This is a genomic window from Streptomyces sp. CNZ301 (assembly GCF_004217425.1).
Genome location: NZ_SHLG01000002.1, coordinates 171,641 through 229,311 on the forward strand (window position 1 = coordinate 171,641; position 57,671 = coordinate 229,311).

At 70.9% G+C, this 57,671-nt stretch carries 48 protein-coding genes and 1 pseudogene (1 of these 49 cut by a window edge); 29 read left to right on the forward strand and 20 right to left on the reverse strand.

Translation table 11 applies throughout. The annotated features are described in order from the left end of the window. Window positions 1-191 precede the first annotated feature (191 nt). The 3 genes from EV375_RS24940 to EV375_RS24950 all read left to right on the forward strand — a co-directional run bounded on the left by EV375_RS24940 (window position 192) and on the right by EV375_RS24950 (window position 2,733). On the forward strand, window positions 192-395 hold the full coding sequence (locus EV375_RS24940) for a cold-shock protein (RefSeq protein WP_130302205.1): 204 nt from the start codon (window positions 192-194) through the stop codon (window positions 393-395). Between the two features lie 247 nt (window positions 396-642). Beyond that, window positions 643-2,157, forward strand: a complete 1,515-nt coding sequence (locus EV375_RS24945; protein ID WP_130302206.1) for a DEAD/DEAH box helicase — start codon at window positions 643-645, stop codon at window positions 2,155-2,157. A gap of 267 nt (window positions 2,158-2,424) precedes the next feature. Continuing rightward, on the forward strand, window positions 2,425-2,733 hold the full coding sequence (locus EV375_RS24950; RefSeq protein WP_130302207.1) for an SCO5918 family protein: 309 nt from the start codon (window positions 2,425-2,427) through the stop codon (window positions 2,731-2,733). Here EV375_RS24950 and EV375_RS29955 read toward each other — a convergent pair. Continuing rightward, a complete protein-coding gene (locus tag EV375_RS29955) occupies window positions 2,726-2,848 on the reverse strand; it encodes a hypothetical protein (protein WP_486588792.1) in 123 nt (40 codons plus the stop codon). The two genes, EV375_RS24950 and EV375_RS29955, sit on opposite strands and share 8 nt — an antisense overlap. Here EV375_RS29955 and EV375_RS24955 point away from each other — a divergent pair. Next, window positions 2,793-3,153, forward strand: a pseudogene (locus EV375_RS24955) (mycothiol transferase); the annotation flags it as partial. The gene EV375_RS29955 and the pseudogene EV375_RS24955 sit on opposite strands and share 56 nt — an antisense overlap. A 100-nt stretch (window positions 3,154-3,253) precedes the next feature. On the opposite strand, the gene EV375_RS24960 reads toward EV375_RS24955, so the two are convergent. Then, window positions 3,254-4,144 (reverse strand): LysR family transcriptional regulator, encoded by an 891-nt coding sequence (locus tag EV375_RS24960; protein ID WP_165434844.1) that lies wholly within the window; start codon window positions 4,142-4,144, stop codon window positions 3,254-3,256. Between the two features lie 134 nt (window positions 4,145-4,278). Between EV375_RS24960 and EV375_RS24965 the strand changes: the two genes are divergently transcribed. The 8 genes from EV375_RS24965 (at window position 4,279) to EV375_RS29275 (ending at window position 13,536) form a co-directional block, all read left to right on the forward strand. Beyond that, window positions 4,279-5,466 carry a CoA transferase gene (locus EV375_RS24965; RefSeq protein ID WP_165434845.1) on the forward strand — a complete coding sequence of 396 codons (1,188 nt, stop codon included), beginning with the start codon at window positions 4,279-4,281 and terminating at the stop codon, window positions 5,464-5,466. Between the two features lie 15 nt (window positions 5,467-5,481). Then, the gene (locus tag EV375_RS24970) at window positions 5,482-6,855 is read left to right on the forward strand and encodes an SLC13 family permease (protein WP_130302210.1); all 1,374 of its coding nucleotides are present in this window, start codon (window positions 5,482-5,484) and stop codon (window positions 6,853-6,855) included. Between the two features lie 304 nt (window positions 6,856-7,159). Beyond that, window positions 7,160-8,398 (forward strand): glycosyltransferase, encoded by a 1,239-nt coding sequence (locus tag EV375_RS24975; RefSeq protein WP_130302211.1) that lies wholly within the window; start codon window positions 7,160-7,162, stop codon window positions 8,396-8,398. Window positions 8,399-8,997: 599 nt separating this feature from the next. After that, a complete protein-coding gene (locus tag EV375_RS24980; protein ID WP_130302212.1) occupies window positions 8,998-9,876 on the forward strand; it encodes a diiron oxygenase in 879 nt (292 codons plus the stop codon). Continuing rightward, on the forward strand, window positions 9,873-10,115 hold the full coding sequence (locus tag EV375_RS24985; protein ID WP_130302213.1) for an acyl carrier protein: 243 nt from the start codon (window positions 9,873-9,875) through the stop codon (window positions 10,113-10,115). The genes EV375_RS24980 and EV375_RS24985 overlap by 4 nt, the downstream gene beginning before the upstream one ends. Then, window positions 10,115-10,954, forward strand: coding sequence for a class-II aminoacyl-tRNA synthetase family protein (locus EV375_RS24990; RefSeq protein ID WP_130302214.1), 840 nt, complete (start codon window positions 10,115-10,117; stop codon window positions 10,952-10,954). The genes EV375_RS24985 and EV375_RS24990 overlap by 1 nt, the downstream gene beginning before the upstream one ends. Before the next feature lie 52 nt (window positions 10,955-11,006). Further along, window positions 11,007-11,858: an alpha/beta fold hydrolase gene (locus EV375_RS24995; RefSeq protein ID WP_130302215.1), complete on the forward strand. Its 852-nt coding sequence runs from the start codon at window positions 11,007-11,009 to the stop codon at window positions 11,856-11,858. Beyond that, on the forward strand, window positions 11,851-13,536 hold the full coding sequence (locus EV375_RS29275; RefSeq protein ID WP_165434846.1) for an SAM-dependent methyltransferase: 1,686 nt from the start codon (window positions 11,851-11,853) through the stop codon (window positions 13,534-13,536). The genes EV375_RS24995 and EV375_RS29275 overlap by 8 nt, the downstream gene beginning before the upstream one ends. A 16-nt stretch (window positions 13,537-13,552) precedes the next feature. Here EV375_RS29275 and EV375_RS25005 read toward each other — a convergent pair whose 3' ends face one another. After that, entirely contained in the window at window positions 13,553-14,545 is a 993-nt protein-coding gene (locus EV375_RS25005; protein WP_130302216.1) for a helix-turn-helix domain-containing protein, read from the reverse strand. A 613-nt stretch (window positions 14,546-15,158) separates the two neighbouring features. Between EV375_RS25005 and EV375_RS25010 the strand changes: the two genes are divergently transcribed. The 8 genes from EV375_RS25010 (at window position 15,159) to EV375_RS25045 (ending at window position 25,132) form a co-directional block, all read left to right on the forward strand. After that, window positions 15,159-15,863 carry a LuxR C-terminal-related transcriptional regulator gene (locus EV375_RS25010; RefSeq protein WP_486588793.1) on the forward strand — a complete coding sequence of 235 codons (705 nt, stop codon included), beginning with the start codon at window positions 15,159-15,161 and terminating at the stop codon, window positions 15,861-15,863. Window positions 15,864-16,112: 249 nt separating this feature from the next. Beyond that, complete coding sequence (locus tag EV375_RS25015) at window positions 16,113-17,180, forward strand: polyprenyl synthetase family protein (RefSeq protein ID WP_130302217.1); 1,068 nt, start codon at window positions 16,113-16,115, stop codon at window positions 17,178-17,180. Then, entirely contained in the window at window positions 17,177-18,115 is a 939-nt protein-coding gene (locus EV375_RS25020) for a terpene synthase family protein (RefSeq protein ID WP_486588794.1), read from the forward strand. Before EV375_RS25015 ends, EV375_RS25020 begins: the two co-directional genes overlap by 4 nt. 10 nt (window positions 18,116-18,125) lie before the next feature. Further along, window positions 18,126-19,484: a cytochrome P450 gene (locus EV375_RS25025; RefSeq protein WP_130302218.1), complete on the forward strand. Its 1,359-nt coding sequence runs from the start codon at window positions 18,126-18,128 to the stop codon at window positions 19,482-19,484. 87 nt (window positions 19,485-19,571) lie between these two features. Next, entirely contained in the window at window positions 19,572-20,807 is a 1,236-nt protein-coding gene (locus tag EV375_RS25030; RefSeq protein WP_486588795.1) for a cytochrome P450 family protein, read from the forward strand. 263 nt (window positions 20,808-21,070) lie between these two features. Further along, entirely contained in the window at window positions 21,071-21,532 is a 462-nt protein-coding gene (locus tag EV375_RS25035) for a lamin tail domain-containing protein (RefSeq protein ID WP_130302219.1), read from the forward strand. Between the two features lie 479 nt (window positions 21,533-22,011). Beyond that, on the forward strand, window positions 22,012-23,343 hold the full coding sequence (locus tag EV375_RS25040; protein WP_130302220.1) for an MFS transporter: 1,332 nt from the start codon (window positions 22,012-22,014) through the stop codon (window positions 23,341-23,343). A gap of 94 nt (window positions 23,344-23,437) precedes the next feature. Then, window positions 23,438-25,132, forward strand: a complete 1,695-nt coding sequence (locus tag EV375_RS25045; RefSeq protein ID WP_130302221.1) for a thiamine pyrophosphate-binding protein — start codon at window positions 23,438-23,440, stop codon at window positions 25,130-25,132. 116 nt (window positions 25,133-25,248) lie between these two features. On the opposite strand, the gene EV375_RS25050 is transcribed toward EV375_RS25045, so the two are convergent. The 6 genes from EV375_RS25050 to boxC are packed head-to-tail and all read right to left on the reverse strand — an operon-like array spanning window position 25,249 to window position 31,527. Continuing rightward, a complete protein-coding gene (locus tag EV375_RS25050; RefSeq protein WP_130302222.1) occupies window positions 25,249-25,794 on the reverse strand; it encodes a gamma carbonic anhydrase family protein in 546 nt (181 codons plus the stop codon). 3 nt (window positions 25,795-25,797) lie between these two features. After that, window positions 25,798-26,664, reverse strand: coding sequence for an amidohydrolase family protein (locus EV375_RS25055; RefSeq protein ID WP_130302223.1), 867 nt, complete (start codon window positions 26,662-26,664; stop codon window positions 25,798-25,800). Between the two features lie 16 nt (window positions 26,665-26,680). Further along, complete coding sequence (gene fdxA / locus EV375_RS25060; protein WP_130302224.1) at window positions 26,681-27,022, reverse strand: ferredoxin; 342 nt, start codon at window positions 27,020-27,022, stop codon at window positions 26,681-26,683. A gap of 13 nt (window positions 27,023-27,035) precedes the next feature. Beyond that, window positions 27,036-28,076: an NAD(P)/FAD-dependent oxidoreductase gene (locus EV375_RS25065; RefSeq protein ID WP_130302225.1), complete on the reverse strand. Its 1,041-nt coding sequence runs from the start codon at window positions 28,074-28,076 to the stop codon at window positions 27,036-27,038. A gap of 26 nt (window positions 28,077-28,102) precedes the next feature. Next, window positions 28,103-29,740 (reverse strand): benzoate-CoA ligase family protein, encoded by a 1,638-nt coding sequence (locus EV375_RS25070; RefSeq protein ID WP_130302226.1) that lies wholly within the window; start codon window positions 29,738-29,740, stop codon window positions 28,103-28,105. 38 nt (window positions 29,741-29,778) lie between these two features. Beyond that, entirely contained in the window at window positions 29,779-31,527 is a 1,749-nt protein-coding gene (gene boxC, locus EV375_RS25075) for a 2,3-epoxybenzoyl-CoA dihydrolase (RefSeq protein WP_130302227.1), read from the reverse strand. Window positions 31,528-31,692: 165 nt separating this feature from the next. Between boxC and EV375_RS25080 the strand changes: the two genes are divergently transcribed. Next, on the forward strand, window positions 31,693-32,562 hold the full coding sequence (locus tag EV375_RS25080) for a PaaX family transcriptional regulator C-terminal domain-containing protein (RefSeq protein ID WP_130302228.1): 870 nt from the start codon (window positions 31,693-31,695) through the stop codon (window positions 32,560-32,562). 84 nt (window positions 32,563-32,646) lie between these two features. Here the strand turns inward: EV375_RS25080 and boxB are convergent, their stop codons facing one another. Further along, window positions 32,647-34,125, reverse strand: coding sequence for a benzoyl-CoA 2,3-epoxidase subunit BoxB (gene boxB / locus EV375_RS25085; protein ID WP_130302229.1), 1,479 nt, complete (start codon window positions 34,123-34,125; stop codon window positions 32,647-32,649). 378 nt (window positions 34,126-34,503) lie between these two features. Further along, window positions 34,504-36,141 carry an FAD-dependent oxidoreductase gene (locus EV375_RS25090; RefSeq protein ID WP_130302230.1) on the reverse strand — a complete coding sequence of 546 codons (1,638 nt, stop codon included), beginning with the start codon at window positions 36,139-36,141 and terminating at the stop codon, window positions 34,504-34,506. Window positions 36,142-36,389: 248 nt separating this feature from the next. Between EV375_RS25090 and EV375_RS25095 the strand changes: the two genes are divergently transcribed. After that, complete coding sequence (locus EV375_RS25095) at window positions 36,390-38,516, forward strand: glycoside hydrolase family 3 C-terminal domain-containing protein (protein WP_165434847.1); 2,127 nt, start codon at window positions 36,390-36,392, stop codon at window positions 38,514-38,516. A 153-nt stretch (window positions 38,517-38,669) separates the two neighbouring features. On the opposite strand, the gene EV375_RS25100 is transcribed toward EV375_RS25095, so the two are convergent. The 4 genes from EV375_RS25100 to EV375_RS25115 all read right to left on the reverse strand — a co-directional run bounded on the left by EV375_RS25100 (window position 38,670) and on the right by EV375_RS25115 (window position 43,626). Beyond that, window positions 38,670-40,043 (reverse strand): permease prefix domain 1-containing protein, encoded by a 1,374-nt coding sequence (locus tag EV375_RS25100; RefSeq protein ID WP_130302232.1) that lies wholly within the window; start codon window positions 40,041-40,043, stop codon window positions 38,670-38,672. Further along, on the reverse strand, window positions 40,040-40,414 hold the full coding sequence (locus EV375_RS25105; RefSeq protein ID WP_130302233.1) for a PadR family transcriptional regulator: 375 nt from the start codon (window positions 40,412-40,414) through the stop codon (window positions 40,040-40,042). Before EV375_RS25105 ends, EV375_RS25100 begins: the two co-directional genes overlap by 4 nt. Before the next feature lie 258 nt (window positions 40,415-40,672). Beyond that, on the reverse strand, window positions 40,673-42,592 hold the full coding sequence (locus EV375_RS25110; RefSeq protein ID WP_130302234.1) for a LamG-like jellyroll fold domain-containing protein: 1,920 nt from the start codon (window positions 42,590-42,592) through the stop codon (window positions 40,673-40,675). 452 nt (window positions 42,593-43,044) lie between these two features. Further along, window positions 43,045-43,626, reverse strand: a complete 582-nt coding sequence (locus EV375_RS25115) for a TetR/AcrR family transcriptional regulator (protein ID WP_130302235.1) — start codon at window positions 43,624-43,626, stop codon at window positions 43,045-43,047. Window positions 43,627-43,889: 263 nt separating this feature from the next. Here EV375_RS25115 and EV375_RS25120 point away from each other — a divergent pair, with 263 nt between their 5' ends. From EV375_RS25120 to EV375_RS25130, 3 genes are read left to right on the forward strand one after another with little or no spacing between them, the layout of a single operon-like run. Then, complete coding sequence (locus tag EV375_RS25120; protein ID WP_130302236.1) at window positions 43,890-44,459, forward strand: 2Fe-2S iron-sulfur cluster-binding protein; 570 nt, start codon at window positions 43,890-43,892, stop codon at window positions 44,457-44,459. Beyond that, window positions 44,456-45,445: an FAD binding domain-containing protein gene (locus tag EV375_RS25125; protein WP_130302237.1), complete on the forward strand. Its 990-nt coding sequence runs from the start codon at window positions 44,456-44,458 to the stop codon at window positions 45,443-45,445. The genes EV375_RS25120 and EV375_RS25125 overlap by 4 nt, the downstream gene beginning before the upstream one ends. Then, window positions 45,442-47,589, forward strand: coding sequence for a xanthine dehydrogenase family protein molybdopterin-binding subunit (locus EV375_RS25130; protein ID WP_130302238.1), 2,148 nt, complete (start codon window positions 45,442-45,444; stop codon window positions 47,587-47,589). The genes EV375_RS25125 and EV375_RS25130 overlap by 4 nt, the downstream gene beginning before the upstream one ends. Before the next feature lie 179 nt (window positions 47,590-47,768). Here EV375_RS25130 and EV375_RS25135 read toward each other — a convergent pair whose 3' ends face one another. The 4 genes from EV375_RS25135 to EV375_RS25155 all read right to left on the reverse strand — a co-directional run bounded on the left by EV375_RS25135 (window position 47,769) and on the right by EV375_RS25155 (window position 51,377). Continuing rightward, window positions 47,769-48,719 carry a hypothetical protein gene (locus EV375_RS25135; protein WP_130302239.1) on the reverse strand — a complete coding sequence of 317 codons (951 nt, stop codon included), beginning with the start codon at window positions 48,717-48,719 and terminating at the stop codon, window positions 47,769-47,771. Between the two features lie 94 nt (window positions 48,720-48,813). Next, window positions 48,814-49,416 carry a TetR/AcrR family transcriptional regulator gene (locus EV375_RS25140; protein ID WP_165434848.1) on the reverse strand — a complete coding sequence of 201 codons (603 nt, stop codon included), beginning with the start codon at window positions 49,414-49,416 and terminating at the stop codon, window positions 48,814-48,816. A gap of 309 nt (window positions 49,417-49,725) precedes the next feature. Next, window positions 49,726-50,628 (reverse strand): lysophospholipid acyltransferase family protein, encoded by a 903-nt coding sequence (locus tag EV375_RS25150; protein WP_207228446.1) that lies wholly within the window; start codon window positions 50,626-50,628, stop codon window positions 49,726-49,728. Then, window positions 50,625-51,377: a GNAT family N-acyltransferase gene (locus EV375_RS25155; protein WP_130302241.1), complete on the reverse strand. Its 753-nt coding sequence runs from the start codon at window positions 51,375-51,377 to the stop codon at window positions 50,625-50,627. Before EV375_RS25155 ends, EV375_RS25150 begins: the two co-directional genes overlap by 4 nt. A gap of 676 nt (window positions 51,378-52,053) precedes the next feature. Here EV375_RS25155 and EV375_RS25160 point away from each other — a divergent pair. The 3 genes from EV375_RS25160 (at window position 52,054) to EV375_RS25170 (ending at window position 55,151) form a co-directional block, all read left to right on the forward strand. Further along, a complete protein-coding gene (locus EV375_RS25160) occupies window positions 52,054-52,623 on the forward strand; it encodes a TetR/AcrR family transcriptional regulator (RefSeq protein ID WP_130302242.1) in 570 nt (189 codons plus the stop codon). 118 nt (window positions 52,624-52,741) lie between these two features. Beyond that, the gene (locus EV375_RS25165) at window positions 52,742-53,938 is read left to right on the forward strand and encodes a GDSL-type esterase/lipase family protein (RefSeq protein WP_130302243.1); all 1,197 of its coding nucleotides are present in this window, start codon (window positions 52,742-52,744) and stop codon (window positions 53,936-53,938) included. Between the two features lie 187 nt (window positions 53,939-54,125). Beyond that, the gene (locus tag EV375_RS25170) at window positions 54,126-55,151 is read left to right on the forward strand and encodes a pirin family protein (RefSeq protein WP_130302244.1); all 1,026 of its coding nucleotides are present in this window, start codon (window positions 54,126-54,128) and stop codon (window positions 55,149-55,151) included. A 51-nt stretch (window positions 55,152-55,202) separates the two neighbouring features. Here the strand turns inward: EV375_RS25170 and EV375_RS25175 are convergent, their stop codons facing one another. After that, window positions 55,203-56,216, reverse strand: a complete 1,014-nt coding sequence (locus EV375_RS25175) for a helix-turn-helix domain-containing protein (RefSeq protein WP_165434849.1) — start codon at window positions 56,214-56,216, stop codon at window positions 55,203-55,205. Window positions 56,217-57,176: 960 nt separating this feature from the next. On the opposite strand from EV375_RS25175, the gene EV375_RS25180 reads away from it, so the two are divergent. Continuing rightward, window positions 57,177-57,671, forward strand: the 5' end (the start) of a protein-coding gene (locus EV375_RS25180) for a purine-cytosine permease family protein (RefSeq protein ID WP_486588796.1). 1,197 nt of this gene lie beyond the right edge of the window; only the first 495 of its 1,692 coding nucleotides appear in the window; the start codon lies at window positions 57,177-57,179; its stop codon lies off the right edge, out of view.

Sequence of the window (57,671 nt, forward strand, 5' to 3'; positions counted from 1 at the left end):
GCTCGCGAGCGCATGCTACTGTCGACGTCAGTTGCAGTCTTGGTTCCCAAAACGTTCGACGCCTTCGGCGGTGTTTCTGCCACTGGAAGCGCTCTTGTATTTCCGGGTGATTCTCCGGACGGGGCATCATCGCGGCGACCCGGAATCCGCGCATTGCGGCTCCCGGCGTATTGCCTCAAAGGAGATATGACATGGCATCAGGCACCGTGAAGTGGTTCAACGCGGCCAAGGGTTTCGGCTTCATCGAGCAGGACGGTGGCGGCGCCGACGTGTTCGCCCACTTCTCGAACATTGCCGCCGAGGGCTACCGGGAGCTGCTCGAAGGCCAAAAGGTCACCTTCGAGATCGCGCAGGGCAATAAGGGCCTCACGGCCGAGAACATCGTACCCACCTGACGCTGACCGCAACTGGGGCCCGCATCCCTCGGGACATGGGCCTCCAGGGACACGGGCCTCTTCGGATCTGCCCCGCCGGTGTCCTCGATTCCCGCCCGAATGACGTCGCCCATTTCTTTTCCCGAACCCCAACGGATTCACTGCAGTCCAGATTCACATTTCAATCCGGCTCGTTCTTGTGATTCCCCGCGATATTCTTCCGCTGCGGGAATTTCCTTGATACGTGCCGTATCAAGGAAGGTTCTGAATGAACCCCGCACGTACGAACAACCGCTCCTCCCGCATGCGCAGGCGCACCGGCGGCCCCGCCGTCGGCTCCGGCGCCGGTGCCGGCCGGGGCGGCCGCTTCGCCCCGAAAACGCCGAACCGTTCCCGGGGTCCGCGCCGTTCGGAGGGCCAGGGCCGGCGGCCCGCAGCGGTCCACGGCGAGTTCGCCCTGCCGAAGACGATCACTCCCGCGCTGCCCGCCGTGGAGGCGTTCGCCGACCTCGACCTCACCGAACCTCTGCTGGCCGCGCTGACCGCGCAAGGCGTGAGCGTCCCGTTCCCGATCCAGGGCGCGACCCTGCCCAACACCCTCGCCGGCCGCGACGCGCTGGGACGCGGGCGCACCGGCTCCGGCAAGACCCTCGCCTTCGGCCTGGCCCTGCTGGCCCGCACCGCGGGACAGCGCGCCGAGCCCCGCCAGCCGCTGGCTCTGGTCCTCGTACCGACGCGAGAGCTGGCGCAGCAGGTGACCGACGCTCTGGCCCCCTACGCCCGCTCGGTGAAGCTGCGCCTGGCCACCGTCGTCGGCGGAATGTCGATCAGCAGGCAGGTCAGCGCACTGCGCGGTGGTGCCGAGGTCGTCGTCGCGACGCCGGGCCGCCTCAAGGACCTCATCGACCGCGGTGACTGCCGGCTGGACCAGGTCGCGATCACCGTCCTGGACGAGGCCGACCAGATGGCAGACATGGGCTTCATGCCCCAGGTCACCGCACTCCTGGACCAGGTCCGCCCGGAGGGCCAGCGGATGCTGTTCTCGGCAACCCTCGACCGCAATGTCGATCTCCTTGTCCGCCGTTACCTCACCGACCCGGTCGTGCACTCCGTCGACCCGTCGGCAAATGCGGTGGCCACGATGGAACATCACGTCCTGCACGTCCACGGGACCGACAAGCACCGGACGACGACGCAGATCGCGGCGCGCGAAGGCCGGGTGATCATGTTCCTGGACACCAAGCGCGCCGTCGACCGGCTGACGCGGGACCTGCTGAAGAGCGGGGTCCGGGCCGCCGCCCTGCACGGCGGCAAGTCGCAGCCGCAGCGCACCCGGACCCTGGCCCAGTTCAAGGACGGGCACGTCACTGTGCTCGTGGCGACGAACGTCGCGGCGCGCGGCATCCATGTCGACAACCTCGAACTCGTCGTCAATGTCGACCCGCCGACCGACCACAAGGACTACCTGCACCGCGGCGGCCGTACCGCGCGCGCCGGTGAATCCGGGAGGGTCGTCACGCTGGTCACTCCCGACCAGCGCCACGCCATGACCCGCCTGATGGCAGATGCCGGGATCGTCCCCGAGACCACACCGGTCCGCTCCGGCGAAGAGACACTCACCCGGATCACCGGCGCCCAGACCCCGTCCGGCATCCCCGTGACGATCAAAGCGCCGGTGACCGAGCAGCGTAAGCGCGGCACGGCCTCACGCGGCCGACGCGGCTCCGCCTCGGGGGCCCGGCGCGGGACCGTGCGGCGGTCCTCCGTTGACGCTGCCGCATAGGGACTTCGGTGATCCGGAAGCCGACCCACCATGCAGGAGGCACGTTTTGACGCTGGTTCGAATACGGCCGTGCCCGACGGCCGCCCTGTCCGTCACGGCCGGTGCTCGCTCCGGGCACCCGCTCGTCCGCGACAACGACGGCCGCCGCCTCGATGCCCTGCCTGTCGTTGACGAACAAGGCAGCGATCCGGGCGTCCCCGCCCTCGACCGCTGACCATTTCACCGCCGCAGCACCGCCCCCTTGGCCCTTCTCCCCTGTGAGGCACCATGCGCTGTATCATCGCCCGCTTCCCCTTCGACCTCACCAAGAGCGGCGTCCTGGAATCGATGAAGGGCGTCAAGCCCGAGCAGGTCTTCGGTGAATCCGTGATCATCGGCCGCCGCACCTACCCGGCCAAACAGGTCGGGCAGGTCGTCACAGGCCAGGACCGCCGCGATTTCAGCGCCGCCGAAGTCCTCCGGGCCATGACCCGGCTCGGCTTCACCTGCCACGGCCTTCCCGATGCCGCCGCGCCCACGCACGTCAGCCCGTTCCAACAGGCATCCGCGACGCTCGGCGGGCCTGAGATCAGCTGACCGACGGGCAGGCGTGAGCAGCCACCGGCAGGACAGCGGCACTGGACCCGGCGACCTGGCCGTCGAGCAGGACGGCCGGAGTGCCGTCCGGCACGAACCTGCTCGGGCTGCTCAACCACCTCACCTTCGTCGAGCGCTCGACCTTCCTCGGCGAAACGGTCACCGACTGGCAGGCGACGTTCCGGGCCGCACCCGATGACAGCGCGGCCGCGGTCATCGCCCGCTACCGGGAGACCGTCGAGCGTGCGAACACGGTCCTCGACGGGTGCACCGACCTCGGCGCCCCCGTCCCCCGGCCACGGCCGGACCGGCCCGCTCCCACCGTGCGCTGGGCACTCGCCCCACATGATCGAGGAGACGGTCCGCCATGCCGGCCACGCGGACATCCTCCGGGAGTTGACCGACGGCACGACAGGGCGCCGACTCCGCCCGGACGCCGTTCCCCTGCCCCCCTCCACCGGCCCGTCCCGACGTTGGGCGTGCCGGTTGACGGGACCGGTCCGGAACGGCCCCGGCGCCTCTACTCCCTCAGCTCCCTCAACTCGTCGGCCCTGGCCCGTATCAGCCGCCGTACGATCAGGGCGGACCGCGAGGGCCGGCCGTCCCGGCGCTGGGTCAGGCACAGGTGGACGGGGTCCGCGTCGCGCAGCGGCAGCCAGACCAGGTCGGGGATGTCGGCCGAGGTCTCGAAGCCGGCGAGGAGGCCGAGTCCGGCGCCCCGCCCGACCATCACCTTGACGGTGCGCGCCGACATGGCCTGGACGACGACGTCGGGGCCGGCGACGTGCCGGTGCAGCATCTCCCACATCACGGTGCCCTTCCGCATGGTGACGACGGGCCAGGCCTCCAGGTCGTGCCAGTGGACGTTGTCGCGCCCGGCGAGGGGATGGTCGGTGCGCGCGTAGATCCCGACGGGAGCCGAGACGAGCGGTATCCGGTGCAGCCCCGTCGCGGCCGGGCTCATCGGCGTCGTGACGACTCCGAAGTCCAGCCCGCCGTCGAGCACGGCGGCCTCGATGTCGGTCGAGGCTCCTTCACGGACGGTGAAGCGCAGTCCGGGATGGTGGCGGCGAAGGTGTCCGATCACGGGAGCGATCACCGTCTCCGCGCTCACCGAGACGCCGCCGATCTGGACCCGTCCGCGATATGCGTCGCTGGATTCCATGGCCGATTCCCGCACCGCGTCCTCGGCCGCGACCAGGCGGCCCAGCGGTTCGAGCAGGGCCTGACCAGCCGGTGTGGGACGCACGCCGTGCCGGCTGCGGGTGAGCAGGACGACGTCGAGTTCCTCTTCGAGCAGCGCGATCTGCTGCCCGACGGTGGGCTGGCTGACTCCGCACCGGACGGCCGCCGAACGCAGCGACCCTGTCTCGACGGCGGCAAGGAAGTACCGCGCTCTCTCCACCCGCACCGGCCCACCATAAAGGCAGAACCTTTCACCGGTGAGCTCGGACCGTGCCTTCCCGGCGCCCTCGGAGCGGGGCATTGTGACGAGTGCCCTGGATGCAGGGCCGATCCGATGTCCCGGAGTGAAAGGAATACGTGGTGTCCGATGGTCCGCTGCGCGGAGTTCGCGTCCTGGACGTCTCGACGATCCTGGCCGGGCCGCTGGCGTCCTCACTGCTCGGCGAGTTCGGTGCCGAGGTGATCAAGGTCGAGCATCCCGTCGACGGCGACCCGGCGCGGGGCTACCCGCCGCTGGAGGACGGCGTCTCGGCGGCCTGGACGATGCTGGGCCGGGCCAAGCGGAGCGTGACGGTCGATCTGCACCGGGACGGCGCGGCGGACGTGGTCGGACGGCTGGCCGGTGCCGCGGACATCGTGGTGACCAACTTCCGCCCGGCGACGCTGCGCCGCTTCCGGATCGACTTCGACGACCTCCGCGCGTACCGGCCGGACCTGGTGATGGTTCACGTCAGCGCATACGGCCGCACCGGCCCTTACGCGGACCGCCCGGGATTCGCGCGCGTCGCGGAGGCCTTCGCCGGCCTGACCCACCGCACGGGTTCACCGCAGCAGCCGCCGTTCTTCGCCGGCTATCCGGTCGCCGACGGCGTCACCGGCATCTATGCGGCGTTCGCGGCCATGCTGGCGCTGCGTCAGCGGGACCTGACGGGGCAGGCCCAGCTCGCCGACATCCCCCTCTACGAGCCGTTGCTTCGCATGATGGAGGACTTCGTCGTCGAGTACGGCGCGACGGGTGAGAGCCGCGAGCGTCAGGGCAACCAGAACCCCCACATCAGCCCCAACAGCCTCTACCGCACGCGCGACGGCCGCTGGCTGGCCCTGCCCGCGTCGACGGAGCAGATGTGGCGGCGTCTGGTCACCGTCATGGGCGCCGAGGATCTCGCCGTCCACGACTCCATGACCGCTCGTCTGAAGCACCGCGAGGAGATCGAGGGGCGAGTCGCCTCCTTCGTCGCGGCTCACGACCTGGAACCGCTGATGTCCCTGCTCGTGGAGGCCGGTGTGGCCGCGGGACCGGTGAACTCGGCGGCGGACATCTGCGCCGACCCGCACATCCGCTTCCGCGGGTCGGTGGTGGAAGTACCGGACGAAGACGGGGGACGCCCCCGTCTCATGCAGGCTCCGGCCGGCCGCTTCTCGGGTTTCGGGAGCACGGTCGGCCGCGACGCCCCGGCCCTCGGTCAGCACACCACCGAAGTGCTGCGGGACCTTGCCGGGCTGACCGAGCCGGAGATCGATGATCTGCGCCACCGCGGAGTGGTCTGAGGAAAGAGCTTGCTCATGACTGTCGCAGTCCTGTCCATAGTCGTCCTGGTCGTCCTCTTCGCGGCGACTCTGATACGCGGGTTCGACCTGGGGCTGGCCGCCCTGTCGGCCGCGTTCCTCCTCGGTATCGCCGCCGGTGTGCCGGCTGACGACGTGACCGGTTTCTTCCCGGCGGACTTCTTCGTGCTCATCGTCGGCGTGACGGCCCTGTTCGCCGTCGCCCACCTCAACGGCACCCTCGACTGGCTGCTCGACCTGCTGCTGCGGCTGGTCGGCGGGCGGCTTCTGCTGATCGCGCTGGTTCCGTTCGTCATCGGTGCCGTGCTCACCGCAGTCGGCACCCTGCCGGCCGCCGCGACCGCCATCGTCGCCCCGATCGCGCTCGGTCTCGCCGCGCGGTACGGGATCTCGCCGCTGGTGGCGGCCGTACTCGGAGTCACCGGAATCATCAGCGGACTGCTCTCGCCACTCGCGGTCTACGGCGTCACCGCCCGCGAGCTGAGCACCAAGCTCGGCGTCGACCTGCCCGGCTCGGCCCCCGTGACCTTCCTCCTCGGCGGGGTGCTCACAGGGCTGGCGGTGTGCGCGGGCTGCCTGTTCGTCGCTTCGCGGACCGGTGCCGTGCCGAAAGGCAGGGCCGCCGCCCCGGCCGGCGCGGGCGCCCAGGCCGCACGGGTCGGCGCTGCCGCACCGGCCGGGCCTGTCGGGGGTGAACGGGCTGAGGGCACCTCACCGGATCCGCAGGAAGCTCCCCGTCCTTCAGGCGCGGCAGACGCGCCGCCTCCGTCCGAAGCGCCTCGGGCAAGCCGCGGGACCCGCGTCCTCACGGTGCTCTGCCTCCTCACCGTCGTCGTGCTGTCGGTCGGCTTCGAGATGAACGTGGGGTATCTCGGTCTGACAGCGGCCGTGGTCCTCCAGCTGGTGCTCCGGCTGAAGCCCGGGGCGATCGTCTCGCGGATCCCGTGGGGTGTGGTGCTGCTGATCGGCGGCCTGCTGACGTACGTGGGCCTCATGGAGGATCTCGGTGCGTTCAAGAAGATCAGCGACCTGCTCCAGGTCCATGGGTCGCCGGTTCTCAGCCTGCTGGTGCTCTGCTACATAGCGGGCATCACCTCGTTCGCCGCCAGCTCGATCGCCGTGTTCGTCACCGCCATGCCACTGCTGCCCCCGCTGGTTGCCGACGGCCTCTCCCCCGTGGGCGGCGTGCTCGCCCTGGCGCTGGCGTCGGTACTGGTCGACATCAATCCGCTGGGCATCACCGGCGGCCTGATCCTGGGGGCCGCGGAACCGTCCGCGCGGCCACGCCTCTTCCGCCAGCTCCTCACCTACGGGCTCGTCTCGATCGTCGTGGCGCCGTTCCTCGCGTGGCTGGCCTTCGGCTGGTGGTGAGCGGACCCGGCTGATGAGCCCGTGCCGCATCTGCGGGTCGAGGCGGCGCGGGGCTCGTGGGCCGTACGTACGGGTCGGATCCGCCCGCAGGGAACTGCCCCTTCTCCAGGGGAGGTTGACCGTCAGCTGCCGATGCCCGGCGAATCGTCCGCCGGCATCGGGGCGGCAAAGGAAAGGCAAGGAGGTCGTCCGCTCCTTGCCACTTTCAACGTATAGCGCACAGGGGGCCTTGCGGCAAGGCCCCTCTCGTGCCGCAGAATCACCCGCCGAAGCCCGGAACAGCCGGAAAACGGGGGGATGCGGAATGCGCGTGTTGTTGTCGACGTACGGGTCGCGCGGGGATGTCGAACCGCTGGTGGCACTCGCGGTGCGGTTGCGGTCACTGGGCGCGGAGGTTTGCGTGTGTGCGCCGCCGGACGAGGACTTCGCGCGGCGCCTGGACGGTGCCGGCGTGCCGCTGGTGCCTGTCTGGCTCTCGGCGCGCTCGCTGACGAAGGCTGCGCCGCCGCCGTCATCCCTGCCCCGGCGCGCGGCCGAGCTGATCGCCGCCCAGTTGGACGCGGTGACCGAAGCGGCGGCAGAGGGATGCGACGCGCTGGTCGCGACGGGCGTGATGCCGGCGGCGGCTGGCGCGCTGTCGGTGGCGGAGAAACTGGGTGTGCCGTCTGCGTCCGTGACCTTCCAGCAGCTCACCCTGCCGTCGCCGCACCGCCGGCCGCTGGCGTATCCGGGACGGCCGCTCCCGCCCGAGGTGACTGACAACCGGGTGCTGTGGGACCTGGACGCCCAGAGCATCGACGCGCTGTTCGGGGAGGCGCTCAACTCGAACCGGGCGTCGGCCGGCCTGCCGCCTGTGGACAGCGTCCGCGACTACGTGTTCGGAGTTCGGCCGTGGCTGGCGACGGACCCGGTCCTGGACCCGTGGCACGGGACGCCGGACCTCGATGTCGTCCAGACCGGCGCGTGGATCCTGCCGGACGAACGGCCTCTCCCTGACGACCTGGAGGCCTTCCTGGACGCCGGTACGCCGCCGGTGTACGTCGGCTTCGGCAGCATGCCGATGCACGCCGCGGCGGACGTCGCCCAGGTGGCCGTCGACGCGGTCCGGTCGCAGGGCCGCCGCGCCGTCCTGACCCGCGGCTGGGCCGACCTTGCCCTGATCGAGGACGGGGACGACTGCTTCGTCGCGGGTGAGGTCAACCATCAGGCGTTGTTCGCCCGGGTGGCCGCCGTGGTGCACCACGGCGGCGCGGGCACCACGACGACGGCCGCCCGGGCCGGTGCACCTCAGGTGGTGGTGCCGCAGGCGGCGGACCAGCCCTACTGGGCCGGGCGGGTGGCCGAGTTGGGAATCGGAGCGGCACACGACGGTCCGGTTCCGACCGCAGAGTCGCTGTCGGCCGCGCTCGAAGTCGCATTGACCGCCGGTGCCCGTTCGCGGGCGACCACCGTGGCCGGCACGGTCCGCACCGACGGGGCTGCGGTGGCCGCGAAGTCGCTGCTCGACGCGGTCCGCCGGAAAGAGGCGCCGGAGTCCGCGTGAACCCACGCGAACCGGCGAACCGGCACCCGGAAGGCGAGAACCTGCAAGGCCTGGTGGCGTGAACCGGCAACGACAACGAGTCCCCGGCGAGCGAGAGTTCGCTGCCGGGCGCCGAACGGGACGTGCTCGCGGGCCCGTTCGAGCGCATCGCAGTGGCCAGGCTCAGGAACCGACCGACGCGGAGTGGCCGATGCCGATGCCGATGCCGATGCCGGCGGGAGTGGACCGTCCAGCTGTCTGCCGACGCCGGCCCCTCACGGCTGCGGCAGACCCCGCGGGGCCGCAAGAGCGCCCGCCGGGCGACCTCCTGCCCGCACGGACGCGCACCTCCCTAACCTCCCCGCACTGCCCCTGACCAGCACTTTCGCCATCACTAGGGTATTCCCTACCTCCGGGCGGCAAAGAGGGCATCCCCGCACACGCCCTGCCTAACCTGTGGGCCGTCACCTTTGCACGGCCCATCGGCCCCGCCCTCGTCCGGTCCCCGCCGGGCACGGTGCTGTGCCTCGACGATCCCCTCCGAGCACCCTGTTCCCCGGCACACCGCTTGGCCACATGAGCCGGAGCACGACCGCACCTCCCAGGAAAGAGGTCTGCCGATGGCGACGACCGTCAAGCCGGTGAAGCTGGATCTCCACCGGCTGGAAGTAATGGCGGAGTCCGACTACTACAACCCGTACACGGTCTTCGACTGGCCGGACACCCTGGAGGAGGACCGGCCGTGGATGAGCGAGGACCTGGTCACCCTCGCCGGAACGGAGAAGTGGGACGCGCTCACACGCGAGCAGCAACTCGCCCTGACCCGACACGAGTCGGTTCACTTCTTCAGCCTCAACGTGCACGGCATCCGGGAGCTGCTCAGCGAAGTCGTGCTCCGCATCCACACCAGGACCTACGCCGACGCCTCGGAGTTCCTCCACCACTTCATCGGCGAGGAGAACGAGCACATGTGGTTCTTCGGGACCTTCTGCCGACGGTACCTGGGGAAGGTGTACCCGGCGGTACCGCAGGTGGGAATGGGCCGGCTGGAGGGCGTGGGCGAGGCCGCACACGAGCTGATGGTCTTCGCGCGCATTCTGATCTTCGAGGAGATCGTCGACTACTTCAACGCCCGCATGGCCACGGACCAGGCGCTGCCGCACATCGCACGGGAGATAAACCGGGTCCACCACCAGGACGAGAGCCGCCATGTCGCATTCGGCAGGCGCCTGTTCACCCAGCTCCTGGACCAGGTCCAGGAGGACAGTCCGCAGGACGTCCCGGTCCTCGCGCGGTACTTGGAGAAGTACCTGGAATACAGCGTCCACAGTCTCTACAACCCGGCCGTCTACCGCGACGCCGGGCTGGCCGCGCCCCTGGAGCTGCGGCGTCACCTCCTGGCGCACCCCGCCCGCCACGCCGCACACGACCGCATCCTGCGGCGCACGCGGAAGTTCCTCGTACGCAGCGGCCTCGACACGCAGGGAGCCACGGCATGAGCGACAAGATCGCCAAGATCCTCGACTTCATCCACGAGCGCAACCCGGAAGCGGGTGAACTGGGCCTGGACGACGACCTGATCGACCGCCGGGCGGTCGACTCGCTTGCGTTCGTCGAATTCCTCTATTTCCTGGAGGAACTGAGCGGCGAGACCATCGATCCCGAGGAGATCGACCTCGAGGACTTCCGCACGCTCCGGGCCATCGACAAGCGCTTCCTCTCGGGAGCGGTGCACTGATGGACGCCGGCACCGGGACGGTCAACGACGGGCTGGACGTGCTCGGCGCGGACGAACTGCGCCTGATGCGCGTCCTCGACGACCTGTTCACGGCATGGGCGGAACGACTCGGCGCCGAGGAGCGCCGCTACCCGTTCCTGCTGAAGCCGCGTGAACTCGAAGACGTCGACTACTACGAGAACTTCCCGCACCTGGGGCTGGCGGCTGCGACGGCCGACCCCAAGCTGCTGAGCGACCTGCGAGCCCTGCGCGAGGCCCCGCTCGGCGAACTGCCGGCCGAAGTCCTCCACGACGCCGCCCTGGCGCTGCCGTCCGCCGCCTGCTACTCGGTCTACTTCCATCTGCGCGGGCAGACCCTCACCTCGCAGGAGAACCGGGTCACCACACGCGCGACCTGCTTCCGCAACGAGACGCGGTACGAGGGGCTTCGACGGCTGCTCGGCTTCTCCATGCGCGAGACCGTCTTCATCGGCCACCCCGCCGGTGCCACACAGCACCTGGAGCGGAGCAAGGAGCTGGTGCTGGCACTCGCGGACGGACTCGGACTGGCGATGGACACCCGCGCCGCCACCGACCCGTTCTTCGACAGCCGCAGCTCGCGCGCCACCATGCAGCGGCTGTTCCCGGTGAAGGAGGAGTTCGTCGTCGACGGTCTGGCCGTCGGATCGGTGAACTACCACCGCAACTTCTTCGGGGAGCGCTGTGCCATCGCCCTCCCGGACGGCACGCCCGCCTCCACCAGTTGCTGCGCCTTCGGTCTGGAGCGATGGGTGCACATTCTCAGCGCCCGCTTCGGCGGCGCCCGCAACGCCGCCGAAGCAGTGCTCGCCGCAGCATGAACGCCCGTGAACTCCCCCTTCCACTCGACGACTTCCCACCGAAGGTGAACCGATGACCGACATGACAGTCGACGACGTGCTCGAGACCGGCACCGTCCAGGTGTCCGACGACATCCGGCTCAGCTACGAGAGACGCGGATCCGGCACGGACATCGTCCTGCTGAACAACTTCTTCGTGGACCGCAAGTCCTGGCGGGCCTACACCGGGGACCTGGCCGCGGCGGCCCGCATCACCGCCTACGACCTGCGGGGCCAGGGCGAATCGACCCCGCTGGCGGACGAGCCGGTGTGGGAGGACCACATCAGCGACCTCAAGGCGCTCTTCGACGCCCTGGGTATCGAGAAGGCGTTCCTGGTGGGCACGTCCTTCTCGACGCTGCTCTGCCGGGACTTCGCGATCGCCCATCCGGACCGGGTGCACGGCCTGGTGCTTGCCAGTCCGGCGCTGAGCCCGTACGGGCCTCAGCGGCTGCGCCGGCTCACCAAGTCCTGGCTGCACACGCTGGACACCTCGGGCCTGGCCGTCCTGCACGACCAGGTCTATCCACTGGTGTGCAGCGACCGTGCCGTGGAGGAGGTGGGCACCGCGGGGTTCCTGGGCTACAAGCAGAACTTCCTCGGCATCCACACCGTCGAGTCGCTGCGGGCCGGACTGCTGGCCTCGACGAAGGCGCCTCTCGACCCGGAGGCGCTCACTCAAGTACGGCAGCCGACCCTGCTGTTCGTCGGCGGCGACGACTTCTCGCTGAGCCTCGACGCCACGGAACGGCTGACCGAACTGCTGCCGGACGCCACCGCCGTCATCGTGCCGCACGGCGGGCACGCGGCCTTCGTCGAGGAGTCCGAATGGTTCAACCGGGAAGTGCTCTCCTTCGTCCGGCGTGTGGCCGGAACGGATGAGTGAGCCCGCTCCCTTCCGGGACGTCTCCACCGGGGCGCGCGGCGGTGAACAGCCGGACAGCCGGCCGCAGTTCCGCGACGAGCTGCTGCTGTCCGCTCCCGGCGGCCTCGTTCGTGTCGTGGTCGAGTCCGCTCCGGTCGGGCCGCCCGGTACCGTCGCCGAGCAGCACCGAGCCGGCCGCCTTGCCGCCGCCGCGGCGCTGCGGCGGGCCGGCAGCAAGGTGAGCGCCGTGGGCCGGCGGCCCGACGGCGCCCCCGTCTTCCCACCGGGTTTTGCAGGCTCCCTCACGCACACCCGAGACCTCGCCGTCGCGGCGGTGGCACCGGGCGCATGCGGAGCCGGCGTCGATGTGGAACCACGCCTCCCCGAGCGGCGGTTGCACCGGTTCCTGCTGAACGACGCGGAGCGCGCCCTGCTGTGGCAGGACGGTGAACGGGCCGGGCTGCGCAGGCTGTTGGCCGCGAAGGAGGCCGCCTTCAAGGCACTGTCCGACTGCCGAGGCGCTCACGGCGGTCTCTTCTGGCGGGTTCGGCTCGGCCTGTCCGGGGATCAGCTGTGGGCACGTGCGGGTGACCAGTACGCGCTGGTAAGAGAAGACACCGCACCAGGCTTCGCGTTCGCCGTGGCAGTCCGCCTCGACGGGCCTCCCAGTCGCCGACCCGCCCCGCCCGAACCGGGCTTGGCGTTGCGACGCCTCCGCCCGTACCACCCGCACGGCACGGCAGGGCACGCGCGCACAGCGTGCCGCGGTGCGGGCCCACCGCCGGCGGCCGGGAGGACCGCAGCCGCCGCTCACCCTGTGGGCGGGAGAACTCCGCGAGTCATCCGAGCCACCCGAGAAGGGACCACCGGATCCATGCAAGCCGTTTCCTACACAGCCCAGTGGATGGCCGCCGCCCGCGCGCTGGAATCCGAGCGCGAGGACGCGCTGTTCACCGACCCCCTGGCCGAGGCTCTCGCGGGCCCCAGGGGCTCGGAGATGATCCAGCGCTACGCGGGCGGCGGACTGCTGCCGTTCATCTCCATACGCACCCGCTTCCTGGACGAGGCGGTCGGCGACCTGCTGGCGGACGGCTCCATACGCCAAGTGGTCCTGATCGCCGCCGGTATGGACACCAGGGCGTTCCGGCTCGAGTGGCCCGACGCCACCGATCTGTACGAGGTCGACCACGGCTCGCTCATCGAGGAGAAGCGGCGCCGCCTGGAGGCGCTCGGCGCAAGGCCCGCCGTGCGGCGGTACGAACTGTCCGCCGATCTCACCCAGGAGTGGATTCCCGCGCTGCAGGAAGCCGGCTTCGACCGTTCGCGGCCCACGCTCTGGATCGCCGAGGCACTGACGTTCTTCCTCACCGAGGACCAGGCCGCCGGGCTGCTCCGGAGGCTGGCCTCCGTCTCCGCTCCCGGCAGCCACATCGCCCTCGACATCCTCGGCAGGGGACTGCTGCGCAACCCCTTCTCCAGGAGCTTCCTGGACCGGCTCGCCGCCGACGGCACTCCGTGGGTCTTCGGCACGGACGAACCCGAGGAATTCCTCGCAGCCAACGGCTGGGACGTCGTGTGCCTGAAGGAGCCGGGGCAGCCGGGTGCCGGTGCGGGGCGCTGGCCCTACCAGGTCCAGCCCCGCGAGAGGCGTCACGCCAACCGACTGTGGTTGATCCGCGCCCGCCTGCGCACGAGGTGACGCGCTCGCGGACGCCTCAGATCCACTGCCGGCGAGTGGCTTGAACACCGGCCTCGAAGCGGCTGGAGGCCCCGAGTCGTTTCATCAGCTCGCTCACCATCCGCCGTTCCGTACGGACCCCGATCCCCAGGGCTCGGGCAGCAGCTTCGTCGGTGAGGCCGGTGCCCAGGAGCTGGAGGAGTTTCCGCTCCTGGGGGGTGAGATCGCAGGGCGGGGCATCGCTCACGTCGAAGAGCCGGTCCATGGACGAGGCGTGTTCCCAGTACGCCTCGAACAGTGCGCGCATTGCCAGTACCACGGGCTGCCCGGTGAAGAGCAACGCCGAGCTCCCGCTCTGACCGGGCAGACCGGCGACCATCGCGGCGCTCGTGTCGATGACGAGCAGCTGCAGCGGCAGGGTCGGGGAGGTCCGGACGTCTCCGTTGTTCTCCGTCATCCACTGTGCGTGCGCTGTGCCCACACGGTCGTTGGCGATGCTGTCCAGATAGATCGAACGGAACTTCACGCCCCGCGCCAGCGCCTGCTCGATCAGCGACCGTCCGGTCTGGAGCGCTCCCACGCAGGGCCTGCTGCCGGGATGGAAGGCCAGGAACTCGCTTGTGCAGGACTCGGCGAGGGCTTCCAGCCGGATCCGTATCTCGTCGAGGTGGTGCAACTCCTCCACACGGTCACCGGCTTCGGACTGCCGGGAGGCGGTGTATTCGGCGTCGAGCGACGCGAGTGCTGCCCGCTCCTGCTCGATGCGCTGCTGACGCCAGGTCAACTCGTCCTGCTCACGGCGCAGAAGCATCTTCAGGCCGATCCGCGGGTTCACGGCGCGCAGGGTGCCGGGCACGTCCCGGGAAGGGGCAAGGAGCGACAGGTCGGCCAGACGCCGGAGTACGGCCTCCACCTCCTCGGTCTCCAGCTCCAGCAGCTCGCTGAGCGTGACCGAGTCCTGATCCTTGTGGAAGAGGATCGCCCGGTAAACCTCGAGGGCCTGCTGGTCGAACAACGCGCCCCTGTCCACGTGCCCCCCCCTGAAAACCGTGTGCCATGCCGACCGGAGAGCTCGTGCAGGACGCCGATGCCTCCGGCCAGGTCCTGTTCCGGCCGGCTGAAAACGCCCCACGACGCTACCCAGCCGCAAGACCCGGTATCCGTCGCGGCGATGGGGGCAAGCCCGCACCTGCTGAGCAGCGGGCCCCGTTCCCCATCACGGCGAGATTGGACCACATGCGGGGCTCCGGCCGGGCGGCCTTCGCGAATTCCGGGCCGCCGTGCGATGGGGGCCCCGACCGAGACTGTGCGGAGCCGGATGCGCAGCCCCGGCAGCCGGACCTCCCGAGCTCTCATCGCGGGACTGCGGGACAAGGGGACTGCGGGACAAGGGGACTTCTGCACCGGGCGCCCTCTCGTGCAGCTTGCTGCCCGGCAGCATGTTGCCTCGTGCAGCGTGATCCCAAGGGTGCGCTCCGTTGGGAACATGTCCCCGGTCCGGCAGCACAGACGTGCCGCCTCTCGCGTGCTCGTGCACCTGCCGGACGCAGTCCTCGGCGTGTGGCCGGCGCTCATTACGCGCGCCCAGCCGCACGTGGCGCAGTGGTCACACGTCCGTATGCATTCCGAGAAAGGTCTGCGTTGTGAGATCGCAAGGGCACACCGACGCCCGTTCCGTCCCGAGTTCCTGGCCGGCCGACGGCCGGCGGGCCCATCTGGCGGGTCTGGACGCCTCGTTGACCGTCCTCGCGGCGGACGCCGGGTTTCTGCGGCTGTTCGGCGGCACGGCGTCACAGATCTGCGGCCGGAGCATCTACGACCTGCTGCGCCTCAGCGCCTCCCCCGTCCTCACGGAGCACTTCAACCGGCTCGTCGACGGCTGCAGTTCGCGGTTCACCGAACGCGTGGTCGGCGTGGCCGGTCCGCACGCGGTCTTCTCCGCCGGGCTGACCGGCATCGCCGTACACAGCGAGGCCACCTCCGTGGCCTGTGCCGTCCTCCTCCGGCCGGACGAGGGTGCCCCGCTCCCCCGGGCAGAGGGCGCCCAGCGCCCGGGCAGGGAAGAAGTGCTGCCGCTGGGCGCCCGGATACTGGAAGGCGTTGCCGGCGGCGCTTCCACCGAGCAGCTCGCCGCGCGTCTCTACCTCAGCAGACAGGGCGTGGAATACCACGTGGGGCAGATGCTCCGGCAGCTCGGAGTGCCCAACCGCGCGGCTCTCGTGGCCCGTGCGCATTCCAAGGGCATGTTCGCGCCGGGTGTCTGGCCGCCGCGGATTCTCCCGGGATCCTTCAAGGAGTTCCGCCGGCGTGCACCGGCCGTCGTCGCGCAGAGCCGCTTCTCTCCGTAGCGGACACCGCAATGCGCCGGGCCGCCGGCCCCGCGCCTCCGTTTCCGTCCCGTCGCCGTGGACCTCGGCGGCCGAAGGCTCAGCGGTCACCGCGCGGGCCCGAAAGACGAATGCGCCCGCGGCCGGCCGCGAATCCCCGCCCGCGCGGCAGTTCTTGCCCGGCCTGGCACCGTGCACCTCCCGGTGCCCGAGCCGCACGGTTGCACCCGGACCGAGCCCGGTACGGCGAACCTCGATGGAGAAGAACACATGACCACGCAGACGTTGGATCTCGGCAGAACCGGCGCGGCGGAGACGAGAGAGGCCGTCGCGAAGCACCTGGAGAAGTTCCTCACCGAGAAAAGGGAGAAACCCGTACTGCCGCAGGCGGAACAACTGCCCGAGATCCTGGCCGAGTTCCTCACCGGAGGAAAACTCATCCGCCCCGTGCTCGCGGTGACCGGATGGGTGGCTGCGGGCGGAGAGCGGAACAGCGAACAGGCCGTGCAGGTCGCTGCGTCGCTGGAGATGTTCCACGCGTTCGCCCTGATCCACGACGACATCATGGATCGCAGTGAACTCCGCAGAGGCCGCCCCACCGCGCACCGGCGGCTTGCCGGCGATCAACATGGCTCTGGCGCCCGGCACTTCGGAGTCGGCGCGGCGATACTGCTGGGCGATCTCGCTTTCACGTGGTCGGACGAGATGCTGCACCGGGCAGACCTCACGCCGGTTCAGTTCGCATCGGTCTTCCCGGTCATCAGCGAAATGCGGAGCGAGGTGATGCTGGGCCAGTATCTCGATCTGCGCAGCACCGGCAAGCCGACGGACGACGTCGAGTCGACGCTGACGGTCAGCCGTTACAAGACCGCCAAGTACACGGTGGAGCGGCCGCTGCACATAGGCGCTGCCCTCGCGGGCGCGGGCCCCGAGACCATGGACGCCTTCACCGCGTATGCCATTCCGCTCGGTGAGGCCTTCCAGCTCCGCGACGATCTGCTCGGCGTCTACGGCGACGTCCAAACGACGGGGAAGTCCCATCTCGACGACCTGCGCGTGGGCAAGAACACCACGCTTGTCGCGCTCGCCCTGCGTGCCGCCGGCCCGAAGCAGGCCGCCCTGCTGCTCCAACTCGTCGGAAATCCTTACCTCGACGATGCGGGTGCGGAAGAAGTGCGGGAGATCTTCGCCGAAACAGGCGCCAGAGACGCCGTGGAAGAAATGATCGAAAACCGATACCGGGAATCCGTCGAAGCGCTGGACGGGGTGCCGTTCGCCCCTGAGGCGATCTGCGCCCTCCAGGATCTCGCCCGCAATGCCACAAGGAGGACGTCATGACCCCTGAGACCGTGACCCGCCATCCCGCGCCGCTCACGGACGGCGCTTCCCCGGGCACCGGAATGGCGCGGCGCCTGCCCGGATGTACGGACAGGTTCGCCTCGCTGTTCTCGCGGCACGTTGCCCACGAGGCACAGAAGGTGCCGATGTCGGACGCCGAACTGCGCGAGGTGATGGACATCTGCAACCGTGCGGTGGCACCGCTGGGGAAGGACGTCTCCGACAAGCGATGGATCTCGTACATGGACGTGGTCCGGTGGTCCCAGTCCGCCCGCCACATCAAGGACATGGAAGCGTTCAAAGCCGTTTGCGTGCTGAACTGCGTCACCTTCGTATGGGACGACATGGATCCCGCACTGCACCGATTCGACCTCTTTCTGCCCCAGTTGAGCGCGGTGTGCGAGCGCTACTACACCCCGCAGGACGCGGCGTTCGCCTATGAGGGCGCGCGCGCCTTCGTCACCAGCGACCACATGTTCCGCGACTCCCCCATCAAGAAGACGCTCTGCAGCACCTCTCCCGAGCAGTACTTCCGGTTCCGGGTCACCGACGTCGGCGTGGACTTCTGGATGAAGATGTCCTATCCGATCTACCGGCACCCTGAATTCACCGAGCACGCCAAGACGGGGCTCGCCGCACGGATGACCACACGCGGGCTGGCGATCGTCAACGACTTCTACTCCTACGAACGCGAGAGCGCGCTCGGCCAGAGCACCAACTGTTTCCAACTGTGCGACGTGGACGACGACAAGGACTTCGAGCACTTCTTCGAGGAGCGGCTGGAGGACATGGCGGAAGACATCGAATGCGTCAAGGCCTTCGATGACACCACTGCCGACATCCTCATGGACCTTCTCCGCGGCAACTTCGTGTGGACGACACGTGACCAGCGCTACAAGGCGGCCGTGAACGACGTCAACTCGTTCATCCGATAGGAGCCGGCCGATGCCGAACACGGTCTCTCCTCCGGCGGGCCGCACATGGCGGACCGGCAAGGCCCCAGGCGCCCTCCCTGGGCTGGGGCACGTCCTTCCGCTCTGGCGCGACCCGCTGGGCTTCCTTGCCTCGCTGCCCGCCCACGGCGACGTGGTCGAGGTCCGCATCGGTCCCGGCCGCGCCTACCTCGTCAACCATCCCGAGCTGGTCAGGCACGTCCTGCTTCATCCGCGGGTCTTCGACAAGGGCGGGATATTCGACAAGGCGCGGCAACTGCTCGGCAACAGCCTGTCCGTATCCCGCGGTGAGCAGCACCGGTACCAGCGCAGGCTCGTCCAGCCCGCCTTCCGCCCGGAGAAGATCGCCGAGTACACGCGTGCCGTCGCCGACGACACGAACTCGGCGATCGGCGAGTGGAGACCGGGCGAGGTCCGGAACATCAGCGACGAGATGCACGCGCTGCTGATGCGCGTTGCCGCGCGGACACTCTTCTCCGCCGGGCTGGACGACGCCACGATCGAAGAAGCCCGGCACTGCCTGCGAACCGTTTCCCTGGGGATCTACAAACGCGCCATGGCACCGCTGGGAGTCATGGAGAAACTGCCCACCCCGGCGAAGCGCGCCTACGACCACGCCAACACCAGGCTGCGCGAGATCGTCGCGACGATGATCGACACCCGGCGCCGGTCTCCCTCGGGCCGGCAGGATCTGGTGTCGACGCTTCTGCGTGCCGAGCACCCCGTGACCGGAGGGAGGCTCACGGACCGCGAACTGCTGGACCAGGTCGTCACGTTCCTGATCGCGGGCAGCGAGACCACGGCCTCGACGCTCGCCTTCGTCTTCCACCTCATGGGGACCTTCCCCGAGGTCGAGAAGCGGGTGCACACGGAGATCGACGCGGCTGTCGGGCGCCGCGCTCCGGCCTACGAGGATCTGCCGGCGCTCCCCTGCACACGCAACGTCATCACCGAGGCGCTGCGCCTGTACCCACCGTCCTGGATGGCGATGAGGGTGGCGGTCGAGGACGTGGAGCTCGGCGGCCTGCCGGTCCGGTCGGGAGCCATGGTCCTCTACAGCCCCTACGCCATGCACCGCGATCCGGCGCTGTTCCCCTCCCCGGAGACGTTCGACCCCGGGCGGTGGGAGGCGGACCGGGCCGCGCAGGTCCCCCGCGGCGCGCTGCTGCCCTTCGGCGCCGGCAGCCACAAGTGCATCGGCGACGTGCTGGCGCTCACCGAGACGACGCTCATCGTCGCGACCGTCGCGGCGGGCTGGAGGCTGCGCCCGGTGCCCGGAACACGGCTGCGCCCGGAACCGAGGGCGACGCTCGAAGCGGGCCCTCTGCCCATGGTCTGTGAACGGCGTTGACCGTCCGCCCGTACACGCTCCGCCCGCCTCACGTCACGTCCCGCCGGTTCGACCCCCGTCACCGCCGTACCCCCGAGGAGAGCTCCTGTGACCCAGTCCCTGCACGACTGTGAAGCCGTCGCCATCGACCCCGCCGGGGCCGACATTCCCGCGGAGGCGGCCCGGTTGCGGGCGCTCGGCGACCTGGTGCCCGTCGAACTGCCCGGCGGGATAAGGGCGTGGGCACCGACCCGCCACCACGTCCTCAAGTCCTTTCTGACCGACCCGCACGTCAGCAAGGACCCCCGTCTGCACTGGGACGTCTGGCGCAGCGGCTCGCTCCACGAGAATCCCGAGGCCCACTGGATCCACAACTGGGTCGGTGTGGAGAACATGCTCACGGCCTACGGGGAGGACCATTCGCGGCTCCGCAAGCTCATCGCACCGGCCTTCACCGCTCGCCGCACCGAGGCCCTGCGGCCGGCCGTCGAGCGGATCACCGCCGGCCTGCTCGACGCCCTGCGCGCCACACCGCCCGGCGGGGTCGCCGACCTGCGTGCGCAGTACGCCCTGCCCCTGCCGATGCGGGTGATCTGCGACCTCTTCGGCCTCGTGGAGGACGAACGCATGCAAGTGGCTGCGTTCGTCGAGGTCATGATGGACACCACCACCGCGCCGGAGATCGCCGGAAAGATGCTCGCCGGCGCGCGGGAAGCTCTCAGCCAGCTGATCGACCGCAAGCGCGCCGAACCCGGCGAGGACCTCACCTCGGCCCTCATCGCCGCTCACGACGGCCAGGACCACCTGAGCGAGAACGAACTCGTGGATACCCTCATCCTCCTCCTGGCCGCGGGACACGAGACGACGGTCAATCTGATCGGCAACGCCGTCGTCGCTCTCCTGCGCAATCCCGAGCAGCTCGCCGCCCTGCGCACCGGCGACGTGCCCTGGACCAATGCCGTGGAAGAGACCCTGCGCTGGGCCCCTTCCATCGCCAACCTGCCGCTGCGGTTCGCGGTGAGCGACATCAGCGTCGGCAACGTCACCATTCGGGCCGGCGAAGCGATTCTGGCCACGTTCGGCGCCGCCGGCTGGGACCCGGACTTCCACGGAGCGGACGCCCACCTCTTCGACGTCCGCCGCGCGCCCTCCGGACACCTGGCGTTCGGACACGGAGCACATCGCTGCGTGGGTGCGCCACTTGCCCGCGCCGAGGCGGTCATCGCGCTTCCGGCCCTCTTCGACGCCTTCCCCGCCATGCGCCTGGCGGAAGGGGAGTTCGAACCGGTGCCGTCCTTCGTCGCGCACGGGCACCGCAGCCTGAAGGTGCTCCTGCGCGGATAGGTGTGCTGTTCGGACACGTCGGTGACGGACGGCGGCCGCTCGCGGCACCGTCCGCCGCGGCTCGCCGGGCCGGTGCGGGGTGGCCACTGCGCACCGGCCACCGCCAGATTGCGGATTTGTCCGCATTCTGTAATACGCCCTCGTGTATCCCTTTTTGGGAGTGATACCCCGTCACATTGGTGCCCCTCGGCACTCGGCCGGGAATCCGATCGCACCGGCCGGCCAAGCGCGGCCGTGTGTGCATGACTTCGAGGAGACGACACATGTCTGCTTCCCGTCCGCTCCGCTTCGCGGCGACGCTCCTGGCCTCAGGCGCCCTTCTGGGCGCGGCGGCCCTGCCTGCGACGGCCTCCGACTTCCCGCGCGCGCCCCGCTCGGTCGTGAAGATCGGACAGGTGCAGTCCGACAGCCCCCGCTGGGGCCACCACTCCAACCGCAGCCTCAACGCGGAGTGGGTCGAGGTGCGCAACACCAGCCGGCACACGGTGAGGCTGAACGGCTGGACCCTCACCGACCGCGACGGGAACCGCTACCGCTTCCGCCACCTGTGGCTGCGGGGCCATGACTCGGTCCGGGTCCACACCGGCTTCGGCCGCGACAGCAGCCGGCACGTCTACCAGGGCCACCGCGCCCAGGTGTGGGACAACAACGACGCAGCCACCCTCCGCGACGCCCGCGGCCGCTGGATCGACACCAAGTCCTGGGGCCGCCACCACCGCCGCTGACCGGTAACGCCACTCGCTCTGCGCCCCACGGCCCGAATCCGGGCCGTGGGGCGCAGAGCTGTCTGTCGAGCGGGACGTCGACGTTCCGTTGACGGCGGGGGCGGGGCAACGATCCTGTGCAAAGGCGCGGTTGCCGGACGGACGATGCCAACTCGCCTGCCTGCCACAGTTGTTCGGCCTTCGAGTGATCACATGCGTGCCGTGGGAGCGCAGGCATGACCGCTCCGCGCGGCGCCGCCCCGTCCTTCCACACGCTCGGCTGCGCGGCGGCACAGCACACGCAACTGGCCCGCAGCCGCGAGGCGATGCCCCGTCCGCGGAAACCCGTGCGCCGGTCTCCGGCGACGCCAGAGTCTTCCGCCGCGCTGCCCGCCGTGGTTTCCTGTGGCCCCCCGCGCCTCACCAGGGCCTCCCCCGGCCATGCCGTCCCCACTGCGCGCCGCAATGCGAGCGCACACACCGCTCCCGCCGGAGATCGCGTGACTTCTGATCCCGCCCCCGCCGAACCCACACCCTCCGAACCGGCGCCGTCCCGGCCCGAGCCCGCCGCCCGTTCCCGCTCACGAGCCCTTGTCGTCGCCCTGTGCTGCGCGACGATCGTCATCGACGGCTACGACCTGATCGTCTACGGCACCGTCGTGCCCAGCCTTCTGGACGGTTCGGCCGAGTGGAAGCTGTCCGAGGCCGAGACGGGACGCATCGGAGCCTACGCGCTCGTCGGCATGCTCTTCGGCGCCATGCTGACCGGCACCGTCACCGACCTCGTGGGCCGCCGGCGCATCATGCTGGGCTGCATCACCTGGTTCACGGCCGCCATGGGGCTCGCCGCGATCGCGCCGACACCGGGCTTCTTCGGTGCGGCGAGGTTCCTCGCCGGCCTCGGGCTCGGCGGCGTCGTGCCCACCGCCATCGCGCTGACCATCGAGTACGCGCACCCGCGGCACCGCAGCCGCACCAACGGCCTGATGTTCTCCGGCTATTCCGTCGGCGGCATCCTGGCCGCGCTCACGGCCATCGTCGTGCTCCCGCAGCTGGGCTGGCGCGCGATGTTCTGGATCGGCGTCGCGCTGGGCGTCGCTCTCCTCCCGGTCGCATGGCGAATGCTGCCCGAGTCGGCGAGCTTCCTGCTCGCACGCGGCCGCAGGGAAGAGGCCGAGAGGCTGGCCCGCCGCTACCGTCTCGCCCTGGAGGAGCCGCCTGCGCACGCGGACAGCGCGCCTCGCGGACTGTCCACCCTGAAGGCGCTGTTCGTTCCCCGCTACGTGGCCGGCACGCTGCTGTTCTGGCTCGGAACCGGTGTCGGACTGCTGCTCGTGTACGGCCTCAACACATGGCTCGCCCAGATCATGCGGGAGGCCGGCTATCCGCTGGGGTCGGCGCTGGCCTTCCTGCTCGTGCTCAACCTGGGCGCCATCATCGGCACTCCGCTCTTCGGCGCGCTGGCCGACCGCGTCGGGTCGAAGCCCGTGACTGTGGGTATGTTCCTCGCCGCCGCGCTGTGCATCTTCCTGCTGAGCTTCGAACTGCCGGGCTTCGTGCTGTTCGTGCTGGTCGGCATCGCGGGTGCGTGCACGATCGGGACGACGATCCTGGTGAACGCCTACACGGCGAACTTCTACCCCGCCCACATGCGGGCCACCGGTCTCGGCTGGGCCCTCGGTGTGGGGCGGCTGGGCGCCGTTCTCGGGCCGATCTACGGTGCCTTCATCCTCGCCTCCGGGTGGGGGCTGGACGCGAACTTCTACGCGTTCGCGGCGCCGGCCGTGATCGGCGCGGTCGCCATGCTGCTGATACCCGCGCTGCGGAAGTGAAGCGGCTGTCAGCGCAGTTCAGCCGTCACGGGCCGCTTCGAGGCCCGGAGAGAACCGGAGAGGTCCGTGGCCCGGTGAGAGGGGAGAAGAGCTGGTGATCGTCGCGGAAGCCGTCGGCCGCACACTCGTCCGGCTCGGCGCCGAGCGGGCATTCGGGGTGGTGGGCAGCGGCAACTTCCACGTCACCGGCGCCATGGTCGCCGCTGGCGCCCGGTACGTGGCGGCGAGACACGAGAGCGGCGCGGCCGTCATGGCGGACGCCTACGCGAGAGTCTCGGGCGGGCTCGGTGTCGTCACGGTGCATCAGGGCTGCGGTCTGACCAACGCGCTGACCGGCATCACCGAAGCGGCAAAGAGCCGCACCCCGCTGGTCGTCCTGGCCGCCGACACCCCGGCAGCCGATCTGCGTTCCAACTTCCGCGTCGACCAGGACGCGTTGGCCCGCGCGGTGGGTGCGCGCCCGGAACGGGTGCACGGACCGGACACGGCCGTCGCCGACACGGTACGGGCCTGCCGACTGGCGGTCTCGGGGCGGCGCACGGTGGTGCTGAACCTCCCCGTCGATGTGCAGAGCCGGGAGGTTCCCCAGCCGCTGCCGGAACCCGAAGCGCCGCGGCTGCACCGCCCGGCTCCGGCGCAGGAGGCGGTGGCCGAACTCGCGGGGCTGCTCGCGCGGGCGCGGCGCCCCGTCTTCATCGCCGGCCGCGGTGCACTCCGCGGGCCCTGCTCAGAGGGACGGCCCGCCGCCGAGGCCTTGCGCGAACTCGGCGCCGCCACCGGTGCGTTGCTCGCCACCTCGGCCGTCGCGCGCGGTCTCTTCCACGGCGATCCGTGGTCCCTCGACGTCGCCGGCGGCTTCTCCTCGCCACTGGCGGCCGAGCTGATCTCAGGAGCCGACCTCGTCGTCGGCTGGGGATGCGCGCTGAACAAGTGGACGACGCGCCACGGTTCGCTGATCGCTGCGGACGCGTCCTTGGTGCAGGTCGACGTCGAGGCCGAGGCGATCGGAGCACACCGCCCCGTCGACCTCGGCGTCGTGGGCGATGCGGCAGCGACGGCCTCGGCGGTGACGGCGCTGTTCGCCGGAGGCGGCCGGCCGTCCACGCAGGACCCGGCGCCGGACGGCCCGCGGGGTTACCGCTCCCCCGAGGTGCGGGATCGCATCGAGCGCGAAATCGCCTGGCGGAGCGTCCCGTACGCGGACGATTCGGCGGGCGGCAGCATCGATCCGCGCACGCTGTCCATCCGCCTCGACGAACTGCTGCCGCGCGAGCGCGTACTCGCCGTCGATTCGGGCAACTTCATGGGCTACCCGGCCATGTTCCTCTCGGTGCCGGACGAGCGGGGCTTCTGCTTCACGCAGGCGTTCCAGTCGATCGGGCTCGGCCTGGCCACGGCGATCGGAGCGGCTCTTGCCAGGCCGGACCGCCTTCCGGTGGCCGCGCTCGGCGACGGCGGTGCGCTCATGGGTGTCTCGGAGCTGGAGACGGTCGTCAGGCTCGGCCTGCCCATGGCGGTCGTCGTCTACAACGACCGCGCGTACGGCGCCGAGGTGCACCACTTCGCCGGCGAGGGCACCGACCTGAGCACCGTGACCTTCCCCGACACCGACATCGCCGCGCTTGCCCGCGGCCTCGGCTTCACGGCGGTCACCGTGCGGGGCGAAGACGATCTGGAATCCGTCGCCGCGTGGGTGGACGGACCACGCAGCACGCCACTTCTCGTCGACGCCAAGATCACATCAGCGGAGGGCTCCTGGTGGCTGAAGGAGGCCTTCCGCGGGCACTGACCGGACGCCGACCGGCTGTCTCCCGTTGCGCCGACGGGACAGCCCCGGGCACCGGGCTCCGCGAGGCCGAATGCCCGCCCCTTCCGCCACTTGCCCCCGCCCCGCCTCAGCGCGAGTCAGTCCACGCGGCAGTCGGCCAGGTCGACGCGGGTCATCGCCTGCGGATAGCGGCGGGCGAAGTCGACGTAGACGTCCACCCCGTGGTCGATCCGGTCCTTCAGCCGGTCGTCGGGCAGTGGCTTCACGCGGCCGGGGACCCCCACCACCATCGACCGTTCGGGCACGCCGAGCCCTTCGGGTACGAGCGCCGCGGCGGCGACGACCGAACCGCCGCCGATGACGGCCCTGTTGAGCACCGCCGACATGGACCCGATCAGGCAGCGGCCGGCGACCGTGCATCCCTCCAGGTGCGCGTTGTGCCCGATGACGCACTCGTCCCCGATGACCGTGGGCCACTGCTTGGTGGTGTGGACGACGGTGCCGTCCTGGACGGATGTCCGCGCACCGACCTCGATCCTGCCGTGGTCGCCCCGCAGGACCGCCCCCGGCCAGACCGAGGACTCGGGGCCGAGGGTGACGTGTCCGATCAGCACCGCGTCGGGGTGGACGTAGGCCCCGGCGCCCACCTGCGGACGTACTCCGTCGAAGGCGTAGAGCGGCATGCGTCAGTCCCTTTCGGGGTCGAGGCCGTGGTAGACGTGCAGGGCGTTCTCCCCGAGCACCAGCGGCACCGTATCGTCGGCGAATCCCAGCCCGGCGACCGCCCGTGCGTTCACGGCGGTTCCGGGGACACCTGGCCAGTCGGTGCCGAAGATCCATTTGCGTGCAAGCCGGTTCAGGTCGTGGCGCGCGTAGTACGTCGTCAGGCGCTTGGGGGGCAGTCCGGACAGTTCGATCCACACGTTCTCGTGCGAGAGCGCGAGAAACGCCGCCGCGTCGTACCACCAGCCCCGGCCCCCGTGTGCGAGGACGACCTTGAGGCCGGGGAAGTGCCGCAGCACGGGGTAGAGCTGCGTGGGGTCCGCGTTCTCGTTCATCGACCCCGGGAAGGACGAGGTCCCGCAGTGCGTCACGAGCGGAACGTTCCGCTCGACGAGCACCGAGTACGCCGGGAAGAGCGCGGGATCGTCCAGGCGGAAACCCCCGTGCACGGGGTGCAGTTTGAGCGCGGCCGCTCCCCTGTCGAGCTGGCGCCGCAGCTCCCGGTCGACCGGGAAGTGCAGGTGCGGATTGACGTTCGCCACCGGACGGAAGCGCCGCGGGTTCTGCTCGACGATCGGCAGCAGGTCGTCGAAGCGCTGGTAGCCGGTGGCTTTCGGGCTGTACTCGCAGAACAGCAGCGCCACGTCGACGCCTTCGGCGGCGAACAGTCCGTCCAGCTTCGCCGGGTCCGGCCTGCCGTCGGCGTCCCAGACCAGTCCCAGCACTCCCTCGGGCCCGAAGTCGCGTGCCCACTGCGACCATGCGGGGGCGATGGAGGACAGCACGGGGACGTGGACATGGGCGTCGATGAGGAGATGACCGTCCAGCATCGTGTGGGGCTCCTGCCTAGTCGTTGCCCGGGTGCTTCGAGACGAGCGGGGTGTCGACGCCGATGTCGCCGGTCAGCCGTGAACCGCCGGGTGTTCCTATCGGCTCCTGGCGCCCCGGGAGCACCTGCGTGAAGAAGGTCTTGTTGTCCTCGATGAACTCCTGCTGTTCGTCCGGTACCCGGCGGTCCTGGGATATCGCCTCGACGGGGCACACGGGTTCGCAGGCACCGCAGTCGATGCATTCCTTGCCGTTGATGTAGAGCTTGCGCTCGCCGACGTAGATGCAGTCGACGGGGCACTCCTCGACGCAGGACTGGTCGGTGATGTCGATGCAGTCCGACATGATCACGTAGGGCATCGTGGTCTCCTCCTCAGGCCGCGGCCGCGGCGACGGGCGCCTCGTCGGTGCTGTGCCCGGGGAACAGCGAGGACTCGGGGTCGAGGTGCACCGCGGCGTTGTTGACCGCGGTGGCCACCTCGCCGAAGCCGACCGAGATCAGCCGCACCTTGCCCGGGTACTCCGCGATGTCCCCCGCCGCGTAGACGCCGGGCAGGTCCGTCGCCATTCTCGAATCCACCATGAGGTGGCGGTTGTCGTGCAGGTCGAAGCCCCACTCGCGCATCGGTCCGAGGTCGGCGAGGAAGCCGAGCGCGGCCACGACCCGCTGTGCGGGCAGCACGAAGGGCTCCTGGTTCCTGGGTGTCACCTCGACCTTCTCCATCGCTGCGGCGCCCTCGATGCGGGTGACCTGTGCGTCGGTGATCACCGTGGCGCCGCAGGAGCGCACCGCCTCGACGGTGGCGGCGTGCGCGCGGAACGCTGCCCGCCTGTGCACGAGGGTCACCGACCGGGCGACCGGCTTCAGCGCCAGTGCCCAGTCGCAGGCGCTGTCCCCGCCGCCGACCACGACGACGTCGGTGCCCGCGAAGTCGCCGAGCGACGGCACGAAGTACGACAGTCCCCGCCCGAGGAACTCCTCCCCGGCCGGCAGCGGCCGGGGCGTGAAGGTGCCGATGCCGCCGGTCACGACCACGGCACCGCAGTCGATCACCGTTCCGTCGGAGGCCGTCAGCCGGAACCGGCCCGGGCCCTCCCCGGACGCAACGCTCTCCAGCGAGCGGGCCTGCCGGCCGAGGAGGTACAACGGGCTGTAACGGTCCGCCTGTTCGACGAGGTTCCGGACGAGTTCCCGCCCCCGCACGCTGGGGAACCCGGCGATGTCGTAGATGGGCTTCTCCGGGTACATCGCCGTTACCTGGCCGCCCGGTTCGGGCAGTGAGTCCACCAGGGCGACGCGCAGCCCGCGGACGCCGGCGTAGTACGCGCCGTACAGGCCGACCGGTCCCGCTCCCACGAGCACGAGGTCCACCTCGTGGCGGCCGCCGGAGGGAATCCGCTCCCCACTGGTCATCTCTTCCTCCTGCATGGTGCTCGCGCTCAGCTGACGGCTTCGGGCTCGGCGGACGTCCGGGACGGACGTTGCGCGGGGGCGCCCTCCGCGCTGGCTGCGGTGCCGGCGTCGGCGGCCATCTGACGGATCTTGAAGCGCTGGAGTTTGCCGGTGGCGGTGCGCGGCAGCGCCTCCACGCACACCACGCGGCGGGGCGCCTTGAAGTGGGCGAGGCCGTCCCGGCAGAAGCCGATCAGGTCCTCGGGTGTCGCGGCGGCGCCCTTCGCGAGCACCACGTAACCCACCGGCTTGTCCAGGCCCTCACCGTCGGGTACACCGACGACGGCGGCCTCGACGACGTCCTCGTGTTCGGTCAGGCGGCTCTCGACCTCGCTCGGCGAGACCCAGATGCCGCCGGCCTTCAGCATGTCGTTGGACCGGCCCAGGCATGTGTAGCGGCCCTCGTCGTCCTGCACGTAGGTGTCTCCGGTGGCCAGCCAGTCGCCCTGGAAGACGTGGCGGCTGGTTTCGGTGCGGCACCAGTAACCCGTCGCGATCGACTGGCCCTTGACGTACAGCGAACCCGGCTCGCCCGGCGGGCGCACGGTGCCTTCCTCGTCGCGTATCTGCAACTCGTAGCCGGGGACGGGGAAACCGCTCGTGCCGGGGCCGATGTCGTCGGGCCGGTTCGACAGGAAGATGTGCAGGGCCTCGGTGGAACCCAGACCGTCGATGATCTTCACGCCGAAGTGATCCTGCCAGCGGCGCAGCAGCGGCGCGGGCAGCGCCTCACCCGCCGAGACGGCCAGCCGCACCGACGACATCGACTCGCCGGGCAGTTCCGCGGAGAGCATCGCCGCGTAGAACGTGGGCACGCCGAAGAACAGGGTGGGCCGGTCCGCACGCACCCGCTCCGCGACCACCGCCGGAGTGGGACGGCGCGGCTCCAGCACGGTCGTGGCACCGGCCGAAAGGGGAAAGAACGCCGAATTGCCGATGCCGTAGGCGAAGAAGAGCTTCGCGACCGACAGGCAGCGGTCGTCGGCACGGATTCCCAGCACCTGCTGCCCGTACGTCTCGCACACGTGCCGGATGTTGGCGTGCCGGTGCATGGCGGCCTTCGGCAGGCCGGTCGTTCCGGAGGTGTAGAGCCACAGCGCCGGTGTGTCCTCGACCGTGCGGGCGACGGCGCCGTCCTCCGGCGCGAGACCGCCGGTGAACTCGGCCCACGAGAGGCGGACCACACGCTGCGGCACCTGCGGTCCGGCGTCGCCCACCACGACCAGGTGACTCACGTCGGGTGACGCCAGCACCGCCTCGCCGCACGCGTCGGCGAACTCCGGTGTGCACACGAGGACCCGTGCGCCGCAGTCGGCGAGGATCGCGCCGAGCTCCTTGCCGGTCAGCATCGTGCTGACGGGCACGGCGACCAGCCCGGCGCGGAACGCGCCCAGGATGGCCGTCAGCAGCTCCGGGGTGTCGGACATGCAGCACATCACGCGCTCGTCGCGGTGCATGCCGAGACGCAGCAGCGCGGCGGCCACGCGGGCGGTGTCGCCCGCCAGTTGTGCGTAGCTGATGTCCTCTCCCTCGTGGCGGACCGCGGTGTGGTGGCCCCGGCCGCGCTCGAGGTGCCGGTCGACCAGATAGGTGGCCGCGTTGAAGGACTGTGACGGCGTGGACATGGCGATGCGCCTCCCTCTTCCTCGGCTCCGCGGTCCCGTCAGACGCGCTTGACGTCGAAGTCGGCCCGCTTGCCGGTGCCGAAGCGGCGCAACGCGCCCTCGGCGCCGGAGGCGTTGGGACGGTTGAAGATCCAGTTCTGCCAGGCGGTCAGCCGCCCGAAGATCTTGGTCTCCATCGACTCGGGGCCCACGAAGCGGTGGTTGGCCTCCATGCCCGTCAGGGCGTCCGGGGAGAGCGACGCGCGCTCCTCCAGCACGATGCGCAGCTCGTCCTCGTAGTCGATGTCGTCGAGTGCCATGGTGACGAGGCCCAGCCCGGCCGCGTCGTCCGCGGTGAGCGGGGTCCCCGTGCGCGCGAGCGCCGCTTCGAGGTCCTCGTCGGACGCGTAGAACCGCGACTGGAGCCGGGTCAGCCCGTTGCCCATCGGGTACGCGCCCTGGTTGGCCCGGCCGATGACCAGGGCCGCCGGCTCGGCGTCGGGGTCGACGTCCTCGAACACCCCGGCCAGCATGTACTGCCGGTCGCAGGCCAGCGCGAGTTCCAGCAGTGTCCCCGCGAAGCAGCTGCCCGGCTCGATCATCGCGACGAGGCTGCGGCTGGTGACGTCCAGGCGTTTGAAGGTGCGCTTGAGGTAGTGCCGCACCTCGTTGACGAACCAGTCGCCGGCCAGTGAGTCCAGCTGCTCGTCGTGGGCCAGCACGGCGTCGGCGTCTCCGGCCGTGCGGAACACCCAGGTGCCGAGCTCGAGTTCGTTGGTGCGCAGCCGCAAGATCAGGTCGTCGAGTTCGCGGGCGAGCGCGAGCGGCCAGTAGTCCGCGCCCTGCTCACGTGCGGCCGACGCGTCCGCCGGCGGGGCTCCGGCGGGCGCCTCGACGGTGATCTCGACGCGGCGCCGGTCGCGCAGCAGCCGTGCCCTGACGTGCGGATAGGTGATCGAGTCGCTCGTCTCCGTGCGGTCCAGCGGCGTCAGTCGGACGCCCTGTCCCTGCGACGGGCGGTGCGAGCGCTTCGCCGCTTCCCTGGCCCGCGACGTCACCTCCTCGTCGAACCGGCCACGCGGCACGGCGGCGTCGACCAGTTTCCACTCCACGGCTGTGGCGCCCTTGAAACCTTCGGACTTGGTGGCGAAGACGTCGGCCCGGTCCTTGCGGACGTGCCGCTTGTCGACCACCCGGGTCAGGCCGCCGGTGCCGGGCAGCACACCCAGCAGCGGCACCTCCGGCAGGGCGACGGCGGACGAGCCGTCGTCGACGAGCACGATCTGGTCGCAGGCCAGGGCGATCTCGTAACCGCCGCCGGCGGAGGTGCCGTTGACCGCGGCGATGTAGGTCTGCCCGGAGTGCTCCGTGGCGTCCTCGAAGCCGTTGCGGGTCTCGTTGGTGAACTTGCAGAAGTTCACCTTCCAGGCGTGCGTGGACCGGGCGAGCATCTTGATGTTCGCGCCGGCGCAGAACATCCGCTCCAGCCCTCCGGTGATGACCACGGACTTGACCTGCGGGTGCTCGAACCGCAGCCGCTGCACGGCGTCGTAGAGCTCGATGTCGACGCCGAGGTCGTAGGAGTTGCTCTTCAGCTCGTAGCCGGGGACGATCCCGCCCTCCTGGTCCACCAGCAGTGTGAGCGTCGCGATCTCGCCGTCGGTCTCGAGCTTCCAGTGCCGGTACCTCTCGGGCGAGGTGTCGAACGAGACCGTGGGCGCGGCGTGTTGAACCGGAGCCGCCTCGACGTCCGCGACGCCCGGTTCGGTGGCGGACGGCTGGGTGCTGGATTCGACCGCGGCGGTCATCGAACTCCTCCAAACGATCGGGTCAGTAGAGCTATGACTCTACAATGACGTGTCGAGTCGTCAATAGTGCGTAGCATGTTTTTCCGTCGGTGCGGTCCGGCGCGCCTCCCGGCCGCACTAGAATCCGGATGATCCCGACCGGCCCCTTCGAAAGGACTTCACGCCGTGGCCGCTGCCGGCAGCACCGCAGAGAGCCCATCGCGCACGGGGCGCGCCTGGCCCGGCTCCACGAGCGCGCGCTCCTTGCTGCTGACCGTGCTCGGAGAATTCGTGCTGCCCAGCCACGAGCCGGTGTGGACGGGCGCACTCCTGCGGGCACTGGAGGCCCTCGGCGTCGAGGAGAAGGCGGCCCGGCAGGCGCTGGCCCGCTCCTCCACCGAGGGACTGCTGGCCGCGGACCGGGTCGGGCGTCGCACCCGCTGGAGCCTGACCGCGCACGGTCAGCAGCTGCTGGAGGAAGGCACCGAACGGATCTACTCGTTCATGCGGCACACCCGCCGCTGGGACGGCCGGTGGCTGGTGCTCGCCGTGACGGTGCCCGAGACGCAGCGCCGGCTGCGGCACAAGCTGCGCACCCGGCTCACCTGGGCCGGCATGGGATCCCCCGCACACGGCCTGTGGGTGGTGCCCGACGCGGGGCGCGCGGAGGAGGTCAAGGGCATCGTGCGGGAGCTCGGCATCGAGCACAGCACCATGTCCTGGACGGGCCCCTCGGCGGGCATCGGCGACCCGCAGGATGTCGTGGCAGCCGCGTGGCCACTCGACAAGATCGAGTCGGCCTACGGCGAATTCGTCGAACAATTCGGCAGCCTGGACGTGAGCGGCCGGCAAGAGGCATTCGTCGCCCAGGTGCAACTGGTCCACGCCTGGCGGCACTTCCCCGCACTGGACCCGGCCCTTCCCGCGGAGCTGCTCGACCACGACTGGCCCGGCCCCGACGCCGCCACGCTCTTCCACCGCCGCCACGAGCGCTGGCACCGCCGCGCTCAGGCGTACTGGGAGCACCTGTGCGCCGGAGCGGACGACCGCACCTGACACGCGGAGGGCGTCCGGCCCGCCTGCGGACCGGACGCCCTCCGGCAGCGCGGAAGCGTTGCCGCGCTGCGACCGAGTGCCGGATCAGCTGTCCTCCTGCCAGAAGCGCACGTAGTCGAACTCCACGCCCAGCTTGTTGATGCCCTGCGCGGGCGGCGCGATCCACCCGGCGAACTTGCCGGGCTCGTACACGGGCTTCATCAGCGACCGCACGTCGGCCTGGTCCTGCTCCGAGGGCAGCCACTCGCGGACTCCGGCCTCCCACTCCTCCTGGGTGAGCACCTCGCCGCCGGGGCCGACGTGGCTGTCCGCGTACACGCCGACGCGGCGGTTGAAGCCCTCGTGCGGGAGGGTCAGGCGGTGCGGCAGTCCGGCGTCCTCCAGCGCCTGGTTCCAGCGGCGGATGCCGTTCTCGCAGTCGGCGACGTACTCGTCGCGCAGGTCCAGGTTCAGCGCGTTGAGCAGCGGGACGGTCTCGGTGACCAGTTCACCGTTCTCGACCTTCGTCATCTCACGTGTCCGGTCCTGCAGTTGGTGGTCGTCCTTGCGCCGCCGCTCCTGCCAGCGGCCCTTCAGCCCGGCGGTGTAGTAAGCGGCGGCATTGGAGGACAGCTCGGAACCGAAGAGGTCCATGGAGACGGAGAACTGCTGGTTCAGGTACTTCTGGATGACGGCGAGCGGTATCCCGCCGTACTGGAGGATGTCGTCGGTGCCGTGCTCCTTCATCAGCTCGGCGGTCCGCTGGACCACACGCTGGATGCCGGTGGTGCCCACGAACATGTGGTGGGCCTCTTCCTTGAGCATGAACTCGCAGGTGCGGGCCAGCGGATCGAAGCCGCTCTCCTTCAGCGTGCCGAGCTGGTACTTCCCGTCGCGGTCGGTGAAGTAGGTGAACATGAAGAAGTTCAGCCAGTCCGTGGTGTCCTCGTTGAACGCGCCGAGGATGCGCGGGTTGTCGTAGTCCCCGCTGTTGCGGCGGAGCAGTTCCTCCGCCTCCTCGCGTCCCTCGCGTCCGAAGAACGCCTGCAGCAGGTAGACCATGGCCCACAGGTGACGCCCCTCCTCCACGTTGATCTGGAAGAGGTTGCGCATGTCGTACAGGCTCGGCGCGGTGGCCCCCAGCCGGCGCTGCTGCTCCACGCTGGCCGGCTCGGTGTCCCCCTGGATGACGATGAGCCGCTGCAGTTCGGCGCGGTACTCGCCGGGGACCTCGGTCCAGGCCTTCTCGCCCTTGTGCTGGCCGAAGCCGATCACACGGTCCGGGTCGGTCTCGGCGAGGAAGATGCCCCAGCGGTACTCCTCCATCGGCACGAAGTCGTAGACGGCCCATCCGTCGCGGTCGATGGCGACGGCGGTGCGCAGGTAGACCTCCTTGGTCGGCACCTGCGGGCCGAGGCTCTTCCACCAGTCGATGAACTTCGGCTGCCAGCGCTCCAGCGCCCTCTGGAGCCTGCGGTCACCGGCCAGATCGACGTTGTTCGGGATCCGCTCGCTGTAGTCGATCCTGCTCACCGGGCCGGTGGGCTCGGGCGCGGCTCCCAGGCGGTCCTCCGTCGTCGTCATCCGCTCCTGCCCTTCTCTGCGGGGTCAATCTTCAGTCCACGACTACGCATCGTCACGTCATTCGAATGTAGCATGTACGGTGGACGGGCGACCCCGTCGAGAGCAACCGGAGGCGCGGCGGCACCTGAACTGCTGCGCGCGGACGGCGATGTGCTCCAGCGTCGCGGGACCGCCACCCACTCCTCGCCACCACCCGCGTCCGCGCACGGCGAGAACACGCTACGGTTCAACTACGTGCCGCGTAACCACGGTGGCATGTTTCAGCTACTGGTTCCGCCTTGGCGCGCAACATCACATCCGCTCCCGCACGCGCCGTAGGGGCCGGGACCGCGCCGGGCGGGGCCGGCCGCCGCCCGCGATACCGGCGGCGCCCGCGACTCAGCCGCCCAGGTATTCGTGCATCAGGCGCACCGCCGTGGAGCCCTCGCCCACCGCCGAGGCGACGCGCTTGATGGATCCGCGCCGGGTGTCTCCCGCCGCGAACACGCCCGGCATGCTCGTCTCCAGCGGCATGGGCTCCCTGTGCAGCGGCCATTCCGCGGAGACCTCCTGGAGGACTTCGCGACCGGTCTCCAGATAGCCCTGCCCGTCGCAGGCGATGCTGCCCTGGAGCCACTGCGTGTGCGGTTCGCCGCCGATCATGATGAACAGCCCGGACGCCCGGACGCGTTCGACGGTGTCCGCTTCCCGGTCCGCGAGCGTGAGGTGTTCCAGGTGCCCGTCGCCACCGCCGTCGACCACCTCGGTGCGGTGACGGACGACGATGTTCGGCGTCGCCCCGACGGCATCCACGACATAGGCGGAGGCCGAATTCGCCAGGCTGTCGCCGCGCACCACCAGGGTCACCGTGCGGGCGTACCGGGCCAGGTGGACGGCGGCCTGGGCGGCCGAGTTCCCGGCTCCGACGATGAAGACGTCCTGGCCCCGCATCGAGCGGGTCTCACCCATGACCGAGCCGTAGAACACCCCGGAGCCGACCAGGGCTTCGAGGGCGGGCACCCCGAGGCGCCGCCAGTCGACCCCCGTGGCGATCAGCACCACGCGTGCGCTGACCTCGGAGCCGTCCAGCATGTGCACCACTCGCCGGTCGCCGCGGCGTTCGAGGGCGACCGCCTGCTGCGCGAAGACGATGTGAGCCCCCATCAGCCACGCCTGCTCGCAGGTCTGCTCCATGAGGGCGCCGCCCGCGATGCCGTGGGGGAAGCCCGGATAGTTCCTGATCATCGGGCTCGTCCCGGCCTGCCCGCCCGAGATGGCCTGCTCGAGGAGCACGGTGTCGAGGCCCTCGGACGCCGCGTAGACGGCCGCCGTCAGCCCGGCCGGTCCCGCACCGACGACGGCCACGTCGCAGACGTCGACGTCGTTGGTGACGTTGACCCCGAGCGCACGCGCGAGATCGGGCAGTCCGGGCTGGACGAACGCCCGGTTGTCGTAACGGATCACCGCCGGCAGCTGCGACGCGTCGACTCCGGCCTCCCTCATCAGCCGCTGTCCCGCCTCCTCCTCGGCCGGGTAGACCGCGAAGGGCAGGTTGAAGCGGACCAGCACGTCGCGCACCTGCCGCATGCGGCTGTCGTCCTTGGCCGCGACGACGCGGAACAGTTCGAAGGCGGGTTCCTGGTCCTGCGTCCACGCGGAGAGGAACTCGCTCATGGCGCGGTACAGCATCTCGTCGTCCGCCCACGGCCGAACGATGTGGTAGTCGGCGCGGCCGAGTGCGATCGCCTGGACGGCAGGACTGGTCGACGAGTAGTCGCGGTCCACGAGCAGCACGCGCTTGGCGCTGGGGAACAGCTCGCGCGCCTTCGTGAGCACCTCGGCCGAGTCGTCGTCTACGAGCAGCAGCGCGAGGGGTTCCCCTGCCTGTGACAGCTCCCGCACGGTGGTGAGCGCAGCTTCGCCCGAGTCCGCGCCCCGCACCGTGAGCGCTCTGCCGAACCGTCGGGTGAGGTCGGCCAGCAGCACACGGAGCGAACTCGGATCGTGATCCACGACGAGAATGACCGGCCACGTCACGCCCTCAAGGCTAGTGCGGCCCGGTGGGTCGCGCCCGGTGGGCAGCTGCTCGCCGCCCGATGACCGTTCGCCCCGGGGCTCGGCTCCCGGTCCTGCCCTGGGCCGGCGCGGCTTCCGCGGGATGAGACGGAACCGCGGACCGGCCCTCCCGGCATTCCCGGAGCCGTGGATGGGGATACCCAGAGCAGATCGTGTACATGTCAGTCACTGTCAGGCCGCCGAGGCGGCAGAAAGGACGTGCTGAGGTGATGGGACCCCCTCGGCCCCTCGTCCGGGCCGCGACCGCCCTCGTGTTCTGCGCCGCGCTGACGGTGCAGGGCCCCGGCCCGCTCCCCTCCGGCGGAACCCCGGCGCACGCCGCATCGCCGGGTGCGCAGGAGGACCGTCCGTGGACCGACAGATCACTCAGCCCCGAGGACCGCGCCGATCTGCTGGTGGACGCGATGACCCTGGACGAGAAGATCCGCATGCTGCACGGCACCCTCGGCTCCCCCGTGCCGACCACGGGCTACATCGCGCCGATCAGGCGCCTGGGTGTGCCCGGGGTGACGATGACCGACGGCCCCGCCGGGGTCCGCAACGGGCAGCCGGCCACCGCGCTGCCCGCCCCTGTCGCACAGGCCGCCAGCTTCGACACCGAAGTGGCGCGGCAGTACGGGCGGACAGTCGGACGCGAGGCACGCGCGCGGGGCCAGATGCAGCTCTTCGGGCCCGGCACGAACATCCAGCGGGTCCCTGTGAACGGGCGCAACTTCGAGTACTACAGCGAGGACCCGTACCTCGCGGGCACCATGGCGGGCGCCGACACCACCGGCATCCAGTCCCAGGGCGTCATCGCCACGATCAAGCACTTCATGGCCAACAACCAGGAGACCGACCGCATGTCGGTCTCGGCCGACATCGACGAACGCACACTGCACGAGATCTACGGCAAGCCCTTCGACATCGCGGTGCGGCAGGGCAGACCCGGCGCCGCGATGTGCTCGTACAACCGCGTCAATGCCGTCTACGCATGCTCCAACTCGCGCACCCTGCGCACGATGCTGCGCTCCCGGTTCGGCTTCGACGGGTACGTGGTCTCCGACTACCCCTCCACCCACCGCACATCGGACCTCGCCGCCGGCCTCAACGTCGAGCTGCCCCTGCCCGTTCTCGTCAACTCCCTCACCGTGCGCGCCGCGCGGCACCGGGGCACCCTCCCCCAGGAGGCCGTCGACCAGCGCGTGCGGGAAGTACTCACCGTCCTGTTCAGGTTCGGCTTCTTCGAGCGGGACGGCACTGCCACCTCCCCGCTCGACGAGACCGCGGGGAACGCCACGGCCCAGCGGGTGGCCGAGCAGAGCGCCGTCCTGCTCAAGAACGACGGCGGACTCCCGCTGACGGGCTCCGCGGAAGACATCGCCGTCATCGGCTCCGCCGCCGCCGACTCGGTGCAGGGCGGCGGCAGCAGCAAGGTGGACCCGCTCTCGGAGGACACGGCACTCGAAGCGGTCAGGAAGCGCGCCGGCTCCTCGGCCGACGTCACCTATCACGACGGGCGGCTTGTGAGGGCTGCGGCGAAGGCCGCGAAGGCGGCGGACGTGGCCCTCCTCTTCGCCCATGACAAGGAGGAAGAGGGAAGCGACCGCGCCGGCTTGTCGCTGCCCGGCAACCAGGACGAGCTGATCTCGAAGGTGGCCGAGGCCAACCCGCGGACGATCGTGGTGCTCCAGACCGGAGGCCCCGTGCTGATGCCCTGGCTGCCGCAGGTGAGGAGCGTCCTGGAGACCTGGCACCCGGGTGCGCGCGGAGGCGCCGCCACAGCGCGCCTGCTGTGGGGGGACGTGAACCCCTCGGGCAAGCTCCCCCAGACCTTCCCGGCCGCGGAGGACGAGGTGCCGGCGGGCACCAGGGCGCAGTACCCGGGCGTGAACGGCACGGCGCACTACACGGAGGGGGTCGACGTCGGGTACCGCTGGTACGACCGGACCGGCACGGAACCGCTCTTCCCCTTCGGGCACGGCCTGTCCTACAGCAGCTTCGCCTACTCCGGCCTGCGGCTGGAGAGGAGTTCCGGCGGCCCGGACGAGCCGGTGGAAGTGTCGTTCACGGTCACCAACACGGGCGAGCGCGCGGGCTCCGAGGCGCCGCAGGTCTACGTCAGCAAGCCGCACACGGAGGCGTACAGCCCGCCCCGGGAGCTCGGCGGCTACCGCAAGGTGAGCCTGGAGGGCGGCGAGAGCAAGAAGGTGCGGCTGTCCGTGGAGCCGCAACAGCTCTCCTACTGGGACACGGACTCCGACGGGTTCCGGGTACGCAGCGGTGAGTACGGGATAGCGGTCGGCTCCTCCTCACGCGCACTCCCGCTGAGCGCCTCCTACCGGGTCACGGAGTGAGGCCGGAGCGCTGGCCGGGGCAGTGCCCCCGCAGGCGCTCCGGCCGACACACCCGCCGACGCACCGGCCCGCCCCGGGAGCACAGCACCGGGGACGGGCCGCTTCCCGGGGACGGGCCGCCGAACGGTCGTGGGGCCGTGGCGACGTGGGCCGTCACAGGTAGCCGAAGACCGGTGGGAAGACAAGGGCCACGATCCATGCCCAAGTGGCGTACACGGGCAGGTAGTTGGTCTGCCAGCTCTCCAGCTGTGCGAACGGCGTGCGCCGGCGGACGAATCCGAGCGCCAGCCATGCCGACCAGGTGAGGTTGGCCAGCAGAATGATGTTCTCGCCGAGCGCCGCCGCCTTGTTGGGTGTGGTGCCGTACTCGGTGATGCGTCCCGTGATCTCCACCATCACCAGCACGTCGATGAGCAACGCGCTGACGACGAGGGCCAGTTGGAGCTTGTCGAACAGGCTGGGCGGGCTCAGCGGGTCGCGGGCCGAGATCGAGTAGAGAAGCAGCCCCAGCACGACGACGAGCACGACGTCGAACAGGATCAGCGCCTCCCGCTCGACGTCGATGCCGTCTCCGGTCAGACCGAAGGCGACGAGGAAGGCCAGCAGGACCGCGGTGAACAGCGGCGTGAACAGCCGCGCGAGCACGGGGGCCATGTTCTCCACGACGCTCTGCTTGGCCTCGACGAGCCATCCCGCCACCACAACCGCTCCCACGCCTCCGCAAGGGACGAGCCACTGGGAGATGAAGTCCTCGGGGACGATGTCGATCGCCTCGAAGGTTCCGACGAGGATCCCGATCAGCACCCCGCCGCCGGCGGCGATGAGGGCGAGGTAGACGAACCATTCGCCGGTGAAGCGTATGAAGTCCATCCGCCGGCGCGTCGATCGCAGGTCGTCGGCGACATACGCCAGACCGACCGCGAACCACAGGGCGATGGGCAGATGGATGCCGGTCAGCACCACCGACTGCGAATCCTCCGCGAGCGGATAAATGTTGGCCGCCACGGCTCCGAGCGCGAACAGCCCCGCGAGTGCCCCGACCAGCGCCGGTGCGGCCTTGCGGCGCCATGCCAGGAAGCCCGCCAGCCAGGGCAGTACGAACAGGCTGAGGTTGCGCCCGTAGAACGCGGCGTCGTCCTCGATGCTCATGCCGAACAGCGCCGGCAGCTTGACGGAAACCGCCGCGCCCGCGACGCAGAGGACCATCGCCAGCAGGTCGCGCCGTGACCGGGCACCGGCCGCCGGATCGTCGCACTCGCCCGTCAGCACCAGCTGCTTCCACAGCCGTTCGGAATGCTCCCGGGCGAACTCGCGGGAGAGGTCGTCCAGTCCGCCCATGCGTTTGACCGCGACCAGGAACGCCTCGTCCGCGCGCAGGCCCACGGCGATGAGCTCGTCGACGGAGCCCCGCAGGTGGTCCTCGAGCTCGTCCGCGTCGGACCGCCTCAGCTCGGGGCGGCGCTGCACGTAGTGGCGCCACTGAGCGAACTGGGCCTCCAGGCCGTCCCGGCCTTCCAGCGCCGTCATGCCGGGCCCTCCAACGGCATCGCCGTGGAAGGCTTCAGACCGCCGGTGGCGAGCCAGACCTGCTTGAGCGCGTCCACGACCGTGTCCCACTGCCGGCGCTGCTCTGCGAGTTCGGCGAGACCGCTGTCGGTGATGCGGTAGTACTTCCGGCGCCGTTCCCCGCTGGGCGACTGCCAGCTCGACTCCACGTGCCCGAGGCGCTCAAGCCGGTGCAGCAGCGGGTAGAGCAGTCCCTCCGTCCAGTCCAGCTCTCCCCCGGACAGGTCGTTGATGCGCCGGAGTATGGCGTAGCCGTAACTCTCCCCCTCGGCCAGGATGCCCAGCACCATCGGTGTCGCCGAGGCGGCGACGAGATCCTTGGTGACCCTCACGAGAACCCCCTTGCAACCATGCCTAGAACCTTGATGCATAGTAGCGCTAGGTATTAACTCGCCACAAGGACCCGGATGTTCACGGGTACGGCGCGGCCCTCGCGGCGGCAGCGGAGCGGCACGCGCTTCAGGGACGGTCGGCGGTCACCCGCAACCGCCGGTGACCAGGACGGTCCGTCGCGCCGTGCAGGGGCATCAAGGGGCGCCGGGGCCGGAGCGGCTCCCGGCGGAGACGGAGACGGAGACTGCGCCGGCTCGTCAGGAGTTCTTTGCCAGCTTTGCGGCCTCCGCCGAGGAGAGCGCCCTCCCGAAGGCCCGTACGTCGTCGACGGTCCCGTCGAGTCCCTGGAAGAACGCGTTGCCCGACAGCCCCCGGCCGACGACGAAGCTCCCGCCGGACGCGAAGCTCTCCGTCCGGTCGGCGGTCCCCGCCAGACGCCCGTCGACGTAGAGGCGCACCTCGCCGGCGGCGGCGTCGTAGACACCCGTCAGGTGTGCCGACTCGCCCGCCTCCGGCCCGGACCTGGAGAGGGCCGAGTCGGCGTCGGACTCCCCGTCGCCGGTGTCCTGCTTCGGCATCCGCATCGCCCAGGCCGACTCGTCCGCGTCATACCGGAGCATGAAGGCGCTGGCGTCCGAGGAGTCCTGACTCACCACCGTCTGCGAGACGTCGGTGCGGTCGAGCCTGACCTGGGCCGAGACGGTGAAACTCTCGCTCGTGTCGACCATGGGCCCTCTCGACGCCACGAACTGCTGCCCGTCGAACGCGAGCGCTCCCCCGGACGTGGGTCTTGGACGGGACGCGCCGAAGAGCGTCCCGTCCTTGTCGTTGTCCGAACTGTCGGGCGTCACGCCCTCCGTGGTGACCTCGTCGAACAGCCACTCCACGGCCGGGTCGCCGACAGACGGTGAGGAGGGCCGGTCCTTCCCCGGTTCGGACGGAGCGGGCGCGGAGCTCGTGGGCTTCGAGGTGGGCCTGCCCGAGGGATCCGACGCGGACTTCGCGGTGGCCGTCACACGGGCAGGGCCCGGGGTCCTGGAAGGCGAGGGCGAGGCCTTGAGGGACGGCGCCCGGGCCTGTTCCTTGCTCTGCGGCTCCCCCGGCTCGGAATCCCCGATGAAGCCGAAGGCGAAGGCGGCGCCGACTGCGCAGACACCGGCGACCGCCGTGCCCCGCACCACCAGGTCGATACGCCGCTTCTTCGTCCGGGCGTCCGCACCGGCTCCCTCCGCTTCGACAGCCGCATGCCGGCCCTTGCCCGCGGCCCGGCCCCCGAGAGAGCCGGACACCAGGCCCTGCGGCGTCCGGCTGCCGGGGGGCAGCGCGCCGACCGCTCCGGTGCGGGCAACACCCGCCGCCGGCGCGGAGTCGCGCCGGGTGCCGGCATGGTTCACAGCTCGCGCCGCGTACTCCGAGCCGCCCCACGGCAGCAGCGCCTGCGCCAGCAGCGCGCCGGGCTCGCGCCGCAGACGTCCGAGGTCGCCCACCGCACGGGAGCAGCGAGTGCATCTCTGCAGGTGCGGGGTGACCTCGGCGGCGATGTTCGTGGACCTCGCGTCCGCGTACGCCAGCACCAGCCGGTGGTAGAGACGGCACTCGTCCTGCATCCCGTTCAGCAGGACCTGGACGTAGGAGTTGTACAGCTCCTCCTGCGCACGGCCGGTGGCCACGGTCACCTCACCGGGGCCCGCACCGGTCAGCCTGCCGGTCAGCGTCTCGTCGTCCCGCTCGACCGCCCGGTGCCACAGGACCGCCTGGCTGCGGCAGGGAAGACCGGCGAAGGCGCGTGCCACAAGCGAGGGAGAGTGGAACCACGCCGGTGCGGTACTCCCCGGCATCACCGCACCGCTGGTCTCCATCCAGGCGGCCAACTGCGGGTTGAGCGCTGCGCGTTGGCTCCCCCTCGCCCACGCGGACGCCGTGTGCAGGACCGAGGAGAGCGCACCGGGACGCACCGCGCCGCTGACGCTGCCCGCCGCCTGCTGGCGAAGCGTCTCCTGCCATGCCTGGTACGCCAGTTCGTCGGCGGCCTGCGGGCTCAGGGCTCCGAGGGCCGCGAAAGCCCGCACGGCCGGGAAGTGGCGCCGCTCGAGTTCGTGCAGCGCGGGGAGGGAGCTCTCGTCCCCTCCCCATATGAGACGCAGCAGCTCCGCGTCGGAGAGGCGTACGCAGTCCATCCGTTTCCCCCGATCCAGGTTCACGGTGTCTCCGGCGGATCGCGAAGGCACGGGGCGGCTGGGTCACGGGACGGGTGCTTCGCGCGGTGCTCGGCGCCGGAGCCGAGTCGATGTCATGGGCGGTCGTCCCCAAGTCCAGCGCAAACAAGCCCCGAACGCCATAGCCTGAACACACTTGGGGCCGAAGTGTGCGGGACCTGTGAGGTGGTTGGTGTCCAGTGGTGGCGGTTCGTCCCGGCGCCCGCGACGGTCCGCACTGCGGCTCCGATCGCGACGGTCCGCACGGCGGCTCCGGCCGCGACGACGGACGGCCCCGGTCGCACGGATCGGCGTCTCCACCGGCGCCCCGCCCCTCCCGTCCGCCGGAGCGCGACCAACCGCCCGCCGGCACAGTGCCTTTGGGTGATCACCGCCCCTGCGCGGCCGGCACGAACGCGGGCCCGCTCAGCCGCTCACTGCTCGCCGGGCGCTCCCGCCCGAAGCCCGTCCATGACGAGGCCGAGGAGCCGCTCGGCCCGTGGCTGCCAGTCACCCCGTGGATCGATCTGCCACAGGCCCGCGATGGCGAGGAGGAAGTCCTCCGCGGTGACTCCCGGGCGGATCGTGCCGGCCTCCTCGCCGGCACGGAGCAGGAGTTCGGCGGCCCGCGTCACGGGGCCGTGACCCGGTTTCTCCGCGTTTCCGGGTGCGCTGGTGGCCTGGCGGATCGCGTCCGCCATGCCGGCCTTGGCCATGGCGAACCGGGCGAGGCGGTCCATCCACTCCCGCAGCGCACGGTCGGGTTCGTACTTCTTGAGCAACTGGGCCGCCGCATCGGCGACTTGCTGCATCTCGTGGCGGTAGACCTCCAGTACGAGCGCTTCGCGGCTGGGGAAGTTGCGGTAGAAGGTGCCCTGCCCGACGCATGCCTTCTTGGCAATCACGCTCAGCGGCACGTTCGCGGAGCGCGTCAGCTCCGCCAGTGCCACGTCGAGGATGCGCTCACGGTTGCGCCGTGCGTCCGAGCGCAGAGGCGTCTGCTTGCTCTGCCGCACTCGTCCTCCTCGCGGGGTCGCGCCCGAACCCCGGGCCTGCAAAAGGGCCTTGCCAATGCGGACAACTGTCCACTACGTTCGTCTGGAGCGGACAACCATCCGGTTTGGTCCACCATAACGGCGAACAGGGTCCGTCGGCGCTCCTCCTTCTCCTGCTCTTTTCCGCAGTCGCCGTCGCTGCGCACGGTCCGTACGGCCGCGTCCCCGTTCCCTCGCCTGCCGGAGGTTCCCGACGCGCTCCGATACGCGAAAGAAGGCTGAGCATGGACCAATCCACGTCCAGCGCCATCACCCTGAACATCAACGGCGAGCAGCACACGCTCTCCGTCGACCACCGCACCACCCTTCTCGACGCGCTCCGCGAGCGTCTCGATCTGACGGGCACCAAGAAGGGCTGCGACCAAGGGCAGTGCGGCGCCTGCACCGTCCTGCTCGACGGGCAGCGGGCCGTCTCCTGCCTGCAGCTGGCCGTGGCCGCCGAAGGACGCGAGATCACCACCATCGAGGGCGTGGCCGACGGAGACCGGCTGCACCCGGTGCAGCAGGCGTTCCTCGACCTCGACGGCTACCAGTGCGGCTACTGCACGCCGGGACAGATCTGCTCGGCCGTCGCGATGCTCGATGAGCACGCGGCCGGCTGGCCGAGCGCCGTCACGGGCGACGTGAGGACGGCAGCGCCGCCACTGACCGCCGACGAGATCAGGGAGCGGATGAGCGGCAACCTGTGCCGCTGCGGCGCGTACGTGCAGATCGTCGAGGCCGTCGCGCAGGCGGCCGCGGCCGGGACCGAGGCGGGGGAAGACGCACGGGCCGGGAACGGAGCGACGGCATGAGGGAATTCGGCTACCAGCGCATTCTCGACGTGCCCGGCGCGGTCGCGCAGCTCGCCGCGGACCCGGAGACCCGCTGCCTCGGGGGCGGGACGAATCTCGTCGACCTGATGAAGACCGGCGTCGAGCGGCCCGCCCGGCTTCTCGACGTCACACGGCTTCCGCTCGGGCAGATCGAGCGGACCGAGGACGGCGGCCTGCACATCGGCGCGACCGTCACCAACAGCGACCTCGCCGCACACCCCGAAGTCCGGGAGAACTACCCGGCGTTGGCGCAGGCCGTACTGGCGGGAGCCTCCGGCCAGCTGCGCAACATGGCCACGGTCGGCGGGAACCTGCTCCAGCGCACCCGCTGCGGCTACTTCGCCGACGTCTCACAGCCGTGCAACAAGCGCGCCCCCGGCAGCGGCTGCCCCGCCGTCGAGGGCGAGCACCACAACCACGCGATCCTTGGCGCGTCCGACCACTGTGTGGCCGTGCACCCCTCGGACATGGGTGTGGCGCTGACCGCCTTCGACGCCGTTGTGCAGTACGAAACGGCTGACGGGCAGGGAGAGTTGCCCATGACCGAGTTCTACACGCCCGTGGGAGACACCCCGCAGGTGGAGACCGCACTGCCTTCCGGAGCGTTGATCACAGGCGTCACCCTGCCCCCCGTGCAGCTCGCCGCCAACTCGCGCTACCGCAAGGTCCGTGAGCGCGCCTCGTACGCGTTCGCGATCGGTTCCGTGGCCGCCGCGCTCGATGTCCGGGACGGAAGCGTGCACGAGGCGCGCCTGGCATTCGGCGCGGTCGCCTCCCGGCCGTGGCGGGCCCGCGCGGCCGAGCAGGTGCTGGCCGGGGCACCGGCCACTGCCGAGACCTTCGCCGCCGCCGCGGACGCCGAACTCGCGGCCGCCGAGCCGCTGCCGCACAACGGATACAAGGTGACCTTGATCCGCAACCTTGTGGTGGCCGTGCTGACCGAACTCTGCGAGGAGGCCCGATGACCACCGCCACGACCGGAACCACGCCGGTGAAGAGTTCCCACGGCGCTCCGCACACCCGTGTGGAGGGCCTGGAGAAGGTCACCGGAGCCGCCCGGTACGCCGGCGACATCCCCTTCGCCGAACTCGCCCACGGCTGGCTGGTGTTGTCCACCGTCGCCAAGGGCCGCATCACCTCGGTCGAGACCGGGCCGGTCCTCGCCATGCCGGGCGTGCTCGCCGTCCTGCACCACGGGAACGCCCCGCACGTGAACACCGACTACGTGGGCATGCTGGGCGCCCCGGACCCGACGATCGCCGTCTTCCAGAACGACCGTGTTCCGCACAGGGGCTGGCCGGTGGCGCTCGTCGTCGCCGAGACCTCGGAGCAGGCCAGGGAGGCCGCCGAGGCGCTGGTGGTGCGGTACGAGGAGGAGCCGCACGACATCGACTTCGCCGCCGGACGGCCCGACGCGTACGAGCACGACAGCATGGGCTCGGCTGTGGAGGAGAAGGGCGACCTGGAGGCCGCACTCGCCTCGTCCGCCGTCGTGGTGGACGAGGAGTACACGACGCCGGAGGAGCACCACAACCCGATGGAGCCGCACGCGGCGGCGGCCCGCTGGGAGGGCGGCCGTCTGGAGGTCGTCGACTCCAACCAGGGCAGCACGTGGATCGTGAACGAACTGGCGCAGCTGTTCTCGCTCGACCCGGCCTCGGTGCGGGTGCGGTCCGAACACGTCGGCGGCGCGTTCGGTTCCAAGGGCGTACGTGCGCACCAGGTGGCCGCCGTGATGGCGGCGACGGTCCTCCAGCGCCCGGTCCGGGTCGTGCTGACCCGCCGGCAGATGTTCTCGCTGATCGGCTACAGGAGCCCCACGGCGCAGCGGGTCAGGCTCGGCGCCGACGCCGACGGGCGGCTGCGGGCCCTGCAGCACGAGAACCTCAGCCTCACCTCCACCGTGCACGAGTTCGTCGAGGGCAGCGCCAGCGTGGGGCGGGTGATGTACGACGCCGGCGCACACCACACGGCGAACCGGATCGTGCGGCTCGACGTGCCGAGCCCGACGTTCATGCGGGCCCCGGGCGAGGCACCCGGTTCGTTCGCGCTGGAGGCGGCGATCGACGAACTGGCGGAGAAGTGCGGCATCGACCCGATCGTGCTGCGCGCCCGCAACGACCCCACGACCGGTCCCGTCTCCGGGCTGCCGTTCAGCAGCCGCCGCGTGATGGCCTGCTTCCAGGAGGGCGCCCGCAGGTTCGGCTGGGAGGAGCGGGACCCGCGTCCTGGCGTGCGCCGTGAGGGGCGCCTGCTGCTGGGGACCGGCACCGCCGCCGCCTCCTTCCCCGCGCGGGCCGTGCCGTCCACGGCGGCGGTGACCGCCGAGGCGGACGGCACGTTCACCGTGCGGATCACGGCCGCGGACATCGGAACCGGCGCGCGGACCGCCCTGACCCTCGTCGCCGCCGAGGAGCTCGCGGTGACGCCTGATCAGGTGCGCGTCCGCATCGGGGACAGCGACTTCGGGCAGGCGATGATCGCCGGCGGTTCGATGGGCACCCGCTCGTGGGCGTGGGCGGTGACGATCGCCGCGCGCGATCTGCGGGAGCAACTGGCCCTGGGCGGCAGCGTTCCGCCGGAGGGAATCACGGCCCGCTCGGACACCTCCGAGGCGATCGGGGCGCTCGCCGAGACCGAACGGCACTCGTTCGGTGCGCAGTTCGCGGAGGTCGCCGTGGACCCGGCCACCGGCGAGGTACGCGTGCGGCGCATGCTCGGCATCTTCGCGGCGGGCCGGATCGTCAACCCGCTGACGGCACGCAGCCAGTTCCTCGGCGGGATGACCTGGGGCATCTCCATGGCCCTGCACGAGGAGGCGCTCCGGGACCGGGCGTCCGGAGGCACCGTCGGCGCCGACTTCGCGGGCTACCACGTCGCCGCGAACGCCGACGTGCCGCGCATCGAGGCGGACTGGGTGGACGACCCCGAGCCGGACGACCCGGTCGGCATCAAGGGCATCGGCGAGATCGGCATCGTGGGTGCCGCCGCGGCGGTCGCCAACGCGGTGTGGCACGCGACAGGCGTGCGGCACCGGAACCTGCCGATCCGGCCGGATCGCGTCCTGACGGCCCCGGCCGCGGCGGGGGACGCGCCGGCCGCTCCGTGAGCGGGGACCGCTCCGGGCGCAGGGCAGCGGGAAGGTGATGGTGCGTCGGCCGGGCCGCGGAACCGCCCGGCCGGCACCGAAAGTTGCGGCCCGTGCCCGGTGGCCGGGCACGGGCCGGGCCGGTGGCCTGCGGGGTCTGCGGATCCGCAGACCCCAGCAGGCCACCGCCGCTCACGGTGTCAGGCGGTGACCGCTCCGTCGGATACGGCCCGCGGCGCTCCGGCGGGTGCTTCCGCGACGGGGCGGGCGTGGCCTCCCGGGTGGTTCCGGTCCTCGTGTCCGCGGGACTTCGGGGCGTCCGGCAGACCCAGCAGCCCGAAGACCCGGTGGGCCGCACCCGTCTCACGCCGCAGGACCAGGCCCCACACGACGAGTGCGGCGACCGGCGTCCCGGCCCACCAGCCGAGTTGGTGGACGAGCACGCTCGTGAGGACGGCGGAGCCCAGGGCCAGCCCGAAGACGGCGAGGAGGAACGTACCGACGATGCGGAACGCGCCGTGAACCGGGGCACCCGCCTCCCGCTGCCCGCTGCGGATCGCCGTGACCAGCAGCCAGAACAGCACCGGCAGCAGGACCACACCCATGCCGGCCAGCGTCAGGCCGACGGCCGACACCGCCCAGTCACCGGCGCGCGAGAGCAGCTCGCCGGGGCCGTGGCTCGCGGGCCACTCGGCGAATTCCTCACGACCCGGCGAGAAGAAGCGCTGGTAGCCCCGCCCGTCCCAGCCGTGGACGAGGATGAGGAACATCCCGAGGTAGCCGGCACCGGTCTGCAGGAACGCCGCGTACACGCGCCCGCGGACGATGAGGCGGCGGGCCACTTCGTACCCCAGCAGGCCCTGGCTGACGTTCGTCAGCGCGAACAGTGCCACGAGCCAGCCGGGCAACGCCCCGTGCCCGTCGGCGACTTGCATCGTCTCCCAGTCCGGGAAACTCCACAGCAGCCATATCCCGCTCGGTGCGAACAGCATGCCGCAGTAGAGGGCGGTGGCGAGCAGACAGGGGCTCGGCCGCTGTGGACCGCTCCGTCCGGACGGCCCGGTGGGGCCGGCGTGCCGGAGGTGGAAGGCCGCGGCGGTCCCGAAGCCCGCTCCGATCCCGTAGGCCCAGAAGACATCGACTTGCACCATCTGATGAATCCCCTTTCGGAATGACACGTCATTCCGCTTGTTGGGCAGAGAAACGGCCGGGGCTGTTTCACCCCGGCCCTGCGGGCTGCCGGCCTCAGTTGCCTCCGAGCCCGTCGAACATGAGCGCCTCAACCGTCCGGATCCAGGAGGTGCGCATCTCCTCGGCGTTGCGGACGTGGAGCAGCTGAACACAGCCGGCCAGGATCATGCCGTTCACGGCCAGACCGACCACCTGAGGGTCGAGTTCCCGGCGCAGAAAGCCTCTCGTCTGCCCGTTGCGGATGAACGCCGCCGTGTACGCACCGGCGTTCTCCACGGCAGAACCGAGGAGTCCGGGATCGGTACGGGCTATGGCCGCGGCGTCGTAGAACAGCACCCTGGCCAGATCGGGCTCCGCGACGACGAGGTCGAAGAGCCTGTCGCCGATGCGCCGCACCTGTTCCCGGTACTCCGCCAGCGTGCGGGCGGCTTGCGGCTCCTCGTCCGCGATCGCCTCCTGCATCTGGCCGAGCGCCCGGAGGACGAGACTGCGGGCGATGTCCTCCTTGTTCTTGAAGTAGCGGTAGAACGTCCCGTGTCCGGCACCCAGTTCGCGGGCGATGTCGGCGATCCCGGTCGCGTGGTACCCGCGCTCGGCGATCACCTTGCCTGCGGCACGGAGGATGACCTCCCGCTTGTCGACCACACCCTGAGCCACAGCGCCCACCTGGTCCCTCGCCCCTGATCCGACCGGAATGACGTGTCATTCTTCTGCGGGGCCCCGGCAGTGTCAACCCGGTCGGCCGCACGTATGCAGGGGCCCTCCGGCCGGCCCGTCGGCTCGCCGTTCGGAAATCCGGCCTTCGAGCTGATGGCGGGGACGGACATGCACCATCTGCCAACCGGCCACTGGCCGATGTTCTCCCGCCCCCGTGAACTCGCCGCCGTGCTGGGCGGGATCGCGGGGCTGAGACCGCTCAGACCCTCAGGGTCCGCCCCCGGGCCCGGCGCGGGCGCGGGCGTGGGCTCATGCGGGTGCTCGTGCATGCGGGGAAGGGGCGGCGTCCGGCCGCGCTTCCGTCGCATGCGCCAGGGGCACCCCGGTGCGAGGCACGCGTGCCGAGGCACCGGCGGCGTCGGACACAGCCGCATGCGCCGCCGCGGCGAGTGAACGCCGGTCGTGGCCGTGGGGCCACAGCGGCCGGCACGGACGGAGACGCAGGGAGAGCGCGCCGGCGGTGGCGACCCGGTGGAGGGATGACGCGAGGGTGTCTCCGCCGACGTAGGCCGCCGCAACGCTCCGCGTGCCGCCCTGTGCGTAGTCGATGACGGTGGGCCGCACCGGCGCGGCCGCCCCGAGTGCCGCCTCGAACGTCGCACGCCGGAACGGTCCTCCGGGCGCGGTGCACCATGTGGTCGCCTGGGGAAAGACCGCCACCGAGCCGCCGTCACGCAGGTACTCGGTCAACTCGTCTACGAAGCTGGGCAGTTCGCGTGGGGCGTCACGGTTGATGAAGCGGGTGCCCGTCCTGCGGGCCAGCGGACCGACGACCGGCCAGCCGGCGACCTCCTGCTTGGCGATCAGCGGCACGGGCTCGACGGCCAGCACCGCGATGACGTCGAGCCAGGACACGTGATTCGCGACGATCAACGTGCCGGTGGCCGTGCCCGGCACCCGCAGCGGCCCGGTCGCATCCAGGCCGATACCGAGTGCGTCGAGCACGGAGCGGGCCTGCCGCTGAAGCACGGCCGGCTCTGCGATGCGCGTCCCGTCCGCCAGTGCGCTGCCGAGAGTGGCGGCGAGCGACGCATACCGCCGCAGCACGGACGCTGCGGGCGCCGTGCCGGAGCGCGCACCGGCAGGGTCGTTCCCCGTGTGCCGCGTGACGCACCGCAGCGAGCAGGGGGAGGCGATTCCCCAGGGGTTCACCGGCTCCGGCCCAGGAAGTAGCGGCGGTAGCGGTCGTTCAACTGCTCCATGTCGAGCAGGACGAAGAAGTCGGCGACACCGAAGTCCCTGTCGTGGGCGGGTGCTCCGCACACCCACGCGCCGAGCCGCAGATAGCCGCGCAGCAGCGCCGGGAGCGAGGAGTGGTCCGGCACGGCCGTCAACTGCTGCCGCGGAGACCACGGGTGGTGCGGATGCACTCGCAACCCGTCCGGGGCGGCGTGCTTTGTGGTGCCCAGCAGCCAGGCGTCGGCGGCCGCCTGCCCGCCGTCGCCCAGCGGCACGGACCCGCAGCCGGCCAGATAGCGGTGTCCGGAGAGCAGCATGTAGCGGGCGAGTCCGCCCCACATGGCGTTGATCACGGCACCCGAGCGGTGACCGGGGTGCACGCAGGCGCGGCCGGCCTCCACCATCACCGACCTGACGTCGGCGGAGAGGGCGCGCAGGTCGAACTCGGCTTCGGAGTAGAGGCGTTCGGTCCGTCCGGGCGGCATGAGCCGGTAGGTGCCGACGACTTCACCGTCGGCCTGCGAGGTGACGATGAGGTGGTCCGCCGCTTCGTCGAACGGGTCCACGTCGTGCCCGGGCAGCGGCGAGCGCAGCCGTGCGCCGTTCTCCACCGCGAAGACCCGGTGGCGGAGTCGCTGGGCAGCACGTATCTCCTCCGTCGATCCCGCGATGGAGGTGGCGTACGCCCCGGTGCCGGTCGTTACGCTGGGTGCAGTGGGCATGGGTGATCTCCCTAGGTGGGCTGCTGCGGCACCCACGCGGACCGTTGCCAGCGATCTCCGCGAGGGTTCCTCCGTATGCAACCGGTTGCTCGTGTTCCGCACGGGGCCGCCGAGTTACCGCTCGGCGGCCCTTCCGCGTCGTGTGGGTGCCGATGGCGTCCGGCCCTGTAGCCCCGGTGAGCAGGAGCCGTGCGTCCTGCCCCGGACCGCGGCCCCGCGCCCCGCGCCCCGCGTGAACAGCCGGTTGCCGGGCGGGAGTCGGTGACGAGTGGACGGGCGTGGCGCTCGTGACCGTGTTCGTCACGTGCGGCCCGAAGGCTCGACTCGTCAGCGGACGGGCGACGTTATTCGCCCCGCCGGAGGGCCGGCCCGGCAGCAGCCCGGGAGGCCACCGCCCGCACCGCTGCGACCGGTTGCGCATGCGCGGTCAGGCATGCGGTGCCCACGTTCGTGAGACGTGACCGGTTCCCGCCCGCCGCAGGGCCGGTCACGCCGTCGTCGCCTGTGCGCCGGGGTGCCAGCCGGTCGGCGGGGCCGCCGCGGAAGTCTCCGCGAGGCCGCGCCCGTTCGCTGCATGTGTTCGCTGCGCCCGTTCGCTGCACGTGGTCGCTTCACCTAGTTTCCTAAAAGGTGTAGGTTATAGCCTAAGCACTTCAGGCAGATTGGGCGGGACGGCATGGCACGCGCGGGACTGAACACGGAACGGCTGGTCCGAGCCGGAGCGGAGCTGGCGGACGAGGCCGGATTCGACCAGGTGACCGTCTCCGCACTCGCCAGGCGGTTCGACGTCAAGGCGGCGAGCCTGTACTCGCACGTGAAGAGCTCCGAGGACCTCAGAACCAGGATCGCCCTGCTCGCACTGGAGGAACTCGCCGACCGTGCCGCCGCCGCCCTGGCCGGACGGGCCGCCAAGGACGCCCTGGCCGCCTTCGCGGACGCCTACCGCGACTACGCCCGGGAGCACCCCGGCCGCTACGCCGCGGCACAGCTCCGGCTCGACCCGGAGACGGCGGCGGCGAGCGCGGGGGTCAAGCACGCACAGATGACGCGGGCGATCCTGCGCGGCTACGACCTGAGCGAGCCGGACCAGACGCACGCCGTGCGGCTGCTGGGCAGCATCTTCCACGGCTACATCAGCCTGGAGTCGGCCGGAGGCTTCAGCCACACCCCCGTCGGCACGCAGGAGACCTGGTCGTGGCTCCTGGAGCGCCTCGACGCACTGCTGCGGGGCGCGGCCTCGCCCTGAAGCCTCGCGCCGCGGCGCCCGCCGTCCTCTGCACGCGCAGGGCGGCTCGTCCCGCACCGGACCCCTCCGGTCCAGTCCCCCAGTCCGATCCAGACTTCGTGAGCAACAGGCCGAGGCGATGAACTGCGAACACAACCCGACCACCGCACCCGTCACGACGCCGATAACCGCGGACCTGGTGCGCGGCGCGCTCGAACTGGAGCAGACCGCGCACGGCGTCCTGCCGCACAGGCTGCCCGCGCGCGCCCGCGCCCAGAGCACCGACGGACAGCTCGCCATGGCCGAGGCTCAGCCCTCCGGCGTGCGGCTGGCGTTCCGCACCCGCGCCACCGCCGTCGAACTGGACTCGCTGCCGACCAAGCGCGTCTACTTGGGCGCACCACCCCGCCCCGACGGCGTCTACGACCTGGTCGTCGACGGCCGACTCGCGGGGCAGGCCAGTGTGGCCGGCGGCAACACCATGACGATCGACATGACCACCGGGACCGCCGAGACGCGGCCGGGCACGGCCGGCACCGCCCGCTGGAACGGCCTGCCCGGCACCGAGAAGGACGTCGAGATCTGGCTGCCGCACAACGAGACCACCGAACTCGTCGCTCTGCGCACCGACGCCCCTGTCGAGCCCGTGCCCGGCAGAGGCCGCAAGGTGTGGCTGCACCACGGCAGTTCGATCAGCCAGGGCTCCGACGCCGCGAGCCCCACGGCCACCTGGCCCGCGCTCGCGGCCGCCCTCGGCGGAGTCGAACTGGTCAACCTCGGTCTGGGCGGGAGCGCCCTGCTGGATCCGTTCACCGCCCGTGCGCTGCGCGACACCCCTGCCGATCTGATCAGCGTCAAGATCGGCATCAACCTGGTCAACGCCGACCTGATGCGGCTGCGCGCCCTCACGTCCTCGGTCCACGGATTCCTCGACACGGTCCGCGAGGGCCACCCCACCACGCCGCTGCTGGTGGTCTCGCCGATCCACTGCCCCATCCACGAGGACGTCCCCGGCCCCAGCGCCCCGGACCTGGCCGCGCTCGGCACCGGCCAGTTGCGCTTCCGGGCCGCCGGCGATCCGGCGGAAGCGGCGAGCGGGAAGCTCACTCTCAAGGTCGTGCGGGAGGAGCTGGCCCGGATCGTGGAGCAGCGGGCGGCGCAGGACGAGAACCTGCACCACCTCGACGGCCCGGACCTCTACGGTGAGGCGGACTTCGCCGAACTGCCGCTGCCCGACGGACTCCACCCGGACGCCGCGACGCACCGCCGCATCGGCGAACGCTTCGCGGGGCTGGCGTTCAGCGCCGACGGCCCTTTCGCGGACCGCAGTTCCTGAAGAGGCCGGCGGGTTCACCACCGCGCCCTTGCGACGGGCGGCGGGCAGCTTCACTGCGGGCGGGTGGACGCCCGGGTGCCGGGCGCTGCACGCCAGAGCCGGCAGGAGACGGCCCGGAACCAGGAATAATTGAAAACTGAACTTCATTGACCGGGGTGCACTGCTTCCCCTCACTCAGGAGGTCACCATGCCGGCCGTCACCGCGGACACCCTCACGCTGCCGCGCGTCCCCTCCCCCGCGGGTGCGGGCCTCCGGTGGCGAGAGGTCACCAGGACCGTGACCGCCCACCGGCAGATGGAAGGGGAGGGTTTCGAGGTACGCAGGCCGTTCCCCGGAATGGATCTCGCGGTGGCCGACCCCTTCCTGCTGCTGGACCACCTCGGCGCGGTCGAGTACGGACCCGGCGAGGCCAAGGGCGCGCCCTGGCACCCGCACCGCGGCTTCGAGACGGTGACCTACATGCTCGACGGCGCCTTCGAACATACCGACTCCACCGGCGGTGGGGGCCTGATCACCGAGGGCGCCACCCAGTGGATGACCGCGGGCGCGGGCGTGCTGCACTCGGAGTTGCCTCCGCAGGACTTCGTCGCGAAGGGCGGCCTGTTCCACGGAATCCAGCTGTGGGTCAATCTGCCCAGGTCGCTGAAGTGGACACCGGCCCAGTACCAGGACATCACCGCCGGGCAGACCGTCCTGCTCTCCAGCGACGACGGCGGGAGCCTGCTGCGTGTCATCGCAGGTGACCTCGCCGGGCACCGCGGCCCCGGCATGACCAGGACCCCCATCACGTACGTCCACGCCACGGTCAGCCCGGGAGCGAAGCTGGGCGTGCCCTGGCCGCAGGAGTTCAACGCCCTGGTCTACGTGCTGGCCGGCCGCGGCACCGTCGGAACGGAGCGGCGGCCGCTGGAGGAGGGGCAGCTCGCCGTGCTCGGCCCCGGTGAGGCGCTCACCCTGCGGGCCTCCGAGGACCAGGACTACAACGGCAGCCGCACAGGCTGGGAGGTGCTGCTCCTGGGCGGGCTGCCGATCCGCGAGCCGATCGCCCGCTACGGTCCGTTCGTGATGAACACCAAGGCGGAGATCCTCCAGGCGGTCGAGGACTTCCAGAACGGCCGCCTCGGCACCGCCGCACCCCAGCCGGTTCCGCACCGCACCGCGACCGACGCCCCGCTGGACGGGGACGCAGCCGGTGAGGCTGAGGCCCGCTGACCGTGGGGGGGGAACCGCTGCGGCGCCGGAATCCCGGCGCCGCGGCGGGCCTCAGGCCGGGAGGGTCTCCTCGGGGCTCACGCCGTACGCATGGTGGTACGAGGCCGCGAAATCGGTCGGCCTGGCGAATCCCCAGCGCGCGCCGACCGCCGCCACGGTTTCACCGTCCTCGGCGCCCGGTGCGTCACCGTCGGCAGCGAGCAGGTCGAAGTGCGCGTGCTCCAGGCGCACACTGCGCAGGCAGCCGAAGATGCCGCTTCTGTGATGGCGGGCGAAGGCGATCCGAAGTGAGCGGGGGGTGACCCGGGCCGCGGCGGCGATGTCGGCGAGGCTGATGTCGGTGTGCGCGTTCTCCTCGATGAAAGCCACGGCCCTCGCCACGGCAGCAGCCGTGGCATCACCGCCGTCCGCCGAAGTCGGCTCGGGGCCACCGGTGTTGGGAAAGGTCTCCAGCGCGTTCGTCGCGAGGTTGCGGGCCAGATTGCCTACCACGAGTGGTTCGCTCAGCGCCTCGGGACGAGCGGTGATGACCTGGCGTACGCACCTGACCGCGTGGCGCCACTCACTTGCGCGTTCCGTTGACGCCGGCCGTGTGCCGGAGAAGCGGAGTGAGCTGTCCGGCTCGTCCTCGGGAAAACCCGCGGCCCGCATCAGCAGGGGATGGTGCAGGACGACGGTCCCGGAGCCGAGATTGTGAAGTGTGACGCTGAAGGGCCGGTGCGGCGGTGAGATGACGGCGACGTCGCCGGGCCCCGTGCTCTCGCTGCTCTCCTCCCAGCGGTGGTCCACCCAGCCGGAGTTCGGCTGGACGATTGCGAGGCTCCCGAGCGGTTCGACGTCGTACCCGGCTTCCATGGGCAGGGTGAGCTCGTCCACACAGAAGTCGCCGAAGTCGTAGCGGGCGTGCTTGACGGACTGGTCCCACTTGCTTCCCTTTCTCAGGTGCAGGCTCGTGCCGTAGGTGGCGTTCATGTAGGCACGGCCGGCGTCGAAGTCATCGGTCTCGAACGTGGTCCGGCGCAGCCTGTGGGACTCAAGGGGCGTATCGACGGTGGCGGTGTTCATCGGCTTTCTCACAGCGAGAGGTCGGTTTCCCGCGTGTGCCCGGGCGGCCTCTCCGAACCCGTCCATGCACCGGCGGGAGCGAGGTGCCGCTGCCAGGCGCACTCCGGTTCGCCGCAGCCCTTCGACCGCGGACGATCCGCGCGCGCCGCGCGCATCGGAAGAGCCGGCAGTCGCTCAGCGACTCCTCGGCGGCCGACCGGACATGCCGGACTCCTCTCTCGACCGTAACTCCTCATCCGCCCGGCGCCGGACAGTCCGGTTCGCCGGTCACACCGGGTCCACGGGCGGTGGCCACCTGCGTTTCTCCCGGCTCCACAACCACGGCCGTGAGCACCGTTCCGGCCGTTCACAGCCCTCTCGGGCGCTGGCGGAGGGCTCGCGGGCCGTGCCGGTCGTCGCACCCCTCCCCCATCCCTGCGACGTGGACGGTGACGCGCTCCGCGCAGAGCGCAAGGCCCGCGGACCGGGCGGGCGCGCCGCCCTCCGCCCGGCCCCCGGTGCAGGGCGGCCGGCCGCTTGCGGAGGAAGGCGCCGCCCAGCTCACCCCGGCGTGAGATGAGGCTCGCGGGGCCACGGTGGGGCCGTACGCCGACTGCTCCGGCGCGGCCCACAGCGCGACGGCCGTGCCCGGCGGCCAGGACGGTACCCCGCCGACGGCCGGTCCTGCCCGGCAGCAACCGGCAACTGGGCGTCCTCCGCCCTGAAATGGCGGTGCAACACGGGATTCCTAGCCTGTGCGGCCTGCCGGAGTCCGGGCCCCCAGCGCGGACGTGTGGCCCGCGTCCGCGTACGGGCCGGGCGGATTCCGGTGACCTTGCGGGCCGTTGCCGTCCCGCGAGGGCAGCCCCCGTCCTGCCGCGAACCGCGCCGCCCCGTCCGTCCGCCGGCGTCGACGCTGTTCGCCGCACCGCACCACAGCGCGACTGCGCCGCAGCGAGGCGTTCGCGCCATGGAGGCACCATGAGTACCCAGCAGCAACTGCCAGTGCATGATCCAGCGTCCGAGGGCACCGAACTCGGGCGGGCACAGCCGGACCAGGCACGCGAGACGCTGGAGGACTACACGCTCCGCTACGCCCCGCGCAGTTACCGGCGATGGACGCCGTCGGTGGTGGCGACGACGGCGCTCGGCGGCATCGCCTATCTGGCCGACTTCTCCATCGGAGCCGGCATCGGCCTCGCACACGGCACAGGCAACGCGCTGGCCGCCATCGGGGTCGCGGCCGTCGTCATCTTCCTCACGGGGATCCCTCTCGCCTACTACGCCGCCCGGTACAACATCGACCTCGACTTGATCACGCGCGGTTCCGGCTTCGGCTACTACGGCTCGGTGCTGACCAGCGTCATCTTCGCCAGCTTCACGTTCATCTTCTTCGCGCTGGAAGGCTCGATCATGGCCCAGGGGCTGCGAATCGGGCTTCAACTGCCATTGTGGCTGGGATACTTGGTCTCCACT

Coding starts and splice junctions, on each gene's coding strand:
- EV375_RS25120 (WP_130302236.1), top strand. CDS start 43,890: ATGGACCAATCCACGTCCAGCGCCATCACCCTGAACATCAACGGCGAG.
- EV375_RS25170 (WP_130302244.1), top strand. CDS start 54,126: ATGCCGGCCGTCACCGCGGACACCCTCACGCTGCCGCGCGTCCCCTCC.
- EV375_RS25100 (WP_130302232.1), bottom strand. CDS start 40,043: ATGACGGCGCTGGAAGGCCGGGACGGCCTGGAGGCCCAGTTCGCTCAG.
- EV375_RS25160 (WP_130302242.1), top strand. CDS start 52,054: ATGGCACGCGCGGGACTGAACACGGAACGGCTGGTCCGAGCCGGAGCG.
- fdxA (WP_130302224.1), bottom strand. CDS start 27,022: ATGCCCTACGTGATCATGTCGGACTGCATCGACATCACCGACCAGTCC.
- EV375_RS25175 (WP_165434849.1), bottom strand. CDS start 56,216: ATGAACACCGCCACCGTCGATACGCCCCTTGAGTCCCACAGGCTGCGC.
- EV375_RS24940 (WP_130302205.1), top strand. CDS start 192: ATGGCATCAGGCACCGTGAAGTGGTTCAACGCGGCCAAGGGTTTCGGC.
- EV375_RS24950 (WP_130302207.1), top strand. CDS start 2,425: ATGCGCTGTATCATCGCCCGCTTCCCCTTCGACCTCACCAAGAGCGGC.
- EV375_RS24995 (WP_130302215.1), top strand. CDS start 11,007: ATGACCGACATGACAGTCGACGACGTGCTCGAGACCGGCACCGTCCAG.
- EV375_RS25125 (WP_130302237.1), top strand. CDS start 44,456: ATGAGGGAATTCGGCTACCAGCGCATTCTCGACGTGCCCGGCGCGGTC.
- EV375_RS25020 (WP_486588794.1), top strand. CDS start 17,177: ATGACCCCTGAGACCGTGACCCGCCATCCCGCGCCGCTCACGGACGGC.
- EV375_RS25165 (WP_130302243.1), top strand. CDS start 52,742: ATGAACTGCGAACACAACCCGACCACCGCACCCGTCACGACGCCGATA.
- EV375_RS24970 (WP_130302210.1), top strand. CDS start 5,482: ATGACTGTCGCAGTCCTGTCCATAGTCGTCCTGGTCGTCCTCTTCGCG.
- EV375_RS24980 (WP_130302212.1), top strand. CDS start 8,998: ATGGCGACGACCGTCAAGCCGGTGAAGCTGGATCTCCACCGGCTGGAA.
- EV375_RS29275 (WP_165434846.1), top strand. CDS start 11,851: ATGAGTGAGCCCGCTCCCTTCCGGGACGTCTCCACCGGGGCGCGCGGC.
- EV375_RS25025 (WP_130302218.1), top strand. CDS start 18,126: ATGCCGAACACGGTCTCTCCTCCGGCGGGCCGCACATGGCGGACCGGC.
- EV375_RS25135 (WP_130302239.1), bottom strand. CDS start 48,719: ATGGTGCAAGTCGATGTCTTCTGGGCCTACGGGATCGGAGCGGGCTTC.
- EV375_RS25035 (WP_130302219.1), top strand. CDS start 21,071: ATGTCTGCTTCCCGTCCGCTCCGCTTCGCGGCGACGCTCCTGGCCTCA.
- EV375_RS25070 (WP_130302226.1), bottom strand. CDS start 29,740: ATGTCCACGCCGTCACAGTCCTTCAACGCGGCCACCTATCTGGTCGAC.
- EV375_RS25055 (WP_130302223.1), bottom strand. CDS start 26,664: ATGCTGGACGGTCATCTCCTCATCGACGCCCATGTCCACGTCCCCGTG.
- EV375_RS25155 (WP_130302241.1), bottom strand. CDS start 51,377: ATGCCCACTGCACCCAGCGTAACGACCGGCACCGGGGCGTACGCCACC.
- EV375_RS25110 (WP_130302234.1), bottom strand. CDS start 42,592: ATGGACTGCGTACGCCTCTCCGACGCGGAGCTGCTGCGTCTCATATGG.
- EV375_RS25015 (WP_130302217.1), top strand. CDS start 16,113: ATGACCACGCAGACGTTGGATCTCGGCAGAACCGGCGCGGCGGAGACG.
- EV375_RS25095 (WP_165434847.1), top strand. CDS start 36,390: ATGGGACCCCCTCGGCCCCTCGTCCGGGCCGCGACCGCCCTCGTGTTC.
- boxC (WP_130302227.1), bottom strand. CDS start 31,527: ATGACCGCCGCGGTCGAATCCAGCACCCAGCCGTCCGCCACCGAACCG.
- EV375_RS24945 (WP_130302206.1), top strand. CDS start 643: ATGAACCCCGCACGTACGAACAACCGCTCCTCCCGCATGCGCAGGCGC.
- EV375_RS24975 (WP_130302211.1), top strand. CDS start 7,160: ATGCGCGTGTTGTTGTCGACGTACGGGTCGCGCGGGGATGTCGAACCG.
- boxB (WP_130302229.1), bottom strand. CDS start 34,125: ATGACGACGACGGAGGACCGCCTGGGAGCCGCGCCCGAGCCCACCGGC.
- EV375_RS25130 (WP_130302238.1), top strand. CDS start 45,442: ATGACCACCGCCACGACCGGAACCACGCCGGTGAAGAGTTCCCACGGC.
- EV375_RS24985 (WP_130302213.1), top strand. CDS start 9,873: ATGAGCGACAAGATCGCCAAGATCCTCGACTTCATCCACGAGCGCAAC.
- EV375_RS25065 (WP_130302225.1), bottom strand. CDS start 28,076: ATGACCAGTGGGGAGCGGATTCCCTCCGGCGGCCGCCACGAGGTGGAC.
- EV375_RS24990 (WP_130302214.1), top strand. CDS start 10,115: ATGGACGCCGGCACCGGGACGGTCAACGACGGGCTGGACGTGCTCGGC.
- EV375_RS25050 (WP_130302222.1), bottom strand. CDS start 25,794: ATGCCGCTCTACGCCTTCGACGGAGTACGTCCGCAGGTGGGCGCCGGG.